Genomic DNA, 57,671 nt, shown 5'->3' on the forward strand with positions numbered 1-57,671 from the left:
AAACGGATCAATCAACATCCACTTGAAGTGATCGACCGACTTCTTCTTCGTGTATAAAAATCTTTAGTTCATTCTATATAGTATGAAATACTTCATATCATAGATTCATAGAGAGATGATAAAAAAACACAACCCCGTTAAAGTTTTGCCATCCCGGATCGTGAAACTATTCTTTATAATAGACATACGAGGCTAGCTTTGTATGTAAGGGGTGCCAGACATGATTTCGGGAAAGAAGCTTGAAAGCGGCGCTGAACCATCACTGAAGCCTCTAAATGACTCTGTGCTGATAGATCCGCACAATAAGAAAGCCATTCGTCAAATGATTTTCAGGCTGGCAGGGCCTTCCTTGGCGGAGATGATGCTGCTCAATGTCACACAAATGCTGCTAATGATTCTGGTAGGACGTTTGGGAGCTGCTGCCGTGGCGACAGTGGGTCTGACAAGCCAACCGTATATGTTGATGATGGTTCTGTTTGCGGCTTTAAATACAGGCACAACCGTAATAGTGGCCCGTTCCTCAGGAGCGGGAAATATGGAGGAAGCCAACCGCGCGGCGGGACAATCCCTGCTGTTCGGCTCGATATTGTCTGTAATCGTGGTTTCACTTACGTTTCTTTATTCGGATGTGCTGCTGCGTGTCATGGGAGCTAACGAAGAAGTGATTCAATACGGATTGCCTTATGCAAGGATAATTTTTCTTTCTATAGGCTTTTCTTCCATTTCCTCAACGCTTTCTGCCATTTTACGCGGGGCGGGGGATACGCAAACCCCGATGAAGATTAATGTGTTTTCGGGCGTATTGTCCATTGCTCTGGCATTCGTACTTATTTATGGCCAGCTTGGATTTCCGGAAATGGGGGTAACTGGAGCGGCGTTCGCTACTCTATTTGCTCAGGCTTTAACCCTGATCTGCTTGGTAGTGGTCATGTTTAGCGGAAGATTTGCAGTGCGAATTAGATGGGAGGATGTCAAGCAGGTTCATAAAAGCGTCATGGCTCGTATGCTGAAGATCGGTATCCCGTCTAGTATCGAGCAATTAATCATGCGTCTTGGGATCATGACAGTCGTTAAGATTTGTGCAGGTTTGGGAACGATTTCACTGGCTGCCAACCAGCTTGTGACAAGTATAATCGGGATGTCGTTTATGCCTGGGTTTGCTTTTGCCATCGCTGCCTCTACGCTAGTCGGCCAGACCCTGGGTGTGCGAAATATCGAGCTTGCCGAAATGTATGTATGGCAAATTCGAAGATACGGCATGTGGGTTGGTGGAGTGATGGGGGCTTCATTTGTATTGCTGGCTCCGAATATTCTGAGTTTATATACCGGCGATCAAGCGATAATCCTTGAGGGTACCTGGGCACTGCGAATCGTAGGTCTTATCCAAATCTCACAAATATCCCAATTCATTCTGGGTGGTGCGCTTAGAGGAGCGGGCGATACGCGGTTTCCTCTGATCTCTACTTTAATAGGAGTATGGGGCGTGAGGGTTGTACTTAGTTACTTATTGGTTTACGGCTTTGGAGGGGGAATCATCGGTTTATATATAGCGATAGCTATTGATCAATTTGTACGCTCCATGCTCATTTACTGGAGGTTTCAACGAGGCGCTTGGAAAAAGATCAAGATTTAATACATATGGGAGGAATAACAAATGAAAAAGCTGCGTATAAGCGATTTACGGGATATCGGGAGCGGCCACATTTTGCAGGATGTTATGCCGGGAGCATATTTGTCTTCAGGGGGTTTTGCTTTCTCAGCGAGGGGAGAACGAAGTCATACTCATGACGGTCCGGATGGTAGGGATTATCATGTACACGGGGACTCTGAAGCCTTTGTTATTATGCAAGGAAGCGGAATGATGGAGATCAATGGGAACCTCATTCCTGTCACTACGGGTGATATCGTGATTGTAGAGCCTGGTGAAGATCACCATCTGATTTCAAGTGAGGACGATCCGATTGTAACCGTATGGTGCCACGCCGGTCCGAATCATCACAAAAATCAGCAATAAGGGTAAGCGGAGGCATGCATTCAAAAGCTTTCGGTTTCGGTATCAGACATAGGGGGTATGGGGAAACAATGAGAGCGATATTGGTTGGTTTGGGAGCCGCAGGTTTCAGTTGGTACAAGCGGCTTAGAGATCAAGGATTATTGGCTGCGGTCGTTGAGGTTGATCCAGCGATGAAAGAGAAGATGAACGATGACCCGTTTCCTTTTTACACTTCTTTGGAGGAAGCTCTTCTTAACGAACAGGTGGATTTTCTGGTTAATGTGACTTCGCCGATGATCCACACGCGAGTGAATAACGCAGCCTTTGACCGAAAGCTTGCTGTTTTATGCGAGAAACCCATTTCTTTTGATTATGAAGAATCGATTGAAATCGTATCTCGTGCGGCGAAGGAACACATTCCGTTCATGATCGCAGAAAATTACCGCAGACTCCCTTTTATTCGCAAAATGAAGCAGCTTCTTGATGATGGTGCCATCGGAAACCTTTCCACCCTGGATGTGCAGTTCCATCGGTTTCATCAAGTGGAGCGCAAATATACCGTCAGTGTTCTGGATGATATCGGTGTTCACCACTTTGATATGCTTCGTTATTTTAGCGGAAAAGAAGGTGTCTCGGTGCAAGCCAGGCTGTACAATCCGATAGGTGGCTGGAAAGAGGAAGGCGCTGTCCTCAATACCTATGCCTTACTCGAACTCGAGGGTAGCTTGATAGCGACTTATAACGCCTCAATAGCTGCAAGAGGTACAGAAACCTCATGGTGGGGCAATTGGCGGATTGAGGGAACCGAAGGTGCCCTGGAATTAACCAACAAGGAAATCAGGATTATCAAGGACGGTAAGAGCACCATCGTTAATGACTTGAGCGGTATTGATGAAACCGATACATTGGCCGAATTTATCGCATCGCTGCAGCAGGGACGTGAAGCAGAAACGAGCGGAATCGATTACTTGAAAACCCAGGCTCTTGTTCACTTCGCGAAGCTGGCCAGTGAGACCGGCACGACGACTGCCATTAAGGTTCCAGCACTATAAAAGCACATACTACTTAGAAATGAGGGGATTCACATGAAGATGCAAGCATGGGAAGAAGCGGCACCAGGCGTATGGCGCCTCACGATTGGAGATCCGCAAGCGATCACACCACTTACCTGGATGGGAGTTTCACCTAGAACGGATGCATTGAGCCAGAAGCCGGCGGCTCAACCGCCATTTGCCTGGGAAAGCATTCAGCTTGAGGAAGCAAGAAGCGGACATATTCTGTCTTTTCCACTTAACCAAACGGAGAAGCTGTATGGTGCGGGGCTTCAATTATTAAGAATGAATCTGCGGGGAAGAACACGTTATTTGCGCGTTAACAGTGATCCCAAGCAGGATACAGGCGAAACGCATGCTCCCGTGCCTTTTTACGTGAGTGATTTGGGCTACGGTGTGTGGGTGGATACATCACGGATCGTAACGATCCATTGTGGTTCTACCTTGAAGCAGGAGGATACGGACCGTTCAGAGATCCGCAACCGCAACACGGACAAGGGCTGGAAAGCTACACCGATTGCTTCACGGGTAGAGCTTCAAATTCCAGTTGAAGGTGCTGACGTGTATGTGTTTGGCGGTCCGACTCTCTCCGATGTTGTATCCAGATACAACTTATACTGCGGTGGTGGTGTGCTTCCGCCCAAGTGGGGGCTTGGCTTCTGGCACCGTGTCCCAACGTTGTTTAACGAAGAAGAGGTATTGGAGGAGGCCCGACAGTTTCGTGAGCACGATATTCCCTGCGATGTGATAGGGCTTGAACCTGGTTGGCATAGCCATAGCTATCCGGTTACTTATCAATGGGAGAAATCAAGGTTTCCCGAGCCGGAGCGATTTGTCCAACAGCTTAAGCATAACGGTTTTCACGTGAACCTGTGGGAGCACCCTTTTGTATCGCCGGAAACCGAACTCCATTCGAAGCTGCAGCCGCTTTCAGGCAGTCATACGGTTTGGGGTGGACTTGCGCCGGACTACTCCTTGCCTGAAGCACAGCAGCTGTATAAAACTCAACACGATGAGCAGCATGTTCAGATCGGTGTATCCGGTTATAAGCTGGATGAATGTGATGGCAGCGAACTGACGAATAATTCCTGGATGTTCCCTGGACACGCCAAGTTTCCTTCTGGTATGGATGGTGAACAGATGAGGCAAATATATGGCCTGATGTTTCAAAAAATGACTTACGATCTGTACCATAGCCGTAATCAGAGAACGTATGGACTTGTCAGAGCTTCCAATGGGGCAGCTTCAACGATGCCTTATGTACTCTATTCGGACCTGTATGACCATAAGCAGTTTATTCGTGCGGTTTGTAATTCCTCTTTCAGTGGGCTGCTGTGGACACCAGAGGTGCGTAGAGCCCGTAATGCGGAGGACTGGGTTAGACGGATGCAAACGGTATGCTTCTCATCACTAGCGATGCTTAATGCTTGGGGCGATGGTACGAAGCCGTGGTCTTACCCGGAAGTAGAGGGAATTATTCGTCATTATATCAAGCTGCGGATGAAACTGCTGCCTTATCTGTATTCCAATTTTGCCCTATACCGTGAGCAGGGGATACCCCCTTTCCGAGCGATGCCATTTGTCATATCTGCTGCTGAGATTGCACAAGCAGAAGCTGGCGGACCTGATGCCGAGCCATCAATCCTGAATACGACTGATGGTGCTTACGGCAAGAAAAAAGCTAGAGAGTGGGATGACCAGTTTATGGTTGGTGATGCTCTGCTGGTAGCTCCACTCGTCGAAGGAGAATGGGAGAGGGATGTTCTTCTCCCGTCTGGAATCTGGTATGGACTGGAGACAGGTGAACGTTATACGGGCGGACGAGTTATCCGGATCCATGCCAGCTTGGAGCAAATTCCGGTATTTGTAAAAAGCGGATCGGTCATTCCGATGATGCCGGACTTACCGCATGTTCCGCAAGCAGGAACTCGGGTTGCACTAGAGCTCGTACATTTTGGCAGTGAGCCTGGTGAAGGTCTGCTGTACGATGATGACGGTGAAACCTTCAATTACGAGAAAGGCGAGTGCGGATGGTGGAAAGCGACCGTAACTCAAAACGCGGACGGTGAATTCAACGGAAAACTGACAGGGCCAGATGGGGAAATACCTTCCTATGATTCTATCAATTGGCGTTTCGCGCAAACTCGTTTGGAAGCTTCATGTAAATAAGGCTAATGGCTGCTAACAGTGATTACGAGGCTATCCCCGAACCATAACAATGGCTGAGGGATAGCCTTTATTTTGTAAAATTATTGTGATGGACAACTGTCACGGATTGAATTATTCCGTCGTAGGCAATGGCCGTGCTGCTTTTGGATGAATCCCCATAGACTGGTTGGGTAAACTAAACAACAATAATTTGAGGAGTGGTTATCGAAATGTCTTTTACTCATGATCCAATGCCTATGTATACACATGATCACGCTGCCTATCACAAACAAATGTATGATTGGCATATGAAGATGCATCATTACCACGACCAATTAAAAGCCCACCATTTGGAAAGAGCAAAGCATTTCCATGGACTCATGGCAGGCACATCACATCATGGACATCATGGACATAACGGACATTATGGAAATCCCCGCCAGACAAATGCGATCACGTAATGATTTAGAACGATGCCACGTCTCATCAATTCCATGTATGCCCTCTCCAATCTGAGGGCTTTTTCGATTGCTTTAAATCAGAAGTGAATGAACATAAGAAATTTCCAATTGATGAGAGCCGTTTTGAGTCGGCGTTTCCAGGACGACTGGCAGACCTTGCAGGACAGAAGAATGCAAGAGCTGTTTGATCGGAGCTTCACCGATGTGCCCCATACCGATATTGCTGTGTCGATCACGCCTTAAACCCGAAGCATACATCGAATCATTTAAGTGAACAGCCTTTAAATGATCAAAATATCCAAGCTCCGTTCCTTTCCGCGCTATGTCATTCCAGTTATTCCCAGTCCATAAACCACTCGCAAATGCATGACAGGTATCCAGGCAAAAGCCAATTTTATCCGGATAATCTGACAGATTCCTGATCTGTACCAGCTCCTCCAGCATTGTGCCCATTCGCGAACCTTCTCCGGCTTGGTTCTCCAACAATAAGCATGCTTTTCCATGCCAGTGACGCAGTGTTCTATTGAGCAAAGATATGATATTTTTATAGCCTTGCAAAGGGTCTGCTCCGCGGTATTTTCCAAAATGCACGACTAAGCCTATCGAACCGCAGCTATTGGTAATGTCCAACCCGTTAAGAATCGCCTTCAGCATCACTTCGCTCATATCCTCTTCAACAGCCAGATTTAATGGATAAGGAGCATGGCCAATAGAAAGCACGCCTTTCTCTTCACAGAACCTTGCACAAGCCTTGGCATCGTGTAGATTGAAGGACTTGATGGCAAGATTTCTTGGGTTTTTGGGGAAATATTGAAAGGAGGACGCTCCGATTTGTGACGCCATTTTGGCCGCTTGCAAATAACCTCCCCGTATACTGACATGACAGCCAACATAGATCATGTTAATCTCCTCATTCCGATTCAAACGTACATTCCTCAGGTGGTACTGTAACGAAGGATTGGATGCTCGGTTGTCTTAAAATGAAATGAGGGGTCCAATCCATAAATTGAATTTTTACAGTAATAACAGGTTGAATCCAACTCGCCTCATGACTCCGTTCAGGCTTATTGATAAAAGGGCGCTCCGTTTGGATAAGCGATTGTATCAAATCCGTAAATTGAAGCCATTCGTTGTTGGACAACCTGCCAGCCCCTGCATGCCCGATATAGACAAGCTTTTGCTCATTGTACAATCCTAGCAGCAAGGAGTTCACGACTCCAGAGCGCAAGGTTACACCCCCCACGACAGCAATCACATCTTTATAGTTCTTCTTCTTCTGCCATCTTTGGTCCTTGCCATCCAGGCTATAGGTACTCTTAAGGTCTTTACATACAATTCCTTCCAGATCATAAGCTTTGACAACCTCAAACAATTGTTGTGGCTCAGAATGATTTTGCACTAGCTGAATGAGGTCATTTTGTACAATAAGGTTCGATAAAATTTGCTGCCGTTCCTGTAAAGCTTTGTGTGTAACCCATTCGCCATTTAAAAAAAGGATATCAAATATCATATAGACGACGGGAACCTGTTTTTGAATGTATTCGATGCGGTTTGCTTTACGTGTTTGATCTCTTTTCATGATTTCGTGAAACGACGGTTTGTTATGATCAAATGCAATGATTTCCCCATCCAGAATGACTGATTGTGCATCGCAGTAGGATGAAATCGTCAACAGCTCGGGATATTGTGGGGTACGATCGTTAAGTTTGCGATTGTAGAGCTTTACCTCCAATCCATTCGAGTAGGTAAGCATACGAACCCCGTCCCATTTGATTTGTGCAATCCATGAATCTCCCTGAGGAATCTTATCGGTCGATATGGGTTCAAACGGAACAACGGGTGTCATGATCATCATAATCCTCCGACTATATTGAAATGCCTTACGTTACCATTATCTCCGATGTGAAGTCGTTTCATGAATCCAGTTTTCAGTCCCGGTGTTCATAGTTAATGTGAAAGGAACGCATACTAAAGGCAATTAGACTAAGGAGGGACAACCATGCAGACATTATGGAAAGGATCGATCAGCTTTGGACTCGTTAATGTGCCTGTGAAGATGTTTACCGCTACGGAGGATAAATCGATTTCCATGCGTTATATTCACAAGACATGCTCGACACCTCTTTCTTACGTACGTAAATGTCCGACATGCGATATAGAGGTGGAATGGGAAGAAATTGCTCGTGGTTATGAGTACGAATCGGGACGGTTTGTGTTGTTTGAAAAAGATGAACTGGACAGTCTGAATGGCGAAGTGAATAAGGAAATCAAAATTCTGGATTTTGTCGCCCTCGATGAAATCGACCCGATCTATTTTCAAAAAACCTATTATTTATCCCCTGGTGATACTGGAACTAACGCATACAATTTGCTGCTGGAATCGCTTCGACAAACAGGGAAAATCGCGATCGCAAAGGTATCCATCCGCTCCAAAAGCAGCTTATCCTGCATACGCGTTATTGACCGTTGTTTAGTTATGGAAACTATTTACTACCCCGATGAGATTCGCTCAATCGCGCAGATTCCTAATTTGCCTGAACAAATTCAAGTGAATGATAAAGAGTTGACGATGGCCAAGATGCTGATTGAACAGCTGACATCACCTTTTGAGCCTGAAAAGTATAAAGATGATTACCGTGCCGCCTTGTTGGATGCGATCCAGCACAAAATCGCTGGTGAAGAGGTGAAGATAGCGCCGGAGCAGCAGCGTACCAATGTCATCGATCTGATGTCCGCCCTGCAAGCCAGTCTGGAAGCGGTCAAGACGCCTTCTGAGGACGAGGGAAAAACAGATAAAAAGCCGAAAAAGAAAGTTAAAGTGCTATCATGATTTTCAGCAGTATATGTGGAAGAGGGGAATTGAAGTGGGAGTGTCCATAAAAGGTACTGTGCTTATAGAAGGGCACGAAATTACGGTCACCAATCCAGAAAAAGTATTGTGGCCAAAGGCTGGAATCACCAAGCTGGAGTATTTGCAAAAGCTGACCATTCTGGCTCCCTATTTGCTTCACTATTGTAAGAACCGTTACCTGACAACCATCCGCTTTCCGAACGGTATTGAGGGTAAATCCTTTTACCAAAAAGCGGTCCCCAAACCGACTCCTTCCTTCGTTCACACAGCGACCCTGCAGGGCATTACCTATGTGAATCTGGACTCTTTGCCGACCCTCATTTGGCTCGGCAATTTGGCTTGTCTCGAATTTCATTCATCCTTTCACTATACTACCGATGATCTGCCAGCGGAATGGATCGTGGATCTCGATCCTTCTGTGGAGGTCGAGCCTCGCATCATGCACGCGGCGCTTTTGGTTGGTGAGGCCCTGAGTACGATGGGCATTGAATCCATACCCAAAACCTCAGGGGCAACCGGCATCCAAATCGTAATCCCGATTCAGCACGGACAGTATACCTTTGAACAACTGCGGTTGGTCGGACACTTTTTGGGTAATTATTTAACTAAGAAGTTTCCTGACTTGTTCACGATAGAGCGATTGAAGAAAAATCGCGGGAATTTAATTTATGTTGATTACCTGCAGCACTGGCAGGGTAAAACGATGTCAGCTCCTTATACACCCAGGGCTCGTACATGTGCTACAGTATCCACACCCCTTAGATGGGAAGAGCTGCAAAACAATTGCCGAATCGAAGACTTCACGCTGCACACAATTGAGCAAAGGTTAGCGGAATATGGTGATCTTATCCAGCGAATTGAGCCGCAGTCTCTTGAAGCCGTTCTTTCCATTTTGCATTAATTTACAGGGTTTTTCATTAATTTGACATCTCAATGATGTGAATAAGCGTCCAAAATAGTCAATTTGGTTAAAATCATAATAAAAACAGGCCTGAATGCGGGAATTTTCTATCAAAAGTTGAATGTTTGGTGATTTTTCAGTGTATAATGTACTTATATCAGTGTTTTATAGTAAAATACTTACAAAGATAATGGTTGACTATAAGGAGGAAAAAGAATGGATACGATTTCATCTCTGTCAGAGCTTTTGGCAGGGCAAAAGACGTCCTCGTATATCGAGATACCCGGTGCAGCATCGAGGACATTTGGTCAGACTACGCTAACTACGACATTACCGATGAGCAAGCTGTTTTCCATATACGAAGTAGATTTGGAGGTTCAACGTTCGTTGGTTCCCCAAAACTTGTCAAAGCTAATTGACTATATCATGCTCTTCCTTGAGCACAAGCAAGGAATTTACTTTCCGGGTATTATTCTTTCTGCTAGAGGTGCTGGAGAATATGATGCCGAGAATAAGGTTTACCGCTTACAAGCAATTGAAAAGCTGTATGTGGTAGATGGGCAGCATCGTTTGGCCGCTTTCCGTCGTTTAATGGAAACACTGCAAAGCAACATGACTCGTGCGAAGGATCGCCGCGAATATGATCGTATGGAGGAAATTTCCGAGAAGCTGAGCAAGCTGTATTCGTTCCCGATGTCAACGATGATTTATCTTGATATTAATGCGCGTCAGGAACGTCAGCTTTTCTCTGATATTAACAAGCTTCCACGTAAAATCGGCGGTAATCTGGCTGTATTGAGAGAGCAGCGTAGATTCTATCACGTTCTGGCTACTCAAATTGCCGAGCAGGACCCTGCTATGAAACGGATTTCAGTTGATATGTTTACTGAACGGGGCAAAGGACCAGAGTTTTTGTTCTCTTATCATTTGCTTGTTGAAATTTTGGTAGGTTTATTTGAAGGTCGTTTGAAATCGTCAGCACGTAACAACGGATATTATTTCCAACCGAAGGACATTGAGGATTTGCAGAAGCTGGCTTCATTTTATTTTGATGCATTGCTTCGCTATTTGCCAGAGCCTGAAAAAGGTGAGCTGTGTTGGACGGAAAATATGCAAATCGCGATGGCTATGGTGTTCCATGGTGAAGCAACCAAGACGGGAAGCTTTAACCGTTATGCGCTGGAGTATGCGATGAAAATATTGCCTCATATTGATTGGAACGCTATTTTTGTGGGTGATGAGAAGGACCGATTGCCAAGACGTTCACGTATTATGAAGGCTTACCAATACATTAAAGACTTTTATCAGGAGCATCACTTGTTTCTGATCCGCGAGGATGAGCTGTTGGATAAAGCTAAGGAGGATGCAATGTAATGGATGGATTGTGCTTGAATATGACGATTTTCCCGTTCTGTGAGAACTTTGGACTCGCGACGGTTGCAATACAGGTTCAAGATATACTGAACTACACATCGATTGATCCCATGGTGCAGCGGAAGCTGAGTGGGGGACAGCGGAGAAAGATAGCTAATTATTTGCAGGAAAGAGATTTGGACCGTGTGTTTTTTGGTCCTGTCACCTTGTCGTTGCGTGAGGTTAGCTCGCTGGCTAAGGCGGATAATGGGCTATACCTGCGTCCTGGTTCCAAATTGAGCATTTTGGACGGACAGCATCGGATTCTTGCCCTTGGATACGTGAATGAACAAATGATCAAAGAAGTGCGCAGTCATGAAAGAAAGATTACTGCTCTTCGTATCAAACAGCGTCGTAATCCAGACAACGAAGAAATTACTTTGGATTTGGAGCAGCAGCAAGGTCTTGTCGAGCAGTTAGAACGTCGTCGGCTGGAATTGCTGGAGAGCGAGCTCGCCGTACAAATCTATATTGGTTTGAGTGAAGAAGAAGAGAAGCAGCTGTTCGGAGACATTAACTCGAAGGTACAGCTTGTAAGTAAGGAATTGGGTCATTCGTTTGATAGTATCGATCCATTGAATCTGGTTATTCAGCAGGTCGTCGATCATAATGTGTTCCTGAAGGGTGCTGGCGTGGAGCGCCGTGCGAATTTGACCTCCTATAATAAAAATTTCACTTCCTTCAGCTGGTTGTATTCCACGGCAACGATGCTGCTGACAGGTAAAATGCAGCCTTCATACGAGTTGGCCCGTAAAATTCGTCAAGATCCGTCTACCTATATCGAGATTTTGCACCAGTTCTTTTCCACACTGCTTCCGCTAATGCCGGAGCAACCAGGACTGCCGCAATACAGCTCGTCCAGTCGTGCTATGCAGGAAAGTATCGCATTGTACGCAAACGGATATTTGTTCCAGGAAGGCAAGTATGTGAAGAACTGGACCACATGTCTGCGTGTATTTGACGGCTTTGATTGGTCGCAGGAGAATGAAGAGCTTATTGAGCGTTTTGGTCAATTGGACAATGGCAAGCTGAACCTGATTCATGAAAAATCGCTGCGCAAGCATGCCAAGTTCGTCCAGCTGTTTCAGGAGCTGCACGGGGATGTTAAGGATGACGAGGCTTCTACAGCTTAGTTCGTTCTAAATAAATGATTTCGAGTGTATGAGCAAGAAGTCTGTTACAAGTTCATGTAACAGGCTTCTTGCTTTTTTTATCCTTCTCTAGATTGCGATGAAGCATGAGCGCAGTGGCCGCGTAGCAACACGTATTCAACGCAATCACCTTCACCCAATTTCTTCATCAACCAATATAGAAACCTCCAGGAAGCTGACGAACTGTCGCAGTTGAGTAGCAAGGCCACGATTGATTTCGCCGTTTTGAAACATGCTCTGAATATGATTGCGATTCAACTGAATCGCCTTGAATTGCAGTTCTTTTTTATGCTTTTTAAAATCTTCGTAGGAAGGTGCGGGTTTGAAAATACTATTTAATTTTTGCATACCTTGTCTGTAGTTCGAAATAACCTCTTGCGCTGCATCTTTGTTAACGGTATTTATGTGATTTTGGATTGCGGTGATGGCGGCTTTCGAAGTTAACAGCTTGGCAGCTTTTAGTATTTCAAACTGTTCGATGGGAAGGGCTTGTGACGGTTTTCTGCCTCCACCAAATAACTTCCAGATCAATCGCTTCACCATAACTAGAAACAGTCTGAGAACATATTGCAATCGACGGGTTACAAGCATTTCCGAACGGTTCAAAAGCAGGCTTATTGTATAAGCAGCTTCTTGGTTAAGCGTACCTTCATCAACCAAACGCTTGACTTCGTGTCGCTCGGCATTCAAGGCGATCAACCGAATTTCACGCTCCATTTTACGGAATTGAATTTGGCTTGCCAGTCCATCGCTGCGAATTTGCTGGATATGCTTGTTGTAATCCGAGATGAGCGACAAAGCTGCATCCTTATTTTCCTCGTTAATTTCTTCTTTGACGATATGTATGCTTTCTTCTAATAATTGGATCTTGGCATCCTGCTCCAAACGCTGCTTATCGCGTTCCTTACTTTTATCCGGTTTGTCTGAAAGCAAGGGCAGCATGACGCTAGCCGTTATAAGCGAGATAAGGATAACGCCTGCTGCCAGGAAAATAATCACATTGCGTTCAGGAAAAGCGGTTCCGTCATCCAGAAACAAGGGAATCGAGAAAGCTCCTGCCAAGGTGATCGTTCCCCTAACACCGGATATGGCTATGAGCAAAGCAGGACGGAGCTGCGGCTTCCCGATGTGCTCTTTTTTGCTGAAAGATGATTCCGCTCGCCAAAAGCCATACACCCAAACAAACCGAAGTACGACTAGCGTAAGCGATATTAAAAGAATATAGATAAGCATCTGAACATTGCTGATGGTCAAATCCTTGATGACGATTTCGGCCACGTTCGGAATTTGCAGACCAAGGATGAGAAAAACCAATCCATTCAAAATAAATAGGATCATGCTCCAGGTACTGACCGATACAATTTTTAATTCCATCAGAGTGGATTCGGAACGATCCCGTTCAATCGCATGAATGATTCCGCCCGCTACAGCGGCAAGTATGCCGGACAAGCCTAATTCCTCTGCTGCCAAATAGATCAGGAATGGGGTCAAAATTTGGATCAGCATATGTATGGTAGTATCTTCCATTCCGAGGTGACGAAGAAATACGCGTATGCGAATAATGAGTAGAGACAGGAGACAGCCGCATAGCAGTCCGCCAATGGAGATCAGGAAGAAGCTTGCTGTCGCTTCAGGTAGTGAGAATATACCGCTGACCGTAGCGGCTACAGCGAACTTGAAAGCTACCAGTCCGGAAGCATCATTCATTAAGGCTTCACCTTCAAGAAGATGGGTTATTTTTTGAGGCATCCGGATTTTGCCTGATAAAGCCCCTACCGCCACCGCATCTGTCGGTGATAAGATCGCTGCTAAGGCAAATGCTGCCGATAACGGGATTGCCGGGAGCAGCCAGTGAATCACGTAGCCACCAACAAACACGGTTGCAAATACAAGTCCGAGGGACAGCAATAAAATGGGGGCTCGCAGGTTCCATAGTTCCTCACGCGGGACTCGCTTTCCATCATTAAACAGCAGTGGGGCAACGAATAATACAAAAAACAGTTCGGGATTCAAGGTAAAGTGAACACCCCATGGAATAACAGCTACAAGGGAACCCAGAGCTACCTGAATTAACGGAACAGGGATGAATGGCACAAAACGATTGAGAATCATCGATACGCCAATTAAAGCAAGAAGAAGCAAAACAATCAGAAAAAGTTCCATACGGCACGAATCCCTCCTACCCTATAGATTACCCTTTTTCACTTAGAGTAAACGGATTGTCCATCTGCAGCACATCGGAAGCCCATATTGCCGCTTGAGCTATCAGGAGTATTGGAACTGCGTGCAGCTACACGGTAACGGTTACAATACGATTTGTGGCATAAATACGAGCCGCCTCTCATGACGCGATTTGTTCCCTGCTGTGGCCCTTTAGGATTCACCCTCGTGCCAGTCAGGTGCCATGTAGGACTGAACCAATCACCGCACCATTCCCAGACGTTGCCGGATACATTGTAGAGTCCGTAACCATTTGGAGGAAAAGCATGTACAGGTGCTGTACCGGCATAACCGTCGCTGCAGTTATTTTTGTCCGGGAATTTACCCTGCCAAATATTGCACAGATGCTCACTTCCAGGCTTCAGCAGATCGCCCCATGGATAACGTTTTTGGACCAATCCTCCACGGGCTGCATATTCCCACTCCGCTTCGGTAGGCAGTCGCTTGCCAGCCCAGCGGCAATAGGCGACCGCATCGTTCCACGAAATATGTATCGCTGGATGATCCAGCCGATCTTCAACAGTAGAATCGGGGCCCTCGGGGTGGGCCCAATCGGCGCCTTCCACATTCCACCACCAAGGTGTCCGCTGTACGACATGCTTCACTTTAACAGCGGTTTCAGGAGATACGAACAAATGAAATACGAAAGACCAACCAAACTGCTCCGCTTCAGTCCTGTAGCCGGTAGAGCGAATAAATTCGCCGAACTCAGCGTTTGTAACTGCATAGGGATCGATGTAGAAGGGCTGAATAGTAACAGCACGTACAGGGCCCTCTCCATCGTCAGGGAAGCCTTCCCGATCGTCTGTACCCATCATAAACTCGCCTCCTGGCAAGTACACCATGGATTCAAATCCGACAGGGCTGTTATGCCTGGCTTCAGAATTGTCCGGTTGGGACTGTGTGGAGGAGGCTGCCGAGCTGATGTGCGGGTCAGGTGAATTTGAGGCTGAGTTTGTTTCTCCATCCGATCGGCTGGTTGAGCAGCAGGATGGCTTCTTAGGTTCATTCATAGGATATGTCCTCCTTGGTAGTCAATTACTACATCAGATGTCAGTCAATTGGTTGATCACAGATATGGCCGCCCCTGTAACGATAGCTTCCTCACCCAGATGGCCTTGGCTAAAAACGACCTGATACGTTGGATAATGATATGTATTTTGGATAGCGACCCGGGTTGCCGTATGAAAAAAGCTTGGATGACTGCTGACCAGCGATCCACCCAAAATGACCTTTTCGGGATGCAAAATATTGAGCAGATTGGACAAGCCAATCCCAAAATAAGTCGCTGATTGCGTGAATATTTCCACAGTTAACGGGTCCTGTTCCTGCAAGGCTTGTGCTAAATGAGTAAAGCTGATGGCCTCCGGATCGGATTCAAGCCTACGTAACGAGCTTTCCCGACCTTGCTTTAAACGTGATTGTGCTTGCTGCTCCAAGGCATGTATGGAAGCAAAGGTTTCCAGAGCCCCATAGTTCCCACGCTTACCCAGTCTGGGACCATCGGTCTGAATAATCATTTGGCCGATAGAGCCCTCCATATCAACAGCGCCGTATACAACTTTACCGTTAGACATCATGGCTGATCGAATACCGACACCCAGATGGACATACAGCAGATGCCGATAATCCCGATTACGGTCTGACCACGATTCCCCGATAATAGCCATGTTGGCTCCATTATCCAGCCTGACAGGAAATCCAAGCTGCGCCTGCAAATAGCTGCTGATCTGCACATCCTGCCAGCCTTCAGCTGGAAAATACAGCGTTTCGAGAATGACCCCCGAGAATCGGTCCAACGGACCAACAGCCCCAATCCCCATGCCCAGTACAGAGGCTGCAGCAATACCATGTTTAAGCAGCATAGCGGAAGCAGTCTTTGCGATTTGATCAAGCAGAAGCTCAGGTGTCATAGTATCATCCATCGTCCAGCTGCTGCTATCCAGCTTGTTCATATGAAGGTCACACAGAACTAATTTGGAAATCATTCTTGAAATATCAAGACCAAACACATAGCCTGCTGTTGGATTGGTTTGATAGAGGATGGGTCTCCGGCCCCCGGTGGATTCCCCAAAGCCTGCTTCGAGCAGCCAGCCTTGATCGGTCAGCTCCTCCAATGTCCGGGTTAATGTGCTTCCGGTCATCTGACTGTGCTCTAATAAATCTATTTTGGAAATCGTATCCTGTCGTCGTATCCAATCATAAATTTCCTTATGTTTACGACCGTTAATTCGCTCTTCAATTGCATGAAGCTGCATCATCATCCCATCCAATCCCAAGTATCCCAAGCTTATTTATAGGCTTATAGTATACAACAAATTGGAATCCACAACCAAGTAATTTACATACAGCTTTTCTGACATTTCCATCGTTAGTATAGCATTCTTTATTTCATTTTAAAATAAAGTATACACAGAACGAATTTTTGCTTTGCAGCTTACTTTTTTTCAGTATGTTGTGACTCGCTAATAAAAATTTGGTAAGATTGAATAAGGTCAAGCAGGATTATGAGGAATACCTCCCATAGAGAGCTTGCAGCAAAGGAGAATATACATGTCAGATTGGTATAAAAAAAGCTTTGGAGATGACTATTTGCTCGTTTATAAACACCGTGATATGCAGGGTGCCTATAACGAGGTCAAAGGAATGATTGAATGGCTTAAGCTTGATCAAGGCGCTGAAGTGCTCGATTTATGCTGTGGAATGGGCAGACATTCGATGGCTCTGACTGATTTTGGTTATAAGGTAACAGGAATTGATTTGTCTGGCGTCCTGCTGAAGGAAGCTGTTCGATTGGATACACAGCAGAAAGTTCAATGGATTCAAGGGGATATGCGCGATGTGCAGATCAACCAGCAATTCGATGCCGTCGTTAATTTATTTACTTCGTTCGGCTATTTTGAAGAGGATGCCGAGAACGAAAAGGTGCTGCATGAGATTTATCGTCTACTGAAGCCGTCTGGTCAAGGCCAGTTTATTATCGACTTTTTGAACCCGGAATTTGTGGAACGGAACCTTGTCCCTTTTTCAAAACGAAAAGAAGGAAGCAGCACTATTGAAGAAACTCGAAAGATCGAGGACGGCTTTGTTCGTAAAACCATCGTGGTGAGTGAGCCGGGAGCCGAGGATCGCTCCTATCTGGAGCAGGTTAAGCTGTATCATCAGGAAGCCTTCCTAACCATGCTGGATCGTGTTGGGCTTGAGGTCCTGCATGTGTATGGTGCTTATGATGCTTCTCCTTACGATAAGACTGAATCGAAACGCATGATATTTGTGGGACGGCGGAAAGGATAGGAACGCATGGGGCTCATAACGTTACATAATGAATCGATACACCAAATCAAAGTTCCGCTGCCATTCCCGCTTCGGTGGGTGAACAGCTATCTTATACGCGGTAAGAACGGATTTACGCTGATCGATCCCGGCCTTCATACTGAAGCCTCTGAGCAATGCTGGGAGCAGGTGCTGCAGGAGCTTGGGATCGTGTATCGCGATATCGAGCAAATTGTGCTGACTCATCACCATCCGGACCATTATGGGCTGGCTGGCTGGTTTCAGGAGCGTTCTGCTGCGCCTGTTCGCATGTCGTCTATCGGTTATGAGCAGGTACGACTGTTGTGGGGAGAAGGACAGCCAATGACCAACTCGCTGCTGACTTTGTTCCAGGCACATGGGCTGCCTGCCGAGCTTCTGCACCCTATGCAAACACATATGGATGAATTCGTTGCTATGGTATCACCGCAGCCGCAGGTTACTCTGATCCCTATAGGAGAGCTGATACGGCTCGGAGACCATGACTATGAGACGATACATACACCAGGTCATGCTGCAGGTCATGTGTGCTTCTACCGTGAGGAAACGAAGGAGATGCTGTGCGGGGACCATGTGATTCCGCAAATATCTCCGAATATCAGCTATTTGCCTGGAGGGATCGATGAGAACCCGCTTGGGAGTTTTTTGCAGAGTCTTCATCATATGAGCAGTTATGACGTTGACTGGGCCTATCCTGGGCATCGTGAGCCGTTTCAGACGTTTTCCCGCAGGACACTGGAGCTGATCGATCATCACGAAGCAAGACTTGCAACGATGCGACAAGCCTTAATAGCTGTGCCGCGGACTACGTACGAAGTTTGCCGGGAAACCTTTGGCGAGAGACTTACACTTCATCAATTGCGTTTCGCATTATCTGAAACGTTGGCGCATCTGATTTATTTACTGGATACAGGAGATTTGAAGCGTTCAGACCAGGAAGGTATCGTTCATTTTCAGGCGATTCGCTGATAAGGACTGATAATGAGGTGACAGAGCTAATGACAAAGATTCATACCTTTGAAGAAGCGGTATCCGTTGTAAAGGAAATGGGGATTGTGCCGTTATCCAGCTTTATTCCGGAGCATCCTTCTTTGGAATCGATAACAGAGAAAGCTGCCTGGCATACCGGAGAGGCCAGTGATCCGTGGCTGTGGAGAGATCGTTTTGCTGGTGAAGGGATTGCGGCCTACGGTCGTTTTTTCAAAAAAAAGCCGATGCAGATCGATTCCAGACTGTTTCCACTATGGTGTCGTGCACTGGAGTCATCGATGGACGTGGAAGAGCGTTACCAGGATGGACTGGCATCGCGACATACGGTACGACTCTACGAGGCGATACGTGATAATCCCGGCATTGATGTGAAAACATTGCGTAAAGCAGTCGGTTTGGCGAGTAAAGAAGATAAAGCCGAATTCGATAAAACGTTAATTGAGCTTCAGAGCTCAACAGAGGTGGTCATTGCGGGAATCTCTGATCGTTTGAACGAGCAGGGCAACAAAAATGGCTGGAACAGCACCTGCTACGTATTGTCCGAGGTTTGGATCGCCCAGCATGGACTAAATACGGTACGGATTTCCGCTGAAGAAGCGAAGCGGGAGCTGCTAGCTGATTGTAAGCAGCGCTGGAGTGAGGAAGCCTATAGCTTTGTTGTCAAAGCGTTAGGCAAGCATTAGATAACGGCGGCTATTATAGCAACAGCAATAATAGAAGCACATAACCAGCTAACATATGTTCAATAGCTCAACCCAAACAAACACAGGAAGCATCTCCCAATCGGGAGGCGCATCCTGTGTTTTTTGAGTTACGGTAACGAAAGCGACAACGAAGTCCAGTACCTTATGTTTAAATCCGGGGAGTAAATTAATTGCCGGCCTGTTGATCGATTTCCTTTTCTGCCTGCTTACGGTGTGCAATTCGACTGCTCGCCGCGGAGGCAATAGCACCTACGATATCATCGAGAAAGGTATGCTTGTGTTCTCCGTGTTTATCATTAAGCATCTTGAGGATGCCGGGCTTGAGCTTATCGATATATCCGAAATTTGTTAAGCCGATGCTTCCATATACATTCACAATGGAAAGGGCCAGAATTTCATCGCATCCATAAAGTCCTTCATCGTTCTCGATCATCTCCTGCAAAGGAGGCAAGAGCTTGCCTTCCTCGGCAAGCATATCTAATTGAATGCCAGTCAGGATCGCATTTTGAACCTCACGTTTTTCGATGACGGCATTAACGCTTTCGATACATTGTTCCATCGTCAGGGTTGGATAGTAGTCCTTTTGCAGAAAATAAGTTAACTCTGCCATATCTGTGACTTGTACGCCTCTTTGGATTAACCAGCTTTTGGCCGCATTGGCCACACTGGCTGAATTTAAGTTATAGGGAACGGGTACGGTCATGGTGATCTCTCCTATTCTTGTGCGCGTATTGAACATCATTTATAGCTTTATATCGTTTTTACCGCTTCTTTTGGCTTGATACATGGCGGCATCTGCGATATCGAGCAGTTCATTGCCATCGCTACCATCATGTGGATAGTAGGCGGCTCCCATACTACAGGTGATGAAAATATCATGATGTTGGATGACAAAACGGCTGCTGATGGCATCCAGCACTCTTTCGGAGACCTTCACGATATCCTCTTTTTGTTCAAACTGCTGCAGCAAAATAACGAATTCGTCACCACCCAAACGGCAAACTGTATCGGGATCGCGAACACAGTGAGATAAACGGGCTGCTACCATTTTGAGCAAATCATCACCAACCGCATGACCGTAATGATCATTGATCAGCTTGAAATCATCCAAATCCAAATAGAGCAGGGCCATTTTTCGTTGATACCTTTTGGCAGCCAACAAAGACTGGTAATAACGATCCTGAAACAGTCTGCGATTGGGCAGTGTGGTTAAGGAATCATAATAAGCCATCTGGGTAAGGTTTTCTTCAATGCTCTTGTGTTCGCTAATATCTCGTGTGATAAATCCGACACCAGTCAGGTTATGTTCGATTTGAATGAGTGAACCTTTGCTTTCCAGCCAAATCAAGGAGCCGTTCGCCTGCACATATCGATATTGGAGATGAAAAGGGATCTGCTCGTGAATCAACTGCTCAACTGCTTGTTGAAATCGTATGAGATCGTCTTCATATATATGACTGTAGCAGGGCTGTCCAAGCAGGTCCTCCGGAGAGCGCTTAAGCAAGGTTGAGCAGGATGGAGAAATATAGGCGAGATTATAATCAAGTGTAATGCCTTGTATCAGGTCTGTGCTTTGATCAAATAGCTGACGGAAAAACACGTCATGTCCAGAAGGGCTCGGCTGCATCGTCATCACCTCGTTATTATGGGAGAGACTCATACTCTTATTACTTTGGAACTACGAATGATTTGTACAAATAGATCATTATAATCATAACCTATTATAAAAATAATCAATACATAAAATCAATACAATACTCGGTTAGGTCTTATATTTCACAAAACAGGTTGTCATAAAAGAAGGCTGTCCTTCGTATAGTGGGAATAAGAGAATTGGACAAACAATTATATTCGTAGGAGGAACTATCATGAAACAATATCCATGGATTCGATTGGCAGCTGTGACGGGCGTAATTGTACTGCTGACATCGGGCTGTTCCCTGCTGGGTACGAAGGAACAATCGCAGCCGATTGACCCTCCACCGACGGGTGTCGAACCTGCTGCAGCACCCACGATAACCCAACCGGTCAGCGGCAAAACTGCCCAGAATCTTGCGGCTATTACCGTCTATGCCAAGGATGAGAAAGGTTTTATCGCTCCCATTGCCCTGCAGGTTGAAAAATCGGTTGAGGTGGCCAAGACCGCATTGGAATCGATGGTTGAGGGAAGTGCAGCCTCCAAAAACATGCCTTCCGGTTTTATAGGAATTTTGCCTAAGGGTACAACAGTCAAAGGTATCAATATTGTGAAGGATCAGAAATTGGCGGTTGTCGATTTGTCCAAAGCCTTCACGGATTATAATCTACAGGACGAAAGAAAAATATTAGAAGCCATCGTATGGACACTAACCGGGTTTCCTTCGGTGGAAAAGGTACAGCTGCGAGTGGAAGGGAAAGCATTGACGGAAATGCCACAGGGTGGAACACCGCTCGATGAACCGCTTACGAGAGCATTTGGCATTAATCTGGAGAAGCAAGATGGCGTGGAGTATGGGCAGTCTACACCGGTAACCCTATATTTTCTGGGGCAAAATAAAGATCTGTACAGCTATTACGTTCCTGTTACACGAATGATTAAACGTACAGATAATGTAGCACAGTCTGTCATTGAGCAACTCATTGTAGGACCCGATCAGAAGAAAGGACTCACTGCTGTCATGACGCCTGGCTCAGAGCTCAAACATATTCAAAAAGCTGGTGATTTGATCACCGTAGATTTTTCCGATAAGGTATTGGGACCTGACAAAAAAGCTCCTGGCAATGCGATGAGGGCAGTTGTATTGTCGTTAACGGAAAATGCAGGAGCCGCAACCAAGGTTCAAATCACAGTTAATGGAGATGCTAAAGTCAGCACCACTGATAATCAAAGCTACAGCAGGCCCGTCAGCAGACCCTCGGAGGTCAACCCATCCAAATTATAAGGAAGCAAAGCATAAGGGAGCTCAGGCTCCCTTATTTTGTTGGAACTGCCTGTTGGACTCTGTTACAATGGGTAAGGTTAATTAGGGTATTTTAAGGAGGAACCAAGTTCACAATGAGAAGCGACGGCAGACAGAATAACCAGACAAGAGTTACTGCGATTACTACGCATTATAATAAGCATGCCGAAGGATCGGTATTTATCGAGGTCGGGGAGACCAAGGTCATTTGTACGGCAACGATTGAGGAAAGAGTCCCTCCCTTCATGAAAGGGCAAGGGAAAGGCTGGATCACGGCGGAATATTCGATGCTCCCAAGAGCAACCCAGGTTCGTAACCAAAGGGAATCGGCTAAAGGCAAGCTTGGCGGACGCACGATGGAAATTCAACGTCTGATCGGACGTGCACTTCGGTCGGTGGTCAGCCTGGAGGCGCTTGGAGAGCGTTCGATTACACTTGATTGTGATGTGATTCAGGCGGATGGAGGCACGCGTACTACCTCAATAACCGGCGCGTTTATCGCGATGGCTTTTGCAATCGACAAGCTCGCCAAGGATCGTAATCTCAAAACCTATCCGATCAGAGATTTTCTGGGGGCTATCAGTGTTGGAGTTGTGAATGAGAAGTCTTGTCTGGATCTGAACTATGAAGAGGATTCCAAAGCCAAGGTGGATATGAACGTTGTCATGACCGGAGAAGGTAAGTTTGTAGAGGTTCAGGGAACCGGCGAGGAATCACCATTTTCCAGGGACGAGCTTAATGAGCTGCTGGCACTTGCAGAGTCTGGAATTCAAGAAATGATTCTTGCCCAGGAAGAGGCGCTAGGACCGGAGATTTCAGCCCGGATCAGGAGGATTTCCCATGCGACGGCAGCTCGGAACTGAGATCGTAGTCGCCACCAGCAATGAGGGCAAGGTGAAAGAGCTGGCAGCCATGTTTGCAGACGAGCATATCACCATCAAGAGCCTGCGCGATTTTAGCGGCTTACCCGAGATTGTTGAGGACGGCGCGACATTTGCTGATAATGCTTATATTAAAGCTCGTACGATAGCTTTGTCCTGGGGAGTTCCGGTAGTTGCTGATGATTCCGGATTGTGCGTGGATGCGTTGAATGGCGACCCAGGTGTATATTCGGCTCGTTATGCCGGTGAGGGAGCGACGGATGAACAAAATAACAGCAAGCTGCTGCAATCTTTGCTGGCATTATCCGAACCGTCTTCGATTCCTGTTAATAGCCCCCATATTTTAAGTCGTGCACGATTTGTATGCGCGTTATGCCTTGTTGATGCGACCGGACAAATCATCGCGCAGGCGCAAGGTGAATGTGAAGGCCTAATCATAAGTGCTCCCCGAGGGAATCATGGCTTCGGCTATGATCCGCTGTTCTACATACCGGAGTACGATCAAACGATGGCGGAGCTTACCAGCGAGCAAAAGAACAGAATCAGCCACCGCGGCCATGCGCTTCAATCCCTGCGTCATGCGATTGAAGTGAAGTCTTGAGCGGTGAACCCGAATTTACATTCATTTGATTCCAATCAAATGAATGGGCAGCAGACCGATTCCACACCGGCTGCTGCCCTATTTTTCTTTGTCCCTGCTCTAGTACGAAACACTCACTTAGCCGCTTTACCTACCGAATGGATACCTTATAGTGCCTTAGCCATGTATCTGCCTGTGCCAAATATGCGAACAGCTGCGGACCTGTCATCAGCTGACCAAACCACGGCAGATTGAACTGGTTAGCATCTCCTTCGGCCAAAGCGCGAATTTTATCGACATCGATAAAGGTGAGCAGCGGAGAGTTGGAGTCATTCAGAATGTCGAGTACCCAAGTACGCACAGCCTCCAGATAGCTCGGATTGTGTGTCTTGGGATAGGGGCTTTTTTTACGTGTCAAGACGTCCTCCGGCAGGACGCCGCGCAGCGCTCTGCGCAAAATACCTTTTTCCCGATCACCGGCCGATTTCATTTCCCATGGAATATTCCATACATACTCGACAAGTCGATGGTCGCAAAAGGGTACCCGTACCTCCAGTCCTACAGCCATGCTCATTCGATCCTTGCGATCGAGTAGGGTCGGCATAAAACGGGTTATATTTAAATAAGACATTTCACGCATCCGGTTCTGATCATGATTTTCTCCGGATAGCCGCGGTACCTCGGAAAGTGCCTGACGGTAACGCTCCTGTACATACTGTTCAGGCTTAACCCATTCCAGAAAATCAGGCGAGAGCAGATTGACCCGATCCTTAGTAGCGAGGGACCATGGAAACGTGTTGGCTTTCAGCGTTTCTTCCTTATGAAACCATGGATAGCCCCCAAAGATTTCATCGGCCGCTTCTCCAGAGATGGCCACGGTAGCTGCCTTTTTAATTTCACGGCAAAACAAATATAAAGAGCCGTCAACGTCGGCCATACCGGGTAAATCACGAGCAAAAACGGCGGTTTTTAGCGATTCCACCAACTCAGGCGTATCGAATTCAAGATAATGATGCTCACTGCCGAGAAACTCCGTCATTCGTTTAATCCATGGTGCATCAGAGTTGGGTTGGAATGCATTCGATTTAAAATATTTGGCATTATCCACATAATCAATCGAGAACGTATGGAGCTGCCCTAAGTTATTATCTCTGTTATAGTTAGCTGCAAACGCGCTTAGAGCGCTTGAATCGAGTCCTCCGGACAATAATGTGCAGATGGGGACATCAGAGGCCATTTGGCGTTGTACGGTGTCTTGCAGCAATTCATGAATCCGTTGTGCAGTCGTATCGATATCATCCTCATGCGGCTTGCTTTCCAGCTTCCAGTAGGGGCGTATGCTCAAGCCATTACGATCCATATTCAGCCAATGACCTGGCTTTAGCTCCGACATATTGCTGTATATACCGTGGCCAGGAGTACGTGCTGGACCCACAGCGAAGATCTCGGCAAGACCCTCTCCGCTGATTTGCGCAGGAAAATCGGGATGGGCCAATATCGATTTGGGCTCGGAGCCGAACAGCAGTCGACCATCCGTGTAAGAATAAAATAACGGCTTAACTCCCAGCCGATCGCGGACGAGAAATAACGATTGGTCTTGCGAATTCCATACGCCAAAAGCATAAATTCCATTCAATCGATCAACGCAGGAGCGGCCCCATTCGATATACGAAACAAGCAGCACTTCCGTATCGCAAGTCGTATGAAAAACATGTCCGCGCAGCTCAAGCTCTTTTTTTAACTCTGGAGCATTATATAATTCTCCATTGTACACAATAGTAAACACGTTTTCTCCATAATGGCGCACCATCGGTTGAGCCCCATTGGCTGGGTCCATAACGCTAAGACGTCTGTGCCCGAGCGCACAATGCTGGGTGATCCAGGTGCCGGAAGCATCGGGTCCCCGATTTAGCAGTGTATACGTCATTTGCTCCAAAACGGACGGATACTGCGTTAAATCTTTTTGCCAGTCAATCCATCCTGTTATTCCGCACATAGCCTTCATCCTCTCTTAGAGTGTTTGTGTTGGCGAATGACCAGCCATTCGGCAGCGACAGCAGATGATAAAGGTTATGCGGTATAAAATCAGAAAATGTCTGTCCTTGCAAGAGGAAAAGATAGACAAAAAACAAAATACCGTTTAAACTATGCGTTAGTGCTTTATTATTGGTTTCGTTCCGCATGAATAGAACGAGTGAAATTATCCCACTCTAACCGTATGACGGATAGTACAATTACACAGGTTTTTCAGTTTATGCTCCGACATGCACATGCTCAACGGGCGAACTGATTCGATCAAGAATGATGAGGTGGTTACTTATGAGGAAAACAAAATTCTCCAAGGCACAAAGCGAATATAAAGAAGCCAAAGAACGCTTTGAGAAAGCGAATGAGGCGTTTCAAAATAAGCTGGCAGTTGTCAAAGTCCTTGGTGTAGTTAATCAAGAGAAAATTGAAGAGCTCATTGAAGAGACAAGCCTTCATACCGCATTGAATGATTTGGGAGCAGCGGAAAAGCTGTTGCTGGAATGGTCTCATGAAGCGATTCAATCGGAAAAGGATTATTTGCAAAATAAAGAAACCATAGACAAAATGTATGCTTTTATTGATCGAGATCCCGATATTAAAGCCAAATTGATTCAAGCAGCGATGAAAATTGTATAGGCTACACCATGACAGCGGGGGAATTCCTTCCGTTGTTTTTTGTTGCTTCTTAGTGTCGAATATTCAATTGACGCGATAAGGGGTAATGACAACGTGACAAGAAGCTGCATAGCCATGAAATTATGGCATACATAATGAGGCATACTTATTCATAAATATTCAACAGATTTTGCATTCCATCGGCCAATCGGTTAAACTGCTCTCAACATTAAAGCCGAGGAGGAGGTGATGGGCTTTTGTCCGAGAAGCCGAACGAGAATGTCATTCTTTTTCCTAAAACCGTCGAGTTTTACCAATTCGAGCTTACCCGAATGCTGGAGACTGAGCGCTATGGCGAGGCCATTCAGCTGCTGAGCTTTTTATTGACCTGTCACCATCAGGATATAAGGATTGAAGAAGAATGGCAGGCGCTCTTGGAGTGGCTGCAGACGATGTTTCCGGAAGAAATCTTTGCTACCGGGGAAGAAGAGGACGATCTGACTGAAGCGGATTTGCTCAGGCAGCATTTGTCGATTAAAGCGAAGACGGATAGTGGGTACGCTGAGAAACTGCTTGCTATGCTTCAACAGCCGCAATCGTTAGAAAATCAGCTTTTGGCGTTGGATCAACTGGCCTTCATTGACCATCCCGCGATCGATATCAGCATTTCTGAATGGCTGACGGCTCATGAGCAGCATCCTTTAATTCAATATAAAGGACTACAAACACTTAAGCTACGTGGAGTTACAGGCCCGCTCACGCTGGACAAGCATGGAGAGAAGATTGTAGTGGACGTGGAGGATACCCCCAAAAGTTTTGAAGATTTTCCGTCCCCCATGAACGAGATCATGGAACGTTTTCAGGAAATGAGCCAGATCAGTCAGCCCGCTTTATTTTATTATGCACAAGAGACCTGGAATGAATTTCTTGCTTATATTTATGGAACGGCTCCCTATAATCAGATTCTTCGACAGGATCGGGACGGCGTTGATGTCTGGGCTGCCGCGCTGCATTTTGTATTGCTTGATAAAGTGTTTAATAGCGGAACGAAGGACGAAGTGTTTGAGCTTTACGGGATCACGAACGATCTGATGTTTCAGTGGGAACAGTCTTATCGGATCATTCTCCAATTTGCCGCAGAGTTTTTTTCACAAAGACCTGTTAAATGATTTTATGGACATTGCTTGAAAAAAGAAAAGTATATGTTATAATAGAATGGTTATATTGCCGGAACAGCATTTCGTGTTTACCTTAAAGGAAACATCGATTTGTAATGGATAATTTTTGGAGGGGAAAGCATAAAATGAAAGCAAGCTGGGAAAAAATAGAGAAGAACGTAGGCGTTCTTGATATTGAGGTAGAAGTAGATCAAGTGGCTGCGGCTCTCGACAAAGCATTCAAAAAAGTAGTTCAAAAAGTAAATGTACCGGGCTTCCGTAAAGGGAAAGTGCCACGCTCGATCTTTGAAGCGAAATTCGGCGTAGAAAGCTTGTACCAAGACGCTCTGGATATCGTTGTTCCCGAGGCTTATGTGGAAGCGGTTGAAGAAACTGGGATTCATCCGGTTGATCGTCCAGAGGTTGATGTGGAGCAATTTGCTAAAGGCCAAAACCTGAAATTCAAAGCAAAAGTTATTGTAAAGCCTGAAGTTGAATTGGGCGAATACAAAGGTCTGGAGCTTGAAGTTAATGAGGCTGAAGTTACAGAAGAAGAAATTACTGCTGAACTGGACAAACTGCAAAAGCGTCATGCAGAATTGGTTCCTCTTGAAGAAGGTTCAGCTGAGAATGGCGACGTAGTTTCCATCGATTTCGAAGGATTCGTTGATGGAGTCGCATTTGAAGGCGGAAAAGCCGAGAAGTATTCCCTTGAACTGGGAAGCGGCAGCTTTATTCCGGGCTTTGAAGAGCAAGTTGTAGGATTGAACAAAGGTGATTTGAAGGATATTACTGTAACTTTCCCTGAAAATTACCAATCCGAAGATTTGCAAGGCAAAGAAGCGATCTTCAAGATCGAATTGCATGACATCAAACGCAAAAATCTTCCTGTTCTGGATGACGAGTTTGCTAAGGATATCAGTGAGTTTGAAACATTGGAAGAGTTCAAATCCGATCTTAAAAACAACCTGAGTGTTCGTAAAGTAGCCGAACTCGAGCGCAAAAAAGAAGCTGATGTTGTTGAAAAAGCGGCTGAGTCAGCACAAATCGACATTCCTCCTGTGATGATCGACAACGAAACCACGCAAATGGTTAAAGAATTCGAAAATCGTCTTCGCACTCAAGGAATGAATATCGAAATGTACTACCAGTTTACAGGTCAAAACGATGAGGCTCTAAGAGTTCAAATGCGTGATGACGCTGAAAAACGCGTTCGCAATAACCTGGTTCTGGAAGCTATTGCAAAAGCAGAAGGTTTGGATGTTACGGAAGCTGAAGTCCAAGCTGAATTGAGCAACCTTGCTCCTTCATACCAACGTACTCCTGAAGAGCTTCATGCGATTCTGAGCGCGAACGGAAACCTTGAAGATCTTAAACATGATTTGCTTGTTAGAAAAACAGTTACTTTCCTTGTTGAAAACAGCAAATAACTATAGCAGTCAGGCACGTATAACTATGCGTGCCTTTCTTTATAGGCATTGCATGTATTTCTGCTTTTAAAAATGTTAACTACATAAGGTCATGGCCGAATATGGTAGAATTACCCGCGTTCGTCTAACATAGGCGTCCCTTAGCAGGGACGCCTATGTTAGAAATGTAATACATAGAACACCTTAAACAATCAAACATAATTGCAGCAAAGAATCAATAAGTAGCAAAGTAGCAGTAAAGAAGTAAAGTAGCATAAACACGTTGCACTCAAAGTAAAGCTTGTCCCGAAGGGGCCAAAGCGACCCGAGAACACTACTGTAATCTCAACGCATCAACGCACAACAATCCAAGCGTGTTCCGCAGGAACGAAAGCGGCCCGAGAACACAACAGTATCTCCCCCATAAAGGGAGTCCAGAGGGCAGCGCCCTTTGGGGCCCTCCCTGTAGGGAGGGTCCCAGAGGGTATTGAATTGGTGTAATGTTTTCTTTTCTGATACAATAAAAAACGAACCACATTTTGAAGTAAAGGGGTTGGAACAATGGGTCTGATACCTATGGTTGTCGAGCAGGAAGGACGCGGAGAACGCTCGTATGATATTTATTCCCGCCTATTAAAGGACCGGATCATCTTTATCGGTAGCGGCATTGACGATGATGTTGCCAACCTCGTTATTGCTCAGCTGCTATTCTTGTCTGCGAGTGATGCGGAGAAGGATATTCATTTGTACATCAATTCTCCTGGTGGTTCTGTTACTGCCGGATTGGGTATATATGATACGATGCAGTTTATTAAGCCGGATGTTTCAACTATTTGTGTAGGCATGGCAGCCAGCATGGGATCTCTGTTATTAACAGCAGGCGCTCCAGGCAAACGTTTTGCACTGCCTAATAGTGAGGTCATGATTCACCAGCCATTGGGTGGTGTCAGAGGCCAGGCTTCAGACATTAAGATTCATGCGGATTGGATTATCAAAACCAAGCAGAAGCTGAATCAGATATATGTAGACCGGACAGGGCAGCCATATGAAAAAATTGAGCGCGATACCGACCGTGATAACTTCATGAGTGCAGAAGAAGCCAAGAATTATGGGCTCATTGATGCGGTCATCACTCGTAGCGAATTGAATGGATAAGGAGTGATCCCATGTTTAAATTTAACGATGAAAAAGGCCAACTCAAATGCTCATTCTGCGGCAAATCGCAGGAACAAGTACGTAAGCTGGTAGCTGGGCCGGGAGTTTATATATGCGATGAATGTATCGAGCTTTGCACAGAAATCGTTGAGGAAGAATTGGGTCACGAAGAAGAGCTTGATCTGAAGGATGTACCAAAGCCAAAGGAAATTCGTAATATTTTGGATCAATACGTCATTGGTCAGGAACAAGCTAAGAAATCGTTGTCTGTAGCGGTTTATAATCACTACAAGCGGATCAATTCGCAGCAAAGCAAATCAGAAGAGGTTGAATTGCAAAAGAGCAATATCGTTCTTCTGGGACCAACAGGAAGCGGTAAAACGCTGCTTGCTCAAACATTAGCCAAAATTTTGAACGTGCCTTTTGCTATTGCGGATGCTACTTCTTTAACGGAAGCTGGTTATGTCGGCGAAGACGTTGAAAATATTTTGTTAAAGCTGATCCAGGCTGCTGATTACGATGTGGAAAAAGCAGAGCGCGGCATCATCTATATCGATGAAATTGATAAGGTAGCACGTAAATCGGAAAACCCATCCATTACACGGGATGTTTCCGGTGAAGGCGTTCAGCAAGCTCTATTGAAAATCCTGGAAGGTACAGTAGCTTCGGTTCCACCGCAAGGCGGCCGTAAGCATCCACATCAGGAATTCATTCAGATCGATACAACCAACATCTTGTTTATTTGCGGTGGTGCCTTCGATGGTTTGGAACAAATCATCAAACGCAGACTCGGCAAAAAAGTGATCGGTTTTGGTACTGATGGAGTTAAGGTTGATTTGAAGCCGGGCGAGTACTTATCCATGGTGTTGCCAGAGGATTTACTTCGTTTCGGTTTGATTCCCGAATTCGTTGGACGTCTTCCGGTTATCTCAACATTGGAGCCGCTTGACGAGCCCGCACTGGTTCGTATCCTGACAGAGCCCAAGAATGCGCTTGTTAAGCAGTATCAGAAGCTGCTTGAAATGGACAGCGTAACATTGGAGTTCAATCCCGAAGCGCTCGAGGAAATTGCTCGTGAAGCGATCAAACGGAATACGGGTGCCCGCGGCTTAAGAGCCATTATCGAGAGCATCATGCTTGAAGTGATGTATGAAGCACCTTCTCATACTGAAAACTCAAGCTGCGTAGTAACCAAGGAAGCTGTACAATCCAAGGTCGCTCCCGAAATCACTGCAGGCAGCAAAGATGGCAAGGCATCGTTGAAGAAAAAAGAAGAGAGCGCCTAAGCTTGAGTATATACTAACCATAGCAGCCTCCAATCCATTTACTGGCCGATCCGGCTTGAATCGGAGCGGAGGATGTTTGGTATCATGGGAGAGATATATGTTATGTTTCACAGAGCGGAGACCATTCCCGTTAAAGTAGGGGATTTGACAATCGGTGGAAGCAACGAAGTCATTATGCAGAGCATGTGCACAACCAAAACGGCTGATGTCAAAGCAACGGTTGCGGAAATTCACCGTTTGGAAGAAGCCGGATGTCAGATGGTGCGTGTTACCGTTAATAACAAAGAGGCTGCAGAAGCGATTAAAGAGATCAAGAGACAAATTCACATCCCTTTGGTCGCTGATATTCATTTTGATCACCGTCTTGCACTGATGGCGATTGAGAATGGTATTGACAAGGTTCGGATCAACCCGGGCAATATTGGCCGCCGCGAGAAAGTAGAAGCGGTTGTTAAAGCCTGCAAGGAGCGCGGAATCCCGATTCGGATTGGGGTAAACGCAGGTTCTTTGGAAAACCATCTTTTGGAAAAACACGGATACCCGACACCGGAAGCTATGGTTGAAAGCGCACTGTTTCATATCAATATTCTCGAAGAGCTTGATTTCCATGACATCATCGTCTCCTTGAAAGCATCCGATGTGCCGATGGCCATTGCTGCCTACCAAAAAGCCGGAGAAGCATTCCGTTATCCGCTGCATCTTGGTATCACTGAGGCAGGAACTTTATTTACGGGCTCAGTGAAAAGTGCAGCTGGTATTGGCGCCTTGCTGAATATGGGTTTGGGCAATACTTTGCGTATTTCCCTCAGCGCAGATCCTGTTGAGGAAATTAAAGTAGCTCGTGAGCTGCTTAAAACCTTTGGTTTGATCACGAACGCGGCTACCCTTGTTTCATGCCCGACCTGCGGACGGCTGGATATTGATTTGTTCTCGATCGCTAATGAGGTAGAAGACTATATTGCCAAGATTAAGGTGCCCATCAAGGTATCTGTCCTTGGCTGCGCTGTGAATGGTCCAGGAGAAGCAAGAGAGGCTGATATCGGGATAGCCGGAGCCCGTGGAGAGGGTATGCTGTTCCGTTACGGAGAAATGATTCGTAAAGTTCCGGAAGCCGAGCTGTTGGCCGAGCTTAAGAAAGAAATCGATATTATCGTGGAGCATTTTGGGAGAACAGGCGAGATACCTGGCAGAAAGCATCATTCCACTCAGACCTCATAAATCTTTACAATCCTTAACTTAAGGAAAGCAGTGTTCTCTCTTCGATGAGGGCACTGCTTTTTGGCGTTTTTGCATAGGCTGGCCGGTATTGACGAATAACATAGGAAAGCAGGAAAACAAATTGCTTACAAGTCCACTTTCTACGGATACACAAGGAGGTTAACCCATGCACATAGCTGCAAAGTGGCTTATTGCCAGCACAGTCGTACTGATATCCCTTGGTTCTGGTATAAGTCAAGCCGAGCCAACACCTGAAGAAGCTCCAGCGATTACCAAGAAAATAGCTATTGTTATTGACGATTTTGGTAACGACATGCGTGGAACGGAAGAAATGATGGCCTTAACGATTCCATTTACTGCAGCGGTAATGCCTTTTTTACCGACGACACGGCGTGATGCCGAATGGGCGCACAAGCTCGGTCACGATGTATTGGTTCATATGCCGATGGAGCCGGTACGTGGCAAAAAAAGCTGGCTGGGGCCTGGAGCAATTACGACAGATTTGTCCGATGAAGAAATCCGCACAAGGGTACAGGCGGCGATTAATGACGTGCCCTTTGCAATCGGGATGAATAATCACATGGGCTCGAAGGTGACTGCAGATCCAAGAGTGATGCGTATCATTCTGGAAGTATGCAAGAAAAACAATCTGATCTATTTGGACAGCAAAACAACGCACAAAAGTGTGGTGCAGTCCTTAGCCAAGGAGTTGGGAGTCAGAACGCTCGAAAACCACATTTTCATGGATGATCAATACACGCGTGCGCATATTCTTAAACAGGCCAGGAAGGTGGAGGCACACGTTAAGGATAACGAAACTACAGTTGTCATTGGTCATGTAGGCACGCCAGGTAAATACACTGCAGCCGCTATCCAGCAATCGGTGCCTGTCTTGAAGAAAATAGCTGAATTTGTGAAAATATCACAGCTGGCCCCTTAGTGGGCCGGCTCTTTTTGCAGATAGGCCAATATTCCGGCACAGATGGCATCAGCAAGCTGACGCTGCTTCTGCGGCTGCATCATTTGCTCGCGGTCCTGTGCGTTAGAGATGAAGCCCATCTCCACTATGACAGCAGGAACTTGAATGTGTTTAAGCAAAAAATAGGTTTTTCCATAGACCGGTGCTGTTTCTGTCGCATACAAAAGATTCAGTGATCGCTGCAAGCTCGTGGCCAGTTGTTTGCTTGCATCACTTTTTTGATGGAGCACCACAGGTCCGCGTGCTTTACTATTGGTTGCCCAATTGACATGAAGGCTGATTACGATTTTGGGATGAATTTCGTTCGCAAGATGGCTGCGCTGGGCCAAATCCTTCAAATGTCTGGAACGATTGCGAAACCAAAGGTTTTCACTACTGAGTGCGTAGTCATCCAGTCGATTGAGCAGAACACGAAGCCCTTTTTCCCGCAATAAACTGTACGTAACTTTCCCCATCTCCAGGTTGATATCTTTTTCATACACATCTCCGTGAAGCGTTCCGCTGTCTATACCTCCGTGCCCAACATCCAGCAGCACGTCGACATTCGTTAAAAAAGGATTGATCATATAAGGATAAGGCTTGGATGCTGCCTTACCGCTGATTGAGCAGGAAAGGGTCATACCCAGAATTACAATTGTTGAGATCATCATTCGTATTCGCATACGTAGTTGGTTCCTCCTCCGTCATTTTCACTCCTTATCGTTCTCCTATGCCTTGTTATCATACATGCTTGAAAACTTTCTCAGGTAAGGATTAGTGTGTCTGTAAGAGGGGAATACTACCATGCAAGGTACATACTTGTGATGTCATTTCCAAGATACGAGTTTATGCTGCCCAAGTAAATTTCTGCGAAAAATTCTGAGGAGGGACCCTAATGAATATTAGTGTGATTTTGATGATTATCCAGCTGTTTTTTGCAGTTGTGATTGGTATGTATTTTTGGAATTTGCTGCGCAATCAGCAGACAAATCGCACTGCCATCGATAAAGAATCAAAAAAGGAAATGGAAAAATTGCGTAAGCTTCGCGCCATCTCATTAAATAAGCCCTTATCCGAAAAAACAAGACCAACTGCGATGAACGATATTGTAGGACAGAAGGAAGGCTTAAGGGCACTCAAAGCAGCCTTGTGCGGGTCCAATCCTCAACATGTGCTCATCTACGGCCCACCGGGAGTAGGGAAAACAGCTGCTGCACGTGTAGTTCTGGAGGAAGCCAAAGGCAACAAAGACTCCCCTTTTCGCCAAGATGCCCAATTTACCGAGGTGGACGCGACGACGGCACGGTTTGACGAACGTGGGATAGCGGACCCTTTGATTGGTTCTGTACATGATCCGATTTATCAAGGTGCGGGAGCAATGGGCGTTGCCGGGATTCCTCAGCCCAAGCCAGGTGCTGTAACGAAAGCGCACGGTGGTATTTTATTTATAGACGAGATCGGCGAGCTTCACCCGCATCAAATGAATAAGCTGCTCAAGGTGCTGGAGGATCGTAAAGTATTTCTCGAAAGTGCGTATTATAACTCGGAGGATACGAATGTTCCATCTTACATCCATGATATTTTTCAAAATGGTCTGCCTGCTGATTTTAGAATGGTTGGTGCGACAACACGGAATCCACAAGAATTACCTCCTGCAATTCGTTCACGTTGTATGGAAATATTTTTCCGTCCACTGCTTCCGAACGAGATTGGCGAAATTGCTGAAAAAGCGTTTATCAAAATCGGTTTCCCTGTAAATCCTGCCGCGGTTGAGGTTGTAAAGAAACATGCTACGAATGGCCGGGAAGCTGTCAATATTATTCAGTTGGCCGCCGGAATGGCCTTGGCTGATGCTCGTAAAGCAGTAACGGCTGCTGATGTGGAATGGGTAGTCAACAGCTCGCAAATTCCACCTAGGCCGGAGAAAAAGGTCGGAGCCAAACCGGAGATCGGATTTGTGAATGGGCTGGCTGTATATGGTCCCAATCTGGGGATGGTATTGGAGATCGAGGTTACGGCTATTCCGGTTACTCATGGTGGGATAGGAAACTTGACGATAACGGGGATTGTTGATGAGGAAGAAATGGGAGGATCCTCGCGGACAATCAGGCGCAAGAGTATGGCACGCGGTTCTGTGGAAAATGTAATGACGGTTTTAAGGAAGCTCGGCATCAATCCTTACAAGTTCGACCTTCATGTCAACTTCCCGGGCGGAACTCCCATTGATGGCCCTTCAGCTGGCATTTCCATGGCAGTTGCTATCGCCTCGGCGATATTGCAAACACCTGTCGATAACCATCTGGCTTTGACCGGGGAAATTGGCATTCATGGTAAAGTAAAGCCGGTGGGTGGTGTTGTGGCGAAGGTTGAAGCTGCATTCCAAGCCGGTGTAACCCGTGTCATCATTCCCAAAGAAAATTGGCAGGAAATATTCAGTGGGCTTAACGGATTAGAGGTTATTCCTGTGGAATCCATTGAAGAAGTCCTGGATTATGCACTTGGATCACAATTCAAGTTTTTGCCGGAAGCCTATGGAGCACAACCAGATTTTGCACCTGCCGCATCCATTACGGTTCTGCACGCCGATGCGCTGGAATAATAGCAGCATCGGCTTTTCTTTTTTTGAGATGATAATTAACGTGGGAGGGCGATTGGTGTTTTGATTTTAATTTTGATAAAATGTAAACGTCAGCGAATGTTACGAAGTCAACTTTGCCCAAAGCAAAGTTCTCAGGAGGTGCTTCAGAATGGGACCGAATAAAATAAAGGTGCGGCGTTTGCCATTGCTTCCTTTGCGTGGACTGCTTGTTTATCCGAGTATGGTGCTGCATTTGGATGTGGGCAGGGAGAAATCAGTAAAAGCGCTTGAGAAGTCCATGGTGGACGACAGCTTGATTCTGTTATGCTCGCAGTCGGAGATTAACATTGAAGAACCTACCACCGAAGATATATATCGCATTGGTACGATTGCCAAAGTCAGACAAATGCTGAAGCTTCCTAACGGTACGATTCGTGTACTCGTTGAAGGGGTAGTTCGTGCGGAGATTACCGAATTTTTAAATAATGATGAGTACTATGAGGTGCAGGTCAGGGAGCTGCCTGAACAGGAAACAAGCGATCCCGAGATCGATGCTTTAATGCGAACAGTTCTGCATCAATTCGAGCATTACATTAATTTGTCAAAAAAGGTAACACCGGAGACACTGGCAGCCGTTTCCGATATTGATGAGCCTGGTCGTTTGGCTGACGTCATCTGCAGTCATTTATCCTTGAAGATCAAAGACAAGCAGGATATTCTAGAAACGGTTCCTGTAAAGGATCGTTTGGAAAAGCTGCTTAGTATTTTAAACAACGAACGCGAAGTGCTGGAGCTGGAACGGAAAATCAGTCAACGCGTCAAAAAGCAGATGGAGAAAACGCAAAAGGAATACTATCTTCGCGAGCAGATGAAGGCTATCCAAAAAGAGCTCGGTGATAAAGAGGGACGGACAGGCGAGATTGAGGAACTGCGTTCGCTGCTTGCTGAGACTGAGGTTCCCGACAAGGTTAAGGAAAAGATCGAGAAGGAAATTGATCGTTTGGAAAAGCTGCCTGCAACCTCAGCAGAGGGCAGTGTTATCCGTAATTACATCGATTGGCTGCTTGGCATTCCTTGGTCCAATTTCACCGAGGATGATCTGAACATTATTCATGCTGAGGAAATATTGAATGAGGATCATTACGGACTGGAAAAGCCGAAGGAGCGCGTGTTAGAGTATTTGGCGGTACAGCAGCTGGTCAAGAAGCTGAAGGGTCCGATTCTATGTCTGGTAGGCCCTCCAGGAGTCGGTAAAACGTCAATCGCCCGTTCGATTGCCCGATCATTGGGTCGACAGTTCATCCGCATCTCACTGGGCGGCGTTCGTGATGAGGCGGAAATCCGCGGACATCGGCGTACGTATGTCGGTGCTATGCCGGGAAGAATCATTCAAGGCATGAAAAATGCGGGCACGACGAACCCGGTTTTTTTATTGGATGAAATCGATAAAATGGCGATGGATTTCCGTGGAGATCCGGCAGCAGCACTTCTGGAGGTGCTGGATCCGGAGCAAAACAGCACTTTTAGTGATCACTATATTGAGGTTCCGTTTGATTTATCCAATGTCATGTTTGTGACAACGGCGAATGCGGTGCACAATATTCCGCGGCCGCTGTTGGATCGTATGGAAGTCCTCTACATTCCCGGTTATACTGAAATTGAGAAATATAAAATTGCTCGCAATTTTTTACTGCCCAAGCAGCAGAAGGATCATGGACTGCGAGAAGATCAGCTGATTATCGATGAGCAAGCACTCATGAAGATTGTCAGGGAGTATACCCGAGAAGCAGGAGTGCGTAATCTGGAGCAGCAAGTAGCGGCTATATGCCGTAAGTCGGCGAAGCGTCTTGTTTCTGGTCAAGGTGAAATAGTTACGATCCATGCAGACAGTGTGAAGGATTTTCTCGGCCCAGCCAAATTCCATCACGGTATGGCGGAGGAAACCGATCAGATTGGTGCCGTTACAGGGCTTGCATGGACAGAGGTAGGCGGCGATACGCTCGTCATCGAGGTTACTGTGATGCCAGGCAACGGGAAGCTGACACTTACCGGTAAGTTGGGAGATGTCATGAAGGAATCTGCGCAGGCGGCGTTCAGTTATACACGTTCCCGTGTCGGACAGCTTCGTATAGCACCCGATTTTCATGAGAAGCTGGATGTACACATTCATATCCCGGAAGGCGCAATACCTAAGGATGGACCATCAGCTGGGATTACGATGGCTACAGCCCTGATTTCAGCGCTTACGAACATTCCTGTGTCCAAAGAAGTTGCCATGACAGGTGAGATTACACTTCGTGGCCGTGTACTGCCGATTGGCGGGCTTAAGGAAAAAAGCCTTGCAGCGCACAGAGCGGGTATTCGTACGATCATTATTCCGAAGGATAATGCCAAGGACTTGGAAGAAATTCCGGAAAGCGTGCGAAATGAACTGAGATTTATTCCGGTTACGCATGTCGATGAAGTACTGGAATATGCTTTAGTTAGGCCTGTAGGCGTTTAAGTAAAGGAGCACAGCTCCATAAAGAGAGAGTGGAATTTATTATGAAGGTCAATCAAGCTGAATTTATTATCAGCGCGGTTGGTCCGAGTCAGTATCCTGCCGACGCCTTGCCCGAGATAGCTCTGGCAGGGCGTTCGAATGTCGGCAAGTCATCACTGATCAATCGGCTCATCCAACGCAAAAATCTGGCACGTACCAGCTCCAAGCCGGGGAAAACCCAGCAGCTTAATTATTATAAAGTGAATGCGGACTTATATTTTGTCGATCTTCCAGGTTATGGATATGCACAAGTTTCCAAATCCAAACGTGAGATATGGGGCAAGTTTATCGAACAATATTTGCTGCACCGTGAACATCTTAAGCTGGTGCTATTAATCATTGATATTCGGCATGCGCCATCCAAGGATGACCAGACCATGTTTGCCTGGCTTAAGCATAATGATGTTCCCTTGGTTGTAGTTACGACCAAAGCAGACAAAATAACTAAGGGCCATTGGCAGAAGCATGTAAAGATCATCAGAGAAACACTGCAAATGGAAAAGCACGACCGTATGGTTTTATTTTCATCTGAGCTCGGTGTTGGTAAGGATGAATTATGGCAGGTCATTGAACAAGAGATTGGTTGGTCAGCACCTGAGCCTAAAACTGAGCTTGAATCGGGAGTTAAACCAACGGTCGAAACCAAGGCTGTACCGGAAACTAAACTTCAACCAGAAATCTAATTTTAAGGAAATGCGGTGGTGTTATATGCATTCAGCGTGTGTCGTTGAAATCGTCAAGCGGTTTAAGGAGCAAGCTGATGCAGATGCCGCTATGCCTATGATAAAGTATATGCGCAACCAGTTTGCATTTCTTGGGCTTCCGAACCCTGTAAGAACAAGTATTACGAAGCCATGGGTAAAGGAATTTGAGCGTTTAACAGAGGAGCAGCTCATACAGGCTGTTGAGGAGCTGTGGGATTTACCTGAAAGGGAATATCAGTACGCAGCCCTATCGTTGTTGGAGAAATACAAGAAAAGCTCAGGCACTGGACATGTAGATTTTTTAGAAAAAATCATCATCAATAAATCTTGGTGGGATACAGTAGATACGATTGCTTCTCACTTGGTGGGCGCATTTTTTTTGCGTTATCCCGAGCTGATTTCAGCTTATACAGAAAGATGGATACGATCAGATAATATGTGGCTGCAGCGTACAGCCCTTCTATTTCAATTGACATATAAACAACAGACGGATCAGGAACGCTTATTTTCATATATTTTGCTCTGTAAGGATTCAGATCAATTTTTCATACGTAAGGCTATAGGCTGGTCATTAAGAGAGCTGTCCAAATCAGATCCGCAAGCTGTTATTTCGTTTATGCAGCAATATACGTTGTCTCCATTAAGTCAGCGAGAGGCGCTTAAAGTGATCAATCGCAAACAACAAAGTGTCTCATCACAATCCATAGTCTAACTCATTAAGTAATCTACAGGGTAGGTTGCTTAATTTTGCATACATTGCAGCGAACCGCAGAACTTTGTAAGGGAAACAGAGGGATTCAGATATATGCTTGGAATTCTTCGAGGAAAAGGCGTTATTTTCTAAAATAAAACGGAATTTAATGAATTTATGACAGGAATATTAATGTTTTATGTAGTATACTATATATAAAATAATGAACTTATAGCTTTTTGTTTACAGCAGGGTATGTAAAGGGCTCGAAATTAAAGAATCGAGGGATTTTTATGGCAATGAGGTTAGCGACTGAATATGTCAAAACCTGCCTACAATTAACGGAAGCCGAAATGGCCATGTTTATTCAAATGTTTGTCGATCAGCAAGTAACCCTGCAGGTGAAAATTCTCGATAATGGAAATCAGGAAGTTGTACTCATGGATGATGCGGGTCAAGAAATTGTCCTGTCGTTCGAATTGCATTATGACACTTATGTATGCCTCGGCTCTTGCCGTATCCGCAATAAAACACTTGTTAATCTGATGCGCAAAGCAGTTTCAAATTTTAAAGGCAGTGCTACAGTTCATCGTATTTATGAAACTTATATTATGGTGTACGAATATGAGCGCGGCTCTGTAGTCCGAATTGTAGAAAGCAAGGATGGGCTTGAGCGGATTATTTATGAGCATAAAGATACATTAGGCTTGCTGGAAAGCTTATTCCGCAAGGACGAGGTGGAGCAAGAAATTGTGCGCATTAAATCTCAAGTGAACAACTTACTGGATCTGAGAAATGACATTCGTGAATTAGCTGTTCGTGAACAGATTGATGAACGTTTAAGTAAATTGACTCATCAATTGTTTGTACTCGAGGCTTAAGTATATATTTGGGTAAACGAATACTTCTGATTCCGCCATGGATTCAGAAGTATTTTTTTTTTGCCCGAAAAAAAAGTGTTGCATTTCCGTTCAATAGATGGTACTTTTAATCTCGTTGAAAACAAACAAAATAGGAACCAGGATTCACTCAGGACATTATTGTTGCGAGAGATTACTCCCTCGAGAAGTGAATGACGTAGGTCCTAGCGGATGAAATTTTTCAAACATTTTATTCCTAGGAAGGGGGAACCGAAAGATGGAATATTCGACTTTCGGAAGACACGTTGCTGTAGATACTTGGGGGGTTGATTTTGATCTTCTCAATAATGCAGAATGGTTACAAGCGCAAATGGTGGAGGCAGCAGAAGCATGTGGGGCGTCAGTGATGTCTGTACAGGCCAAACAATTCGAACCACAAGGTGCAACGGTTTTGGTATTGCTGTCAGAAAGTCATCTCTCCATTCATACTTATCCTGAGAAAGGTTTTGCCGCATTGGATTGTTACACTTGTGGTGAGACGGTAGATCCTCAATTGGCTATCGATTATATGGTATCCGTTTTGAAGCCTGAAACGACTCATGCCAAAAAGCTAATTCGTGGAATGGGTGAGCTCGTAGTTGAAACACCGGTAATCAAACAAATGCAGTTAATCAAATAGAGCAGTACGTTTTTCAATTAAAAACCTTAAAAATAGTACCCCGGAGAAATCCGCGGGTATTATTTTTGTTCATTAACCCCCATACACTGTACAAGACAGGCTCAGCTTGCTTACGAAGTTAGTTTTGTTACACAAAACCAAGTAGATGCTTACGAAGTTAGTTTTGCTTCGCAAAACTCTGAGGGGGGACCCCATGAAAAGAAAACGAAGGCTTGTATTCTATTTGCTATTGATTTTTTTGCTAGGGTGGCCGTTGTATCAAATCTATGTTATGGTGCAAGGGACATCCGAGAAGCAGGATGCCGGGAAGATGCTGTATCAGGTTTCATTGTTTCAGATGGAGCTATTAAGCAGCTACTTACAAAATGTTGATAAAGTGAAAGATACCGAAAGCTTGAATGCGCTGCGACAGGCGGTGTATACGGCTAATTTTACACATGATCATCTTGTGCTGGCTTTTGGTGATCCATCGCTTTCGTCTCTAGCCGGGTTACCGGAGCTTATGCAGTACATGCTGCGCCTGCAGGTTGGCGGGCAGCGTTCCTTACGATCAGATGAAGTACAAACATTAGTTGAGGTGCACAAGCAATTCAGCATTTTTTTCGATGCCTACGGCAAGCTGCTTTCTTCGCGCCTTGATATCAATTCATCGCAAAGTGCTATCATGGCCAAGGCTGATCAGGCAATATCCGAGCTGCTTCGCAAAAAAATGCAGCAGTAGCTTTCGTTTCCAGGAATAATGAAGGTGGTTTAATTAACGGACTGCAGTATAAAGCTGAAGGAAATGGTTGAAAATAATGTACATTACACCTCATGCAGCTTTCACAGTTTATACAAAAAATTTGTCGGAGAACCAGATTGTTATATGCTATAATAAACAGAGATTATTTGGAGGGAGGCAGGTGACACCTATGCATATTGTTGTGGCGGGCTTGAATTACCGGACGGCACCCGTTTCGATCCGGGAGAAATTTACGTTTGCCGAAGGAGATCTCCCTTTGGCGCTTAAACAGCTGAAAGAGACGAAGAGCGTCATGGAATCCGTCATAGTGGGCACCTGCAACCGAACGGAGCTATACATTGTCGTAGACCGTGAGCATTTATGTGGACATTATATTCGCGGATTTATAGAAAATTGGTTCGGTGTGTCGCGAGACGAATTCAATAGTCATTTGTATATTTATGAAAATGACAAGGCAATCGATCATTTATTCAGGGTCGCGAGTGGTTTGGATTCGATGGTTATTGGTGAGACTCAAATTCTGGGGCAGGTTAAGGATTCCTTTGCTTTGGCTCAACAAACCAAGACGACCGGGATTATGTTCAATACATTGTTTAAGCAGGCGGTAACGTTCGCGAAGCGCGCACATACAGAAACAGGTATCGGCGATAATCCCGTTTCGGTCAGCTATGCGGCAGTTGAGCTGGGCAAGCGGATTTTTGGCAGCTATGAGCATAAAAAAGTATTGATCATTGGTGCGGGCAAGATGAGCGAGTTAACGGTCAAGCATCTATATGCCAACGGTGCGGATAAGGTTATCGTAGCCAATCGGACCTTAACACGTGCTCAGGAGCTGGCTGAAAAGTTTCAAGGTGTAGCCTGTACCATGGACAAGCTGAATGCCTGTTTGGAAGAGGTTGATATCGTCATTAGCTCGACGGGAGCTGCTGAATTGGTATTGACTCGAGAACAAGTCGCGGCTGTCCTTCAAAAGCGTCGTTCACGTCCGTTATTCATGATTGATATCGCAGTTCCCAGAGACCTGGACCCAGCAATCGGCAGCTTGTCTAACGTCTTTTTGTATGATATCGATAATTTACAGTCGATTGTGAACACCCACTTACAGGAACGGCGGGAAACAGCTGTTATGATTGAACAAATGATTGCAGATGAATTGCAGACCTTTGAGCAATGGACCAAGACGTTGGGTATTAGTCCAGTTATTCAAGCTTTACAGACTAAAGCAAGCTCTATTCATCAAGAGACGATGGATAGTTTGATGAAGAAGCTTCCTGATTTGGATGAAAGAGAATTGAAGATCATCCGTAAATTAACCAAGAGTATCGTGAATCAAATGCTGCGAGATCCCGTAAACCGTATCAAGGAAATGGCTTCGGAACGGCACGGTGATGAGGCGCTGGACTATTTCACCAAAATATTCGCGTTAGAGGAGCAATTGGAAGAGCAGGAACGTGCGGAGCAAGCGGCTCGTCAGCTGGAGCTTGAAGACGTACAGAATCGTTGGAAAGAAGAACTGCTAACGAAGGTTTCCCTAAAGCCTGCTGAGGCCTTGTCCAAATCGTAATCGGAAGAGGTGCCTTGGTCAATGGTTACGAAAAGTTGGTTATACGATGCTATTATTTATATCTACGCCCTGAGCCTGCTGTTTTACTTCTCGGACTTTGTTGGTCCGAATCGAAGTGCAAAACGGATAGGGACAGGGTTACTTTCTTTTGTATGGGTTTTGCAAACGGTCTATTTGATATCCGGCTTGGTCTATCATGATCCAACGGAAGCTTTTTCTATGTTCGAGACACTGTTTATGCTGACCTGGCTGCTAGTCACGGTTTCGTTGGTTGTAAATCGTTTTATCCGAATCGAGTTTTTTGTGTTTATGGTGAATGTATTGGGGTTTGCGGTTCTTGCTCTTAATTTTTTTAGTAATCCGAAAGTATCGCCATCGCTCGCTTCCTGGAATATTAAGGATGAAGTGCTATTCATTCATATTTCTTTATCCATCTTAAGCTATACGGCATTTGTAGCGGCAGCAGTGTTTTCCGGCATGTATTTATTGCTGCACCAGCAGTTGAAGAGAAAGAAGTGGTCAAAACTGATGCAGAGATTGCCGAGTCTTGACAAAACAGATCATTATTCGTATGTTTCTGTCATTATCGGAACCCCTCTGCTGCTGTTGGGTTTGTCCATTGGTTTCGTTTGGATTGCGCTTGAAGGAAATGCGGCATTATTTTTTGATCCTAAGGTCATAAATTCCTGGTTTGTTTTGCTAGCCTACGTTTTCTATTTATTTCAAAGGGTTATGCTGAAGACACCGGGCTATAAGCTTGCGTTATGGAATTTAGCAGCTTTTTTCATTATGGCACTCAATGTAGTGTTTGCGAATTTTTATTCTTCGTTTCACCAATGGTCGTGATACCATGAACAATATAGATTATTATCCTGTACTGGTTAATTTGAAGAACAAACCCTGTGTGATTGTTGGTGGAGGCCACGTAGCAGAACGGAAGGCAGGTTCGCTGATAGAAGCAGGTGCATCTGTAACCGTGATAAGCCCAGACTGCAGTCCACAGATTGAGGATTGGATGCAGCAGGGAGCTCTGACGATACTTCGCGAATTGTATTGTGCAGGAACACGGGAAATTGAACAATCCATACTCGTATTCGCCGCTACCGACAATCCGGAAATTAATGAAGCGGTTCGTCTGGAAGCAGAAACACTGGGCAAGCTGGTTACAGTGGCTGATAATACGTCTGGCAGCAGCTTCATCGTTCCGGCTATGGTCCGTCGCGGCAAGCTGCTCATCTCTGTCTCCACTGGAGGTGCCAGCCCGACGATTGCCAGAAAGATCAAACAAGAGCTGGAGCAAGCCTACGGGTTCGAATATGAAACTTATCTGGATCTTGTGCAGGAGCTTCGTTGGTTGATTCAATCACAGGTTGAGGATATAGAGGATAGACTGCAAATGCTTAGAGTGATGCTGGATTGGGAGCTTATGTCCTTAATCCGTTCCTCAGGTACGGATACATACTGGAAGCAGGAGCTCATAGACAGATTGTCTGCTGAACCAACTATTGCGAGAATGAAGCAAATCGGACTTTGGATTCAACAATACATCAAAGAGGGAGAGACATATGCGTAAGATCGTGGTGGGAACAAGACAGAGCGCGTTGGCCCTGACACAAACCGGGCAGGTTGTTGAGCATCTACGGGAGATCAGTCAAAAGCACGGCATCCCATGTGAATTTGAAATCAAAAAAATTATTACCAAAGGTGATCGTATCCTTGATGTGACACTGTCCAAGGTGGGCGGTAAGGGCTTGTTCGTGAAGGAGATAGAGCAGGCTCTAATGGACGGTGAAATCGATCTGGCTGTTCATAGCATGAAAGATATGCCATGGGAGCTTCCAAAAGGTCTTATGATCGGTGCGATCCCGCTGCGAGAGGACCCGAGAGATTGCTTGATTACGCAAGGCTCACTTCAACTGAATGATCTCCCTCAGGGTGCTAAAGTAGGGACAAGCAGTCTGCGTCGTTCTTCCCAGCTGCAGCATTATCGGCCTGATCTCAAGATTGAATCCATTCGTGGCAATATCGACTCCAGGCTCAAAAAACTGGAATCTGAAGGCTTTGACGCTATCCTGCTGGCAGCTGCCGGCTTGCATCGCATTGGATGGACAGATCGCATAACATCCTATTTGCCTCCAGAGGTTTGTCTGCCAGCTGTTGGCCAGGGTGCGTTGTGTATCGAATGCAAAGGTGACAATATAGAAGTGCTGGAGCTGCTTGAGCATTATAACGATGAACGGACAGCGCTTGCTGTGTCTGCAGAACGAAGCTTTCTGGGACGGCTCAATGGCGGCTGCCAGGTACCGATAGGTGCTTATGCAACCGTTGAAGGTGAACTAACAAGCGGAGCTTATCAAATCACCATGACAGGTATGGTAGGCTCGCCTGATGGTCAGCAGATACTGAAGGAAACTATGAATGGAACCGATCCGGAGCTGTTAGGTGTTAATCTGGCAAATGCTTTGATAGAGCGTGGGGCTTCCGATATTTTGGATAAAATAAGGGGTTGACAAGAAATGTCTAAAGGAGTCGTATATCTCGTAGGGGCAGGACCTGGCGATCCCAAGCTCATCACAGTACGTGGATTAGAGGCAATAAAGCGTGCCGATGTCGTTGTATACGACCGTTTGGCAAGTCCCAGACTGCTGAGACATATGAAGCCGGGTGCTGAGAAAATATTCGTTGGCAAGCTGCCGGACAAGCATATGTTGAAGCAGTCGGAAATTAATCAGTTACTGGTTGATCTGGCTTTGCAAGGCAAGATAGTTACGCGCTTAAAGGGAGGCGATCCGAGTGTATTTGGCCGGGTTGGCGAGGAGGCGGAGCTGCTTGCAGAGAATGAGGTAGCATTTGAAATCATACCTGGCATCACTTCTGCGATCGCTGTTCCTGCTTATGCCGGTATTCCAGTGACGCATCGTGACTTTACTTCATCCTTTTCCATAGTAACCGGACATGAATACAAGAATAAAACCTACAATGGTGTAAACTGGGAAAATCTGTCGCAAGCTTCAGGCACATTGATCTTCCTGATGGGTGTAGCTAACCTCGAATTTATATGCAACAAGCTTATAGAAGGCGGTAAAACGACCTCGACTCCAGTCGCTTTAATTCGTTGGGGAACGTGGATGGACCAAGAGACCATTACAGGAACCTTGACTGATATTGTCGAAAAAGTGCGGGTTGCTAATTTCAAATCTCCTGCGGTTATCATTGTTGGCGAAGTGGTAAAGCTGCGCGACAAGCTAGCCTGGTTTGAAAAGAAACCTTTATTCGGTAAACGTATTTTGGTTACTCGTGCAAGAAGTCAGGCGAGTGAACTGTCCAATCTGATCGAGGATTTGGGTGGAGAAGCTGTCGAATTTCCGGTAATCCGAATTCAAGCTACTTCTCAAGCTGCTGCACGCACTGCGCTTGGAGACGCTTTGCAGCGGCTGGAGGATTTTGATTGGGTTATATTCACAAGTGTTAACGGTGTGGATCATTTCTTTGAAGCTATCCGTGAACAACAAATAGATATTCGTAGGATGTATAAAGCAAAGATTGCTGCCGTGGGTCCCAAGACATCAGAGGCGTTGAGAAGTAGAGGATTGCTTGTTGAATTATTACCCTCGAAGTTTCACGGAGATGAGCTGCTGGCATCGGTTACGGAACAATTGAAGCCAGGACAACAGGTTCTGCTGCCAACTGCTGATATTGCCAAAGAATACATTCCAGCGAGGCTAAGGGAATTAGGCTTGCAGATCACTGAGGTAGATGTATACGAAACTGTGCTTGAAACAAGTGGTGGTACGGAGATTATCGAAATGCTTGAGCAGAAGGTGTTGCAGATCATTACTTTCACCAGTTCCTCGACAGTGACTAACTTGTTCCATGCTTTAAAAGAATTAGGTGTGGACCATCCGCTTGAGCTGATCAAAGATTGCCAAATCGCCTGTATCGGGCCGATGACTGCGCAAACCGCCATTGAGGCCGGACTGACCATAGATTATCTAGCAGAAGAAGCAACAGTAGAATCCTTGGTAGCCAGTTTATATAAGAATTAGAGATTATAGATACATCACGGGAGGTAGAAGGATATGGCTTTTCCAATTATTCGTAACCGTAGATTGAGAGGCTCGGCTGCATTACGTAATTTGGTCAGAGAAACGAATGTGACGATTCATGATCTTATATATCCTATATTTATAACGCACGGAACAGGAATCAAGGACGAGATTTCATCTATGCCTGGTGTGTATCATTATTCATTGGATTTGCTTGAGGAAGAGCTTCAGGAAATCGTTGACCTGGGTATTCAATCAATCCTTGTATTTGGGGTTCCCGATCACAAGGATGCACACGGAAGCTCCGCTTACGATGCACATGGAATTGTGCAGCAAGCAACACGCCGCATAAAAGAGCTTCAGCCGCAGCTCGTTGTGATTGCTGATACGTGCCTTTGTCAATTTACAGATCATGGCCACTGTGGAGTGGTACATTTCGACGAGCAGAAGCAGCGTGCTGATGTGCTTAACGATGAATCACTTGAATTGCTGGTACGCACTGCGGTTTCACAGGCGGAAGCAGGCGCAGACATTATTGCTCCGTCCAATATGATGGATGGTTTTGTATATGCGATTCGTCAAGGCCTGGACGAGGCAGGATATGACCAAATTCCGATTATGTCCTACTCGGTTAAATTTGCTTCAGCGTTCTATGGACCTTTCCGGGAGGCTGCTCATTCAGCTCCTCAGTTTGGCGATCGCAAGACGTACCAGATGGACCCGGCTAATGGACGTGAGGCGCTTCGTGAGGCACAGTCCGATGTGTTGGAGGGTGCTGATTTTCTGATGGTGAAGCCAGCCTTGGCTTATATGGACCTCATTCGTCAGCTGCGTGATCAATTCGATCTGCCGCTTGTCGCTTATAACGTAAGTGCCGAGTATTCGATGGTCAAGGCTGCAGCCATGCAGGGCTGGATCGACGAGCGTGCGATCATTATGGAGACGATGATTGGCTTCAAGCGTGCCGGAGCAGATCTGATCATTACTTATTTCGCCAAGGATGTTGCACGTTGGCTGCGTGAATAAAGTACTGGCACGGGTACTTCGTACAATCAATAGGGAAGTCAGAAGCTTTTCCCATACAGCCTCGGTTGTGTGAGAAGGGCTTTCTTTTTTATGCAGGAAGTGCGCCCTTGTCATACATTTGTCGGAATCTGAAGGGGCAATCAGTTGTTACATGCTGCTAAATAGGGCATAATATGAGTAGATCAATTAAAGCTTACGAGGTCAACTTTTCTTAAGGAAAGTTCTTGGGAGTATACGGAAATGAGGAAAAGCGGATGAGTTACAAGGATACGTTTATCAAAGCTTGTAAAAAGCAGGAGGTAGATACACTGCCAGTATGGTATATGAGGCAGGCGGGACGCTACGATCCGGATTACCGCGTTATTAAGGAAAAGTACAGCTTGCTCGAAATTTGTCAACAGCCTGAACTGGCTGCCGAAGTGACCTTGATGCCAGTGAAAAAGCTCGGTGTGGATGCGGCTATATTATATTCTGATATTATGAATCCTGTCGCTTCGATTGGTATTGATTTTGATATTGTCAAAAATATTGGGCCTGTCATCCATAATCCGATTCGTTCTTCAGCTGATGTGGAGAAGCTGCGTCCGATCCAGGTGGAAAAGGACTTATCTCATGTCATAAAAACCATCGAGATTTTGGCTGCAGAACTTAAAGTTCCCTTGATTACATTCGCAGGGGCGCCATTCACAATCGCCAGTTATTTGATAGAAGGCAAGCCATCCAAAAGCTATATTCGGACCAAAGAGCTTATGTACAGCGAGCCTGCGGTCTGGTTTCAATTGATGGATAAGTTGGGCGACATGGTTATTACATACCTGAAGGCTCATATCGCTGCTGGTGCAAAAGCGGTGCAACTGTTCGACAGCTGGGTGGGTGCTCTATCTCCCAAAGATTTTCAACATTATGTGCTGCCTACGATTAAGCGTATTTTTGCCGAGCTAAACCATCTGGATCAACCCAAAATTTATTTTCCGGGCGTAAGCTCGGGCGAGCTCCTTCCTTTGCTGCAAGAGGTAGAGGCTGACGTTATTGGTCTGGACTGGCGTGTATCTGTACCGGAAGGACGCAGACGTTTGGGATCGAAATTCGCAGTTCAAGGTAATCTGGACCCTTATGTGCTTACTGCGCCTATGTCGGTCATCAAGGAGCAGGCCAAGCTTATTATCGATCAGGGCATTCAAGAGCCGGGTTATATTTTCAATCTCGGACATGGTTTATTTCCTGAGGCGTCTATTGATAAATTACACGAACTGACGGATTTTGTTCATTCTTATTCAACATCCGCTTTGGCTGCAGCCAAACAAGGAAGTGGTATATAAATGTCAAAACAGCGAATTGGTGTACTGGTCATGTCATACGGGACGCCTGAGAGCTTGGATCAAGTGGAGGCGTATTATACGCATATCCGCAGAGGAAGACCGCCTACAGCCGAACAGCTCAAGGATTTAACAGATCGTTATGAAGCCATAGTCGGTGGTTTTTTTCCACTCAGGGAAAATACGAATAAGCAGGTAGAGTCATTGGAAGAACGCTTGAACGCTGATCATCCCGACTACTCTTTTGTCTGCTACCAAGGCTTGAAACATGCGGAACCGTATGTAGAAGATGGTGTAGAGCAGATGGTCAAGGATGGCATTCAGCAGGCTGTTGGTATCGTCCTCGCGCCGCATTACTCTCATATGAGCGTCGGCAGCTATATCAAACGGGCACGAGACAAGGCTGATGAGCTTGGACTTTCTATTCAATTTGTCGACAGCTACCATCTGCATCCACAGCTTATCCATGCACTCTCTGTACGTGTACATGATGCACTGCAGCGTTTTGATGGTATAGATAAGTCCGATATTCGTGTTGTATTTACAGCACACAGCTTACCTGAAAGCATTCTTGGAACAGGTGACCCCTATACAGAGCAATTACTGGAAACTGCGCGAGCTGTTGCGGCACAGACAGGCATTACGAATTGGCAGTTTGGCTGGCAAAGCGCGGGTCGTACGGGAGTTCCTTGGCTCGGACCGGATATTCTTGATATTTTGCGAACCGTAGTAAAGGAAGAACAGATCCGCAACGTCCTTGTGTGCCCGGTCGGCTTTGTATCTGATCACTTGGAGGTCTTGTACGATCTTGATATAGAGGCACAACAGGTAGCTCAGGAGTTGGAGATGCATGTGGAGCGTACGGCTTCACTTAATACCGATCCCTTGTATATGGAGACGTTGAGTGATGCGGTTTATTCGAAAGTAAATGGTTGAACAAAAAAAGCCCGATTGTTGAATCGGGCTTTTACTGAAATCATGAAAAGCGAAATCTATTTTGCTTGAAGATCGTAAAGTCTAACCTCGTAGCTTGGCAAGATCAAGCTTCATCTCGTTGCCGAGAAAGGTCAATATTTGTCTTTCCTGAAAATCACGGATAACCTGCATCAGGATAGGCTTCTGCACACCAGCCATTTGGGAAACCTCATCGTAGTTAAGCATCATCTTGATGGTTACGATACTACCTGAGCGAATACCATTTTTGTTGGCAAGCTTTATGAGGCTTTTGATGACTCTTGACCTGGCATCCAGGAAGGTAAGATCATGAACGTGCTGGTTCGTGTCGCGAAGGCGATTACACAGCTCCTGCATAATACAGAGAGAAATGTCGAAGTTGGATTTTAACATGTCCAAAAAGTTAGGTGCCGAAAGGGCAATCATCACGCTGTCTTCCAGTGTTTGGGCAGAAGCCGAACGCGGCTTGCCGTCAATCAATGAGAGCTCTCCAAAGCTGTCACCTGTTTTGAACAGGGAGAGAATCTTTTCTTCACCGGAAGTAGCTGCTGTATAAATTTTTACCGAGCCGCTGAAAACAATGTAGAATACAGAGCCAAGCTCTTTTTCATGAAATAAAACAGTATTGGCTTTGAACGATTTTTTGGAACAAATATTGGAAATGATCGTTAACTGGGAATTGTTAAGACTGGAAAATAAGGGTACCTTGCGCAAAAAGTCGATCATTGTTTCCCCCCGCTTCTTTTGCTGGAAAATAGTCCGAGTATAAATTCAGTTCGAATAATTATATATCGATTTTCCTTGATTTTCAAGACATTTTATCGTAAAGAAAGGGGCATGGCATTGAAACCAACCCAACGAGACGACTCACGTTCATCGAAGGCATTTGCAGAAGCCAAGCAGTTTATTCCGGGAGGTGTTAATAGCCCGGTTCGCGCATTTAAATCGGTAGGTTTAACCCCATTGTTTATGGAACGGGGAGCGGGTTCGAGAGTATTCGATATTGACGGAAATGAGTTTATTGATTATATCGGCTCATGGGGTCCGCTAATTGTTGGCCATAGTCATCCGGAAGTCGTAGAGGCGATTAAAAGCGCAGTTGAATTAGGGACTAGCTTTGGCGCGCCGACTGAGCTGGAAACGCGTATGGCCAAGCTGGTCATTGAAAGAATTCCATCCATGGACATGGTAAGAATGGTCAACTCCGGTACAGAAGCAACCATGAGTGCTTTGCGATTAGCCAGAGGTTATACGAACCGTCCGAAGATTTTGAAATTTGAGGGCTGTTACCATGGTCATGCAGATGCGCTGCTGATTAAAGCGGGATCAGGCGTAGCTACTCTGGGATTGCCTGACAGTCCAGGAGTGCCGGAGAGTGTCGCAGTCAATACCATCACAGTGCCTTACAACGATCTCGATTCGATCCGTGTTGCCTTTGAAAAATACGGAGAGGAAATCGCCGCTGTCATCGTAGAACCGATTGCAGGGAATATGGGCGTCGTGCCACCGCAACCGGGATTTTTACAGGGTCTTCGGGATATTACGACAAGTTATGGCAGTCTGCTAATATTTGATGAAGTCATGACCGGCTTTCGGGTCGACTTGGGCAGTGCTCAGGGACTTTATGGAATCAAGCCGGACCTTACCTGTCTCGGCAAAGTCATTGGTGGCGGCTTACCGGTAGGCGCTTATGGCGGCAGACGCGATATTATGGAAATGATCGCGCCAAGCGGTCCTATTTATCAGGCTGGAACATTATCCGGTAACCCATTAGCTATGGCTGCTGGCTACACTACGCTTCGTTTGCTAGGCCAGCCTGGAGTTTATGAGGAGCTGGAGCGCAAAGCGGCTCGATTAGAGGCCGGATTTATCTCCAATGCCAAAGAATTTGGCATTGCCTGCACGATCAATCGTGTCGGTTCGATGATATGCCCTTTCTTTACGGATCATCAGGTGACTAATTATGAGACAGCCAAGACTTCGGACCTGCAGCGATTCAATCGTTATTTTGCCGCGTTACTCGACAATGGGGTGAGTGTGGCACCTTCCCAGTATGAAGGGATGTTTATATCAACTGCGCATTCTGACGAAGATATTGAGCAGACTATTAAGGCTCATCATGCTATTATGAAACAGCTGTAGCCAAACGGAGCTTTCCAGGATGTTGTTGAATAGCAATCGCTTAAAGAAAAAAGGATCAACCCTCGTTGAATGCGAGTGTTGATCCTTTTTATCATTTAACGGGTACTGTAGTAGTTTCTGTTGAAGCCCCGGTTGTAGATCCTCCAGAAGGTGCTGTTGGTGAAGCAGGGGGTGTGGTTACAGGTGTGTTAGGCTTAGTTGTTGCATCTCCAGTTGCTGGCGTGTTCTTGGTAGATGCATCACTCGATGATGCAGGTGTATTCTTGGAAGCATCATTTGCTGCAGGCGCATTCTTGTAAGCATCGCTTCCAGCAGGTGGGGGAGTATTGGGTACAGATGTGCTGCCCGTTCCTTGCCCCTGTTGATTAGATCCACCCGTCGTAGATGATGGGTTGTTAGTAGTCGGATTCGTTGTGCCTCCAGAAGCTCCTGCTCCTGCTGGAGTGGTCTCACCTGGCTTAACTGGATCTGTTGTTACCGGATTACCGTTACCGCCTTGCTGAGTATTAGGATGCGTGGTCGTATCTTTTCCAGTATCCTTGGTACCATGATTAGTAGCAGGAGGTGTTGTTTTGCTGTTGTCTGTGCCTTGTGGAGGCTTGGTCGCATCCGATTGCGTGTTAGGCTTAGTAGACTCGTTGGTGCCGGATGGCTTATTGGTTCCAGTATTTGCAGCAGGAGTCTTGGTCTGCTCCGTATCTGTTGTTTTGGCTGGCGTTGGTGTTGTCACAGGTGCCGGATTATTTTTGGCTTTTGCTTTAAGCTCAGCTTGCTCTCTCAAAAAGTCAGGGTGATCGAACGCACCGCCGGCATTAATTGAAGATAACCCATCCCAAACCCTGTTGGCTACTGCATCCTCAGGATGATCGTAGACGAGAAAAGCGGATGGTAATCTGCGTTCACCGTAACGGCTGGAAGGCTTGGTGACCAACTCGCCGTTCACAACCAGCTCGGAAGAGGCACCCCCATCCAGGAAGCCTGCGTTGACTACATCATCCGCAAGGAACAATTCCTGAATTTCTTTCAACGTCGCTCCAACACTTTGAGTCGAGCGGCCGTCAGCTACGATAAAAATGACGGTTCCATCGGCTTTTTGACCAACTCCGGTCCGCGGCGCACGGCTAATGTCATTGATGGGAAGCGGTTTTCCATTTGCAATAACACGCGGATAAAAGGAAGCCGCCTCGGATATACCCATTTCTTGTAATTCAAACATATTATATTTACCGACGACGAGTGTACCTTCCTTGGTAAAGCCAACAATATGCTGTGCGACACTGCTATCCTGGTCCGTATAAATCACTTCTCCACCGGAGATAACAGCCCCAATAGCAGCAAAGCCATTACCTAAGCCCTCGGGATCGTCAAAACCTCCGGCATTGACTCCGGCTACAGCGCCAGTGCGTTTTACCATAGAAGAGATTTTTTCACCTTCACCTGGTTTCGCTGGTGTCATGAGACGAATCGATTTGGGATCATACACATACATCCGTTTGCCCTTCCAGAACGTTCCTGAGACGTCTTCTACTTTAATTAATTCATCGATAGTTCGATTCTTGCGAGTGATCGCAGAGGTAGATTGAACTGTAACCATGTTAAACTGCTGCTTTTCCTCGGCATTTTCTTCGATAAACTGTCGCATTTTTTGAAGCATGCTGTCACGCTGCTCTGTTCCTACAAATATCCAAGCCCAATCACGATGCTGGGTAATAATGACGGTATTAGCCATCCAGATGCGCATTTCCGTCCCAACCGGTGTCAAAAACATAAAGCTGGAAACCATAAAGGTCAGTATCGTAAATCCCAATAGTGAGCGCTTAAACCAACTCCAATCACGAAGTTGCTGTCGGGTGGATTGGAGAAATTGTAGTGCATTACTCAATGTGTAGTCCTCTCCCAAGTTCAAAATAAAATCAATAAATACTATTCATTCTATCATATTATTTGGTTGTTTAATAGAAGTCCTGATGCGAATTTGCTACAATGAAATATAAAGTTTTGTGAATTGAGGCGATAATTGCATGGATAAATACAGTCTGTACGGGATTACACTGGAAACCCTGGTTGTGATGTTTGGTTTTTTCCTTGTCTTCGGAGGTCTTGTGGCTTACGGTGTTATTTATATGAAGAAGGTGCGGAAGCCGTGAAGATGTCTTGGAGCAAAAAGGGGGAATGGCTGGAGCTGTTATTGCCAGAACCTCTTGAAACAGAGCTCGATTTAGGTAATTATATCCGAATACCCGTGCTTTTTTTGAAAAAACTTATCAAAAGCGGTGGTGTATCGATAAAAGGCTCCCGGGTTCGTCTGAAGCTGTTTCCGAATGAACCCCTACAGGATATGCCGGTATGGGCTCCTTTAGACGTGTTGTATGAGGATGATTTTTGTATGGTTGTCCACAAGACTGCAGGCATGAAGGTTCATGGAGACGGGTCCAGGAAAGGCAGCGAACAGACGACCTTGGCTGATGCCGTTGCCTTTTACTATGAGAGCACAGGACAGCAGTGCAAGGTGCGGCACATCCATCGCCTGGATGAGGATACGACAGGCCCTGTGCTGTATGCCAAGCATGAATGGGTCCAGCTGATTCTGGATGAAGACATGAGAAATAAATCCATACAGCGCAGCTATGCTGCGATCGTACAAGGACAATCAGCTCTTTTATCTGGGACTATAGACGAGCCTATCGGTAAAGATCGGCACCATTCAGCGCGCAGACGTATATCGGTGACAGGGGAGTGGGCGGTGACCCACTATGAGGTTGCGGAGCAGTTAAATCAGGCTATGCTTGTCCGACTTCGTCTGGAAACGGGAAGAACTCACCAAATTCGTGTTCATCTCAGCCACATCGGGTTTCCAATATGGGGTGATTCCTTATATGGCGGTCCCACTAAAGGAATCAATAGACAGGCTCTGCATGGCGAGAGCTTAGCATTTGAACATCCTCTGAGTGGTGAGAACATCATTGTTACAGCACCCTGGCCGGAAGATTTTCTAAGGCTGTATACGGCACTTCAAAAAATATAGTCATGCTTATCCCCCGAAAACCATATAAATCTAAAGACAACTGAAACTGATTAACCGATGGATACGGTTTGCAAGATTTAGTTTTCGGAGGGAGGACAAGATATTGGCTGAACAGCAGAATGGATTGCGGTTCGATATTTATGAGCGGGTGCATTTGTCTGAAGGAGTTGCCGGCATTAAACAATTGGAAGATGTGGAACTGGTTCCCCATATTCAGGTTGTGCCTCAAGGGGATCAGGCTCTTCTAAGAGGTAATCTGCTTCTATCCGGCACCTATGTAGATGAGCAGGATGCCGTGAATCGTACGTTGGAGCACCTGATTCCGGTAGAAATTACATTGCCGTTGAACCGGGTGCATCGTGTTGAGGATATTGCCGTTGAAATTGAAAATTTTGATGTTGATATTCTTTCAGCCCGAAGCCTCAATATTACAGGAGTGTTATCTTTAAATGGGCTTGAGGAAGTCATTGTAGCTCCAAGTGCTGATGAGATCTGGAATCATAGTTCGGATGAGGTGCTTTTTGTACATGAGGCGCCTACTCCTGCCAGAACTGACACATCTGTACCGATTTTAAACGAGGCTGACTATATACAGCCTGCTCAAGAGCGTTCGCCATCTTCAGCTTACAATGACCCGCCGGATGACTTAAGTGGTTTGACGGATGGTGGAGACGAGGAAGAGGAGGAATGGCTCGAGGACGAAAGCGATGAGGCTCTCGATGCGTTTCAGCATCAGCAGGCTGATAACTACTCAAGCTATGCGGCAGAGGAGAAGATAGAGCCGAGAGTTGCTTTTAACGGGAAGACGTCTGACTCACCCACTCAACCCGTAAAACCAATCGGTTTGACCTCATTGCTGCAAAGCTCCTCGTCAGTCAAAGCGGAGCAAAGATTAGCTGAATCGGAGGCAGCACAGAGTGCTCCCGCTCCGGGTGACCGATTGGAATGGAAAAAGCTGCTGCTAAGCTCAACAAGTGAGAAGCAGGAATTCCGCCGTGTTCGGTTGTGTATCGTACAAAAGGAAGAAACCTTGGAAATCATTGCGAAGCGCTATGAATTAAATCCACGTGAAATTGCACTGTTCAACCGACTGGCTGAGCATGAAGTTTCCGTAGGACAAATCGTCTATATTCCCAAGTAAACGAAAATGTCCGATCAAACCTGAATATGGGTTTGAATCGGGCATTTTTGGCTATAATAAGGATAAAACCTTGGTTTATAGGCGGATATGTTATTGACTCCATCGGTAATGTTGTTTATCATAGATGTAATCATATGTTTCAATAACTTGGAAAGGGAATAGTAGGCAGCTAACCCATCAGAGAGCGGAATTGTTACGCTGAGAGGTTCCGTAGGATGTAACTTGCCGAAGTCGCCCTG

The 57,671-nt window shown here is 45.9% G+C and carries 52 protein-coding genes and 1 other annotated feature (1 of these 53 running past the window's edge); of the genes, 41 read left to right on the forward strand and 11 right to left on the reverse strand.

Translation table 11 applies throughout. The features are described 5' to 3' along the window. The first annotated feature begins 220 nt into the window (after window positions 1-220). The 5 genes from BK127_RS14820 (at window position 221) to BK127_RS14840 (ending at window position 5,654) form a co-directional block, all read left to right on the forward strand. Window positions 221-1,633 (forward strand): MATE family efflux transporter, encoded by a 1,413-nt coding sequence (locus BK127_RS14820; protein WP_083689325.1) that lies wholly within the window; start codon window positions 221-223, stop codon window positions 1,631-1,633. A 21-nt stretch (window positions 1,634-1,654) separates the two neighbouring features. Continuing rightward, a complete protein-coding gene (locus BK127_RS14825) occupies window positions 1,655-2,014 on the forward strand; it encodes a cupin domain-containing protein (RefSeq protein ID WP_076231398.1) in 360 nt (119 codons plus the stop codon). A 68-nt stretch (window positions 2,015-2,082) separates the two neighbouring features. Further along, the gene (locus BK127_RS14830; protein WP_076231400.1) at window positions 2,083-3,045 is read left to right on the forward strand and encodes a Gfo/Idh/MocA family protein; all 963 of its coding nucleotides are present in this window, start codon (window positions 2,083-2,085) and stop codon (window positions 3,043-3,045) included. A 33-nt stretch (window positions 3,046-3,078) separates the two neighbouring features. Continuing rightward, window positions 3,079-5,214: a TIM-barrel domain-containing protein gene (locus tag BK127_RS14835; protein ID WP_076231402.1), complete on the forward strand. Its 2,136-nt coding sequence runs from the start codon at window positions 3,079-3,081 to the stop codon at window positions 5,212-5,214. Window positions 5,215-5,423: 209 nt separating this feature from the next. After that, window positions 5,424-5,654 carry a hypothetical protein gene (locus BK127_RS14840; protein WP_076231404.1) on the forward strand — a complete coding sequence of 77 codons (231 nt, stop codon included), beginning with the start codon at window positions 5,424-5,426 and terminating at the stop codon, window positions 5,652-5,654. 72 nt (window positions 5,655-5,726) lie between these two features. Here BK127_RS14840 and BK127_RS14845 read toward each other — a convergent pair whose 3' ends face one another. Continuing rightward, the gene (locus tag BK127_RS14845) at window positions 5,727-6,551 is read right to left on the reverse strand and encodes a deoxyribonuclease IV (protein ID WP_076231903.1); all 825 of its coding nucleotides are present in this window, start codon (window positions 6,549-6,551) and stop codon (window positions 5,727-5,729) included. Between the two features lie 13 nt (window positions 6,552-6,564). Then, window positions 6,565-7,506 (reverse strand): ATP-dependent DNA ligase, encoded by a 942-nt coding sequence (locus BK127_RS14850; protein ID WP_076231406.1) that lies wholly within the window; start codon window positions 7,504-7,506, stop codon window positions 6,565-6,567. Window positions 7,507-7,653: 147 nt separating this feature from the next. Here BK127_RS14850 and ku point away from each other — a divergent pair, with 147 nt between their 5' ends. The 4 genes from ku (at window position 7,654) to BK127_RS14870 (ending at window position 11,952) form a co-directional block, all read left to right on the forward strand. Further along, the gene (gene ku / locus BK127_RS14855) at window positions 7,654-8,484 is read left to right on the forward strand and encodes a non-homologous end joining protein Ku (RefSeq protein WP_076231408.1); all 831 of its coding nucleotides are present in this window, start codon (window positions 7,654-7,656) and stop codon (window positions 8,482-8,484) included. A 34-nt stretch (window positions 8,485-8,518) separates the two neighbouring features. Continuing rightward, a complete protein-coding gene (ligD, locus tag BK127_RS14860) occupies window positions 8,519-9,406 on the forward strand; it encodes a non-homologous end-joining DNA ligase (RefSeq protein WP_256711323.1) in 888 nt (295 codons plus the stop codon). 216 nt (window positions 9,407-9,622) lie between these two features. Further along, window positions 9,623-10,780, forward strand: coding sequence for a DGQHR domain-containing protein (locus BK127_RS14865; protein ID WP_076231412.1), 1,158 nt, complete (start codon window positions 9,623-9,625; stop codon window positions 10,778-10,780). Beyond that, complete coding sequence (locus BK127_RS14870; RefSeq protein WP_076231414.1) at window positions 10,780-11,952, forward strand: DNA sulfur modification protein DndB; 1,173 nt, start codon at window positions 10,780-10,782, stop codon at window positions 11,950-11,952. Before BK127_RS14865 ends, BK127_RS14870 begins: the two co-directional genes overlap by 1 nt. A gap of 150 nt (window positions 11,953-12,102) precedes the next feature. On the opposite strand, the gene BK127_RS14875 is transcribed toward BK127_RS14870, so the two are convergent. From BK127_RS14875 to BK127_RS14885, 3 genes are read right to left on the reverse strand one after another with little or no spacing between them, the layout of a single operon-like run. Next, window positions 12,103-14,133 carry a Na+/H+ antiporter gene (locus BK127_RS14875; RefSeq protein ID WP_076231416.1) on the reverse strand — a complete coding sequence of 677 codons (2,031 nt, stop codon included), beginning with the start codon at window positions 14,131-14,133 and terminating at the stop codon, window positions 12,103-12,105. Window positions 14,134-14,171: 38 nt separating this feature from the next. Then, the gene (locus BK127_RS14880) at window positions 14,172-15,203 is read right to left on the reverse strand and encodes a formylglycine-generating enzyme family protein (RefSeq protein WP_076231418.1); all 1,032 of its coding nucleotides are present in this window, start codon (window positions 15,201-15,203) and stop codon (window positions 14,172-14,174) included. Between the two features lie 33 nt (window positions 15,204-15,236). Then, a complete protein-coding gene (locus BK127_RS14885; RefSeq protein ID WP_076231420.1) occupies window positions 15,237-16,448 on the reverse strand; it encodes an ROK family protein in 1,212 nt (403 codons plus the stop codon). A gap of 295 nt (window positions 16,449-16,743) precedes the next feature. Here BK127_RS14885 and BK127_RS14890 point away from each other — a divergent pair, with 295 nt between their 5' ends. Genes BK127_RS14890 through BK127_RS14900 form a run of 3 tightly spaced genes read left to right on the forward strand, consistent with a single transcriptional unit; the run spans window position 16,744 to window position 19,175 of the window. Further along, window positions 16,744-17,484, forward strand: coding sequence for a class I SAM-dependent methyltransferase (locus BK127_RS14890; protein ID WP_076231422.1), 741 nt, complete (start codon window positions 16,744-16,746; stop codon window positions 17,482-17,484). Window positions 17,485-17,490: 6 nt separating this feature from the next. Beyond that, window positions 17,491-18,471, forward strand: coding sequence for an MBL fold metallo-hydrolase (locus tag BK127_RS14895; protein ID WP_076231425.1), 981 nt, complete (start codon window positions 17,491-17,493; stop codon window positions 18,469-18,471). Between the two features lie 29 nt (window positions 18,472-18,500). Further along, window positions 18,501-19,175 carry an AlkZ-related protein gene (locus BK127_RS14900; RefSeq protein ID WP_076231427.1) on the forward strand — a complete coding sequence of 225 codons (675 nt, stop codon included), beginning with the start codon at window positions 18,501-18,503 and terminating at the stop codon, window positions 19,173-19,175. Between the two features lie 187 nt (window positions 19,176-19,362). Here BK127_RS14900 and BK127_RS14905 read toward each other — a convergent pair whose 3' ends face one another. Beyond that, window positions 19,363-19,899 carry a phosphatidylglycerophosphatase A family protein gene (locus tag BK127_RS14905; RefSeq protein WP_076231430.1) on the reverse strand — a complete coding sequence of 179 codons (537 nt, stop codon included), beginning with the start codon at window positions 19,897-19,899 and terminating at the stop codon, window positions 19,363-19,365. Between the two features lie 39 nt (window positions 19,900-19,938). Beyond that, window positions 19,939-20,823: a sensor domain-containing protein gene (locus BK127_RS14910; protein ID WP_076231433.1), complete on the reverse strand. Its 885-nt coding sequence runs from the start codon at window positions 20,821-20,823 to the stop codon at window positions 19,939-19,941. Between the two features lie 241 nt (window positions 20,824-21,064). Here BK127_RS14910 and BK127_RS14915 point away from each other — a divergent pair, with 241 nt between their 5' ends. From BK127_RS14915 to BK127_RS14925, 3 genes are all read left to right on the forward strand, one after another. Beyond that, on the forward strand, window positions 21,065-22,117 hold the full coding sequence (locus tag BK127_RS14915) for a GerMN domain-containing protein (protein WP_076231435.1): 1,053 nt from the start codon (window positions 21,065-21,067) through the stop codon (window positions 22,115-22,117). A gap of 113 nt (window positions 22,118-22,230) precedes the next feature. Continuing rightward, window positions 22,231-22,998: a ribonuclease PH gene (rph, locus tag BK127_RS14920; protein ID WP_076231438.1), complete on the forward strand. Its 768-nt coding sequence runs from the start codon at window positions 22,231-22,233 to the stop codon at window positions 22,996-22,998. Then, window positions 22,976-23,617 (forward strand): XTP/dITP diphosphatase, encoded by a 642-nt coding sequence (locus tag BK127_RS14925; protein WP_076231441.1) that lies wholly within the window; start codon window positions 22,976-22,978, stop codon window positions 23,615-23,617. Before rph ends, BK127_RS14925 begins: the two co-directional genes overlap by 23 nt. A 130-nt stretch (window positions 23,618-23,747) precedes the next feature. Here BK127_RS14925 and asnB read toward each other — a convergent pair whose 3' ends face one another. Next, window positions 23,748-25,592 carry an asparagine synthase (glutamine-hydrolyzing) gene (gene asnB, locus BK127_RS14930; protein ID WP_076231443.1) on the reverse strand — a complete coding sequence of 615 codons (1,845 nt, stop codon included), beginning with the start codon at window positions 25,590-25,592 and terminating at the stop codon, window positions 23,748-23,750. A gap of 323 nt (window positions 25,593-25,915) precedes the next feature. On the opposite strand from asnB, the gene BK127_RS14935 reads away from it, so the two are divergent. From BK127_RS14935 to BK127_RS14965, 7 genes are all read left to right on the forward strand, one after another. Continuing rightward, window positions 25,916-26,260 carry a hypothetical protein gene (locus tag BK127_RS14935; RefSeq protein ID WP_076231446.1) on the forward strand — a complete coding sequence of 115 codons (345 nt, stop codon included), beginning with the start codon at window positions 25,916-25,918 and terminating at the stop codon, window positions 26,258-26,260. Window positions 26,261-26,496: 236 nt separating this feature from the next. Then, on the forward strand, window positions 26,497-27,408 hold the full coding sequence (locus BK127_RS14940) for a hypothetical protein (protein WP_076231449.1): 912 nt from the start codon (window positions 26,497-26,499) through the stop codon (window positions 27,406-27,408). A 134-nt stretch (window positions 27,409-27,542) separates the two neighbouring features. Further along, the gene (tig, locus tag BK127_RS14945; RefSeq protein ID WP_076231451.1) at window positions 27,543-28,826 is read left to right on the forward strand and encodes a trigger factor; all 1,284 of its coding nucleotides are present in this window, start codon (window positions 27,543-27,545) and stop codon (window positions 28,824-28,826) included. 540 nt (window positions 28,827-29,366) lie between these two features. Then, on the forward strand, window positions 29,367-29,960 hold the full coding sequence (clpP, locus tag BK127_RS14950; RefSeq protein WP_076231454.1) for an ATP-dependent Clp endopeptidase proteolytic subunit ClpP: 594 nt from the start codon (window positions 29,367-29,369) through the stop codon (window positions 29,958-29,960). Between the two features lie 11 nt (window positions 29,961-29,971). After that, window positions 29,972-31,246: an ATP-dependent protease ATP-binding subunit ClpX gene (clpX, locus tag BK127_RS14955; protein ID WP_076231456.1), complete on the forward strand. Its 1,275-nt coding sequence runs from the start codon at window positions 29,972-29,974 to the stop codon at window positions 31,244-31,246. A 102-nt stretch (window positions 31,247-31,348) separates the two neighbouring features. Next, window positions 31,349-32,464 carry a flavodoxin-dependent (E)-4-hydroxy-3-methylbut-2-enyl-diphosphate synthase gene (gene ispG, locus BK127_RS14960; protein WP_076231906.1) on the forward strand — a complete coding sequence of 372 codons (1,116 nt, stop codon included), beginning with the start codon at window positions 31,349-31,351 and terminating at the stop codon, window positions 32,462-32,464. 166 nt (window positions 32,465-32,630) lie between these two features. Beyond that, window positions 32,631-33,404, forward strand: a complete 774-nt coding sequence (locus tag BK127_RS14965; RefSeq protein ID WP_076231458.1) for a divergent polysaccharide deacetylase family protein — start codon at window positions 32,631-32,633, stop codon at window positions 33,402-33,404. Here the strand turns inward: BK127_RS14965 and BK127_RS14970 are convergent. After that, a complete protein-coding gene (locus tag BK127_RS14970) occupies window positions 33,401-34,105 on the reverse strand; it encodes an N-acetylmuramoyl-L-alanine amidase family protein (protein ID WP_076231461.1) in 705 nt (234 codons plus the stop codon). The two genes, BK127_RS14965 and BK127_RS14970, sit on opposite strands and share 4 nt — an antisense overlap. 212 nt (window positions 34,106-34,317) lie before the next feature. Between BK127_RS14970 and lonB the strand changes: the two genes are divergently transcribed. From lonB to hemH, 15 genes are all read left to right on the forward strand, one after another. Next, complete coding sequence (gene lonB, locus BK127_RS14975; protein WP_076231464.1) at window positions 34,318-36,021, forward strand: ATP-dependent protease LonB; 1,704 nt, start codon at window positions 34,318-34,320, stop codon at window positions 36,019-36,021. Window positions 36,022-36,169: 148 nt separating this feature from the next. Next, window positions 36,170-38,503, forward strand: coding sequence for an endopeptidase La (lon, locus tag BK127_RS14980; protein ID WP_076231466.1), 2,334 nt, complete (start codon window positions 36,170-36,172; stop codon window positions 38,501-38,503). A gap of 41 nt (window positions 38,504-38,544) precedes the next feature. Beyond that, window positions 38,545-39,225: a ribosome biogenesis GTP-binding protein YihA/YsxC gene (gene yihA, locus BK127_RS14985; RefSeq protein WP_076231469.1), complete on the forward strand. Its 681-nt coding sequence runs from the start codon at window positions 38,545-38,547 to the stop codon at window positions 39,223-39,225. A gap of 25 nt (window positions 39,226-39,250) precedes the next feature. Then, window positions 39,251-39,958, forward strand: a complete 708-nt coding sequence (locus BK127_RS14990) for a DNA alkylation repair protein (RefSeq protein ID WP_076231471.1) — start codon at window positions 39,251-39,253, stop codon at window positions 39,956-39,958. Window positions 39,959-40,230: 272 nt separating this feature from the next. Beyond that, a complete protein-coding gene (locus BK127_RS14995; RefSeq protein ID WP_076231474.1) occupies window positions 40,231-40,818 on the forward strand; it encodes a non-ribosomal peptide synthetase module in 588 nt (195 codons plus the stop codon). 256 nt (window positions 40,819-41,074) lie between these two features. Then, window positions 41,075-41,476 carry an adenosylmethionine decarboxylase gene (gene speD, locus BK127_RS15000; protein ID WP_076231477.1) on the forward strand — a complete coding sequence of 134 codons (402 nt, stop codon included), beginning with the start codon at window positions 41,075-41,077 and terminating at the stop codon, window positions 41,474-41,476. Window positions 41,477-41,669: 193 nt separating this feature from the next. Further along, window positions 41,670-42,197, forward strand: a complete 528-nt coding sequence (locus tag BK127_RS15005; protein ID WP_076231479.1) for an S-adenosylmethionine decarboxylase — start codon at window positions 41,670-41,672, stop codon at window positions 42,195-42,197. A gap of 190 nt (window positions 42,198-42,387) precedes the next feature. After that, the gene (gene hemA, locus BK127_RS15010; protein WP_076231482.1) at window positions 42,388-43,782 is read left to right on the forward strand and encodes a glutamyl-tRNA reductase; all 1,395 of its coding nucleotides are present in this window, start codon (window positions 42,388-42,390) and stop codon (window positions 43,780-43,782) included. Window positions 43,783-43,803: 21 nt separating this feature from the next. Further along, window positions 43,804-44,628, forward strand: a complete 825-nt coding sequence (locus BK127_RS15015) for a cytochrome C assembly family protein (protein WP_076231484.1) — start codon at window positions 43,804-43,806, stop codon at window positions 44,626-44,628. 4 nt (window positions 44,629-44,632) lie between these two features. After that, window positions 44,633-45,355, forward strand: coding sequence for a precorrin-2 dehydrogenase/sirohydrochlorin ferrochelatase family protein (locus BK127_RS15020; protein WP_076231487.1), 723 nt, complete (start codon window positions 44,633-44,635; stop codon window positions 45,353-45,355). Further along, window positions 45,348-46,292 carry a hydroxymethylbilane synthase gene (hemC, locus tag BK127_RS15025; protein ID WP_076231489.1) on the forward strand — a complete coding sequence of 315 codons (945 nt, stop codon included), beginning with the start codon at window positions 45,348-45,350 and terminating at the stop codon, window positions 46,290-46,292. The genes BK127_RS15020 and hemC overlap by 8 nt, the downstream gene beginning before the upstream one ends. Before the next feature lie 6 nt (window positions 46,293-46,298). Next, entirely contained in the window at window positions 46,299-47,828 is a 1,530-nt protein-coding gene (cobA, locus tag BK127_RS15030; protein ID WP_076231491.1) for a uroporphyrinogen-III C-methyltransferase, read from the forward strand. A 33-nt stretch (window positions 47,829-47,861) separates the two neighbouring features. Then, window positions 47,862-48,854: a porphobilinogen synthase gene (gene hemB / locus BK127_RS15035; RefSeq protein ID WP_076231494.1), complete on the forward strand. Its 993-nt coding sequence runs from the start codon at window positions 47,862-47,864 to the stop codon at window positions 48,852-48,854. Window positions 48,855-49,108: 254 nt separating this feature from the next. Continuing rightward, window positions 49,109-50,173: a uroporphyrinogen decarboxylase gene (hemE, locus tag BK127_RS15040; RefSeq protein WP_076231496.1), complete on the forward strand. Its 1,065-nt coding sequence runs from the start codon at window positions 49,109-49,111 to the stop codon at window positions 50,171-50,173. Next, the gene (gene hemH, locus BK127_RS15045; protein WP_076231499.1) at window positions 50,174-51,106 is read left to right on the forward strand and encodes a ferrochelatase; all 933 of its coding nucleotides are present in this window, start codon (window positions 50,174-50,176) and stop codon (window positions 51,104-51,106) included. An 81-nt stretch (window positions 51,107-51,187) separates the two neighbouring features. On the opposite strand, the gene BK127_RS15050 is transcribed toward hemH, so the two are convergent. Next, the gene (locus tag BK127_RS15050) at window positions 51,188-51,850 is read right to left on the reverse strand and encodes a Crp/Fnr family transcriptional regulator (protein ID WP_076231502.1); all 663 of its coding nucleotides are present in this window, start codon (window positions 51,848-51,850) and stop codon (window positions 51,188-51,190) included. 111 nt (window positions 51,851-51,961) lie between these two features. Between BK127_RS15050 and hemL the strand changes: the two genes are divergently transcribed. After that, window positions 51,962-53,266 (forward strand): glutamate-1-semialdehyde 2,1-aminomutase, encoded by a 1,305-nt coding sequence (gene hemL / locus BK127_RS15055; protein WP_076231505.1) that lies wholly within the window; start codon window positions 51,962-51,964, stop codon window positions 53,264-53,266. 91 nt (window positions 53,267-53,357) lie between these two features. On the opposite strand, the gene BK127_RS15060 is transcribed toward hemL, so the two are convergent. Beyond that, the gene (locus tag BK127_RS15060; RefSeq protein WP_076231507.1) at window positions 53,358-55,148 is read right to left on the reverse strand and encodes a phosphodiester glycosidase family protein; all 1,791 of its coding nucleotides are present in this window, start codon (window positions 55,146-55,148) and stop codon (window positions 53,358-53,360) included. A 139-nt stretch (window positions 55,149-55,287) separates the two neighbouring features. Between BK127_RS15060 and BK127_RS44805 the strand changes: the two genes are divergently transcribed. From BK127_RS44805 to BK127_RS15070, 3 genes are all read left to right on the forward strand, one after another. Next, the gene (locus tag BK127_RS44805) at window positions 55,288-55,413 is read left to right on the forward strand and encodes a hypothetical protein (protein ID WP_256711325.1); all 126 of its coding nucleotides are present in this window, start codon (window positions 55,288-55,290) and stop codon (window positions 55,411-55,413) included. 2 nt (window positions 55,414-55,415) lie between these two features. Further along, a complete protein-coding gene (locus BK127_RS15065; protein ID WP_076231510.1) occupies window positions 55,416-56,291 on the forward strand; it encodes an RluA family pseudouridine synthase in 876 nt (291 codons plus the stop codon). 103 nt (window positions 56,292-56,394) lie between these two features. Further along, window positions 56,395-57,432, forward strand: a complete 1,038-nt coding sequence (locus tag BK127_RS15070) for a LysM peptidoglycan-binding domain-containing protein (protein ID WP_076231512.1) — start codon at window positions 56,395-56,397, stop codon at window positions 57,430-57,432. A gap of 139 nt (window positions 57,433-57,571) precedes the next feature. Next, window positions 57,572-57,671 (forward strand) — a binding site (T-box leader) (it continues 204 nt past the right edge of the window).

This window comes from Paenibacillus sp. FSL H7-0331, from assembly GCF_001956045.1.

Coding starts and splice junctions, on each gene's coding strand:
- BK127_RS14970 (WP_076231461.1), bottom strand. CDS start 34,105: ATGCGAATACGAATGATGATCTCAACAATTGTAATTCTGGGTATGACC.
- rph (WP_076231438.1), top strand. CDS start 22,231: ATGAGAAGCGACGGCAGACAGAATAACCAGACAAGAGTTACTGCGATT.
- hemB (WP_076231494.1), top strand. CDS start 47,862: ATGGCTTTTCCAATTATTCGTAACCGTAGATTGAGAGGCTCGGCTGCA.
- BK127_RS14915 (WP_076231435.1), top strand. CDS start 21,065: ATGAAACAATATCCATGGATTCGATTGGCAGCTGTGACGGGCGTAATT.
- BK127_RS14820 (WP_083689325.1), top strand. CDS start 221: ATGATTTCGGGAAAGAAGCTTGAAAGCGGCGCTGAACCATCACTGAAG.
- hemH (WP_076231499.1), top strand. CDS start 50,174: ATGTCAAAACAGCGAATTGGTGTACTGGTCATGTCATACGGGACGCCT.
- BK127_RS14905 (WP_076231430.1), bottom strand. CDS start 19,899: ATGACCGTACCCGTTCCCTATAACTTAAATTCAGCCAGTGTGGCCAAT.
- BK127_RS15050 (WP_076231502.1), bottom strand. CDS start 51,850: ATGATCGACTTTTTGCGCAAGGTACCCTTATTTTCCAGTCTTAACAAT.
- clpP (WP_076231454.1), top strand. CDS start 29,367: ATGGGTCTGATACCTATGGTTGTCGAGCAGGAAGGACGCGGAGAACGC.
- BK127_RS14895 (WP_076231425.1), top strand. CDS start 17,491: ATGGGGCTCATAACGTTACATAATGAATCGATACACCAAATCAAAGTT.
- BK127_RS14990 (WP_076231471.1), top strand. CDS start 39,251: ATGCATTCAGCGTGTGTCGTTGAAATCGTCAAGCGGTTTAAGGAGCAA.
- BK127_RS15065 (WP_076231510.1), top strand. CDS start 55,416: ATGTCTTGGAGCAAAAAGGGGGAATGGCTGGAGCTGTTATTGCCAGAA.
- BK127_RS15005 (WP_076231479.1), top strand. CDS start 41,670: ATGAAAAGAAAACGAAGGCTTGTATTCTATTTGCTATTGATTTTTTTG.
- cobA (WP_076231491.1), top strand. CDS start 46,299: ATGTCTAAAGGAGTCGTATATCTCGTAGGGGCAGGACCTGGCGATCCC.
- speD (WP_076231477.1), top strand. CDS start 41,075: ATGGAATATTCGACTTTCGGAAGACACGTTGCTGTAGATACTTGGGGG.
- ku (WP_076231408.1), top strand. CDS start 7,654: ATGCAGACATTATGGAAAGGATCGATCAGCTTTGGACTCGTTAATGTG.
- BK127_RS44805 (WP_256711325.1), top strand. CDS start 55,288: ATGGATAAATACAGTCTGTACGGGATTACACTGGAAACCCTGGTTGTG.
- BK127_RS15020 (WP_076231487.1), top strand. CDS start 44,633: ATGAACAATATAGATTATTATCCTGTACTGGTTAATTTGAAGAACAAA.
- BK127_RS14830 (WP_076231400.1), top strand. CDS start 2,083: ATGAGAGCGATATTGGTTGGTTTGGGAGCCGCAGGTTTCAGTTGGTAC.
- BK127_RS14885 (WP_076231420.1), bottom strand. CDS start 16,448: ATGCAGCTTCATGCAATTGAAGAGCGAATTAACGGTCGTAAACATAAG.
- hemE (WP_076231496.1), top strand. CDS start 49,109: ATGAGTTACAAGGATACGTTTATCAAAGCTTGTAAAAAGCAGGAGGTA.
- asnB (WP_076231443.1), bottom strand. CDS start 25,592: ATGTGCGGAATAACAGGATGGATTGACTGGCAAAAAGATTTAACGCAG.
- hemC (WP_076231489.1), top strand. CDS start 45,348: ATGCGTAAGATCGTGGTGGGAACAAGACAGAGCGCGTTGGCCCTGACA.
- hemL (WP_076231505.1), top strand. CDS start 51,962: ATGGCATTGAAACCAACCCAACGAGACGACTCACGTTCATCGAAGGCA.
- BK127_RS14825 (WP_076231398.1), top strand. CDS start 1,655: ATGAAAAAGCTGCGTATAAGCGATTTACGGGATATCGGGAGCGGCCAC.
- BK127_RS14995 (WP_076231474.1), top strand. CDS start 40,231: ATGGCAATGAGGTTAGCGACTGAATATGTCAAAACCTGCCTACAATTA.
- BK127_RS14910 (WP_076231433.1), bottom strand. CDS start 20,823: ATGCAGCCGAGCCCTTCTGGACATGACGTGTTTTTCCGTCAGCTATTT.
- yihA (WP_076231469.1), top strand. CDS start 38,545: ATGAAGGTCAATCAAGCTGAATTTATTATCAGCGCGGTTGGTCCGAGT.
- clpX (WP_076231456.1), top strand. CDS start 29,972: ATGTTTAAATTTAACGATGAAAAAGGCCAACTCAAATGCTCATTCTGC.
- BK127_RS14840 (WP_076231404.1), top strand. CDS start 5,424: ATGTCTTTTACTCATGATCCAATGCCTATGTATACACATGATCACGCT.
- BK127_RS14835 (WP_076231402.1), top strand. CDS start 3,079: ATGAAGATGCAAGCATGGGAAGAAGCGGCACCAGGCGTATGGCGCCTC.
- BK127_RS14865 (WP_076231412.1), top strand. CDS start 9,623: ATGGATACGATTTCATCTCTGTCAGAGCTTTTGGCAGGGCAAAAGACG.
- BK127_RS14850 (WP_076231406.1), bottom strand. CDS start 7,506: ATGATCATGACACCCGTTGTTCCGTTTGAACCCATATCGACCGATAAG.
- hemA (WP_076231482.1), top strand. CDS start 42,388: ATGCATATTGTTGTGGCGGGCTTGAATTACCGGACGGCACCCGTTTCG.
- BK127_RS14890 (WP_076231422.1), top strand. CDS start 16,744: ATGTCAGATTGGTATAAAAAAAGCTTTGGAGATGACTATTTGCTCGTT.
- BK127_RS14925 (WP_076231441.1), top strand. CDS start 22,976: ATGCGACGGCAGCTCGGAACTGAGATCGTAGTCGCCACCAGCAATGAG.
- BK127_RS14935 (WP_076231446.1), top strand. CDS start 25,916: ATGAGGAAAACAAAATTCTCCAAGGCACAAAGCGAATATAAAGAAGCC.
- lon (WP_076231466.1), top strand. CDS start 36,170: ATGGGACCGAATAAAATAAAGGTGCGGCGTTTGCCATTGCTTCCTTTG.
- BK127_RS14900 (WP_076231427.1), top strand. CDS start 18,501: ATGACAAAGATTCATACCTTTGAAGAAGCGGTATCCGTTGTAAAGGAA.
- BK127_RS14880 (WP_076231418.1), bottom strand. CDS start 15,203: ATGAATGAACCTAAGAAGCCATCCTGCTGCTCAACCAGCCGATCGGAT.
- lonB (WP_076231464.1), top strand. CDS start 34,318: ATGAATATTAGTGTGATTTTGATGATTATCCAGCTGTTTTTTGCAGTT.
- BK127_RS14870 (WP_076231414.1), top strand. CDS start 10,780: ATGGATGGATTGTGCTTGAATATGACGATTTTCCCGTTCTGTGAGAAC.
- BK127_RS14875 (WP_076231416.1), bottom strand. CDS start 14,133: ATGGAACTTTTTCTGATTGTTTTGCTTCTTCTTGCTTTAATTGGCGTA.
- BK127_RS15015 (WP_076231484.1), top strand. CDS start 43,804: ATGGTTACGAAAAGTTGGTTATACGATGCTATTATTTATATCTACGCC.
- tig (WP_076231451.1), top strand. CDS start 27,543: ATGAAAGCAAGCTGGGAAAAAATAGAGAAGAACGTAGGCGTTCTTGAT.
- ispG (WP_076231906.1), top strand. CDS start 31,349: ATGTTTCACAGAGCGGAGACCATTCCCGTTAAAGTAGGGGATTTGACA.
- BK127_RS14965 (WP_076231458.1), top strand. CDS start 32,631: ATGCACATAGCTGCAAAGTGGCTTATTGCCAGCACAGTCGTACTGATA.